This window comes from Vulcanococcus limneticus LL, from assembly GCF_002252705.1.
In the GTDB taxonomy this organism is placed as follows: Bacteria; Cyanobacteriota; Cyanobacteriia; order PCC-6307; family Cyanobiaceae; genus Vulcanococcus; species Vulcanococcus limneticus.
This window is the reverse complement of record NZ_NQLA01000020.1, coordinates 1-52,261: the sequence shown is the minus strand read 5'-3', so window position 1 is coordinate 52,261 and position 52,261 is coordinate 1. Positions and strand designations below refer to the sequence as shown.

The 52,261-nt window shown below is 70.4% G+C and carries 51 protein-coding genes and 1 pseudogene; 33 read left to right on the top strand and 19 right to left on the bottom strand.

What is annotated here, in order from left to right; all coding sequences use genetic code 11:
• Both CJZ98_RS09835 and CJZ98_RS09830 read right to left on the bottom strand, forming a co-directional pair.
• Nucleotides 1–382: pseudogene (locus tag CJZ98_RS09835) on the bottom strand (glycogen phosphorylase); the annotation flags it as partial.
• Nucleotides 379–2,835 (bottom strand): phosphoketolase family protein, encoded by a 2,457-nt coding sequence (locus CJZ98_RS09830; protein ID WP_094590851.1) that lies wholly within the window; start codon nucleotides 2,833–2,835, stop codon nucleotides 379–381. The pseudogene CJZ98_RS09835 and the gene CJZ98_RS09830, both read right to left, overlap by 4 nt.
• Before the next feature lie 94 nt (nucleotides 2,836–2,929).
• On the opposite strand from CJZ98_RS09830, the gene CJZ98_RS09825 reads away from it, so the two are divergent.
• Together CJZ98_RS09825 and CJZ98_RS09820 are read left to right on the top strand one after the other, a co-directional pair.
• Nucleotides 2,930–4,297 (top strand): cation:proton antiporter, encoded by a 1,368-nt coding sequence (locus tag CJZ98_RS09825; RefSeq protein WP_094590849.1) that lies wholly within the window; start codon nucleotides 2,930–2,932, stop codon nucleotides 4,295–4,297.
• Nucleotides 4,266–4,817 carry a methyltransferase family protein gene (locus CJZ98_RS09820; RefSeq protein WP_232756372.1) on the top strand — a complete coding sequence of 184 codons (552 nt, stop codon included), beginning with the start codon at nucleotides 4,266–4,268 and terminating at the stop codon, nucleotides 4,815–4,817. Before CJZ98_RS09825 ends, CJZ98_RS09820 begins: the two co-directional genes overlap by 32 nt.
• Before the next feature lie 31 nt (nucleotides 4,818–4,848).
• Here CJZ98_RS09820 and CJZ98_RS09815 read toward each other — a convergent pair whose 3' ends face one another.
• Nucleotides 4,849–5,145, bottom strand: a complete 297-nt coding sequence (locus tag CJZ98_RS09815; RefSeq protein ID WP_094590845.1) for a hypothetical protein — start codon at nucleotides 5,143–5,145, stop codon at nucleotides 4,849–4,851.
• Between the two features lie 139 nt (nucleotides 5,146–5,284).
• Here CJZ98_RS09815 and CJZ98_RS09810 point away from each other — a divergent pair, with 139 nt between their 5' ends.
• The 6 genes from CJZ98_RS09810 (at nucleotide 5,285) to CJZ98_RS09785 (ending at nucleotide 9,438) form a co-directional block, all read left to right on the top strand.
• A complete protein-coding gene (locus CJZ98_RS09810; protein WP_094590865.1) occupies nucleotides 5,285–6,208 on the top strand; it encodes an alpha/beta fold hydrolase in 924 nt (307 codons plus the stop codon).
• A gap of 34 nt (nucleotides 6,209–6,242) precedes the next feature.
• Nucleotides 6,243–7,097, top strand: coding sequence for an aldose epimerase family protein (locus CJZ98_RS09805; protein WP_094590843.1), 855 nt, complete (start codon nucleotides 6,243–6,245; stop codon nucleotides 7,095–7,097).
• Between the two features lie 150 nt (nucleotides 7,098–7,247).
• Nucleotides 7,248–7,790: a M15 family metallopeptidase gene (locus CJZ98_RS19535; RefSeq protein WP_094590841.1), complete on the top strand. Its 543-nt coding sequence runs from the start codon at nucleotides 7,248–7,250 to the stop codon at nucleotides 7,788–7,790.
• Nucleotides 7,791–7,933: 143 nt separating this feature from the next.
• A complete protein-coding gene (locus tag CJZ98_RS09795; protein ID WP_157910946.1) occupies nucleotides 7,934–8,512 on the top strand; it encodes a hypothetical protein in 579 nt (192 codons plus the stop codon).
• 68 nt (nucleotides 8,513–8,580) lie between these two features.
• Nucleotides 8,581–8,799 (top strand): DUF1350 family protein, encoded by a 219-nt coding sequence (locus CJZ98_RS09790; protein WP_094590837.1) that lies wholly within the window; start codon nucleotides 8,581–8,583, stop codon nucleotides 8,797–8,799.
• A gap of 111 nt (nucleotides 8,800–8,910) precedes the next feature.
• Complete coding sequence (locus tag CJZ98_RS09785; RefSeq protein WP_232756371.1) at nucleotides 8,911–9,438, top strand: hypothetical protein; 528 nt, start codon at nucleotides 8,911–8,913, stop codon at nucleotides 9,436–9,438.
• Nucleotides 9,439–9,451: 13 nt separating this feature from the next.
• On the opposite strand, the gene CJZ98_RS09780 is transcribed toward CJZ98_RS09785, so the two are convergent.
• Nucleotides 9,452–10,690, bottom strand: coding sequence for an FAD-binding oxidoreductase (locus CJZ98_RS09780; protein ID WP_094590833.1), 1,239 nt, complete (start codon nucleotides 10,688–10,690; stop codon nucleotides 9,452–9,454).
• 124 nt (nucleotides 10,691–10,814) lie between these two features.
• Between CJZ98_RS09780 and CJZ98_RS09775 the strand changes: the two genes are divergently transcribed.
• From CJZ98_RS09775 to CJZ98_RS09765, 3 genes are read left to right on the top strand one after another with little or no spacing between them, the layout of a single operon-like run.
• On the top strand, nucleotides 10,815–11,849 hold the full coding sequence (locus tag CJZ98_RS09775) for an aliphatic sulfonate ABC transporter substrate-binding protein (protein ID WP_157910945.1): 1,035 nt from the start codon (nucleotides 10,815–10,817) through the stop codon (nucleotides 11,847–11,849).
• Between the two features lie 3 nt (nucleotides 11,850–11,852).
• On the top strand, nucleotides 11,853–12,401 hold the full coding sequence (locus CJZ98_RS09770) for a 1,2-dihydroxy-3-keto-5-methylthiopentene dioxygenase (RefSeq protein WP_094590829.1): 549 nt from the start codon (nucleotides 11,853–11,855) through the stop codon (nucleotides 12,399–12,401).
• A 26-nt stretch (nucleotides 12,402–12,427) separates the two neighbouring features.
• A complete protein-coding gene (locus CJZ98_RS09765; protein WP_094590827.1) occupies nucleotides 12,428–13,885 on the top strand; it encodes a four-carbon acid sugar kinase family protein in 1,458 nt (485 codons plus the stop codon).
• 15 nt (nucleotides 13,886–13,900) lie between these two features.
• On the opposite strand, the gene CJZ98_RS18805 is transcribed toward CJZ98_RS09765, so the two are convergent.
• Nucleotides 13,901–14,065 (bottom strand): hypothetical protein, encoded by a 165-nt coding sequence (locus CJZ98_RS18805; protein WP_198537654.1) that lies wholly within the window; start codon nucleotides 14,063–14,065, stop codon nucleotides 13,901–13,903.
• A gap of 156 nt (nucleotides 14,066–14,221) precedes the next feature.
• On the opposite strand from CJZ98_RS18805, the gene ssuD reads away from it, so the two are divergent.
• A complete protein-coding gene (ssuD, locus tag CJZ98_RS09760; RefSeq protein WP_094590826.1) occupies nucleotides 14,222–15,358 on the top strand; it encodes an FMNH2-dependent alkanesulfonate monooxygenase in 1,137 nt (378 codons plus the stop codon).
• Here the strand turns inward: ssuD and CJZ98_RS09755 are convergent.
• Both CJZ98_RS09755 and CJZ98_RS09750 read right to left on the bottom strand, forming a co-directional pair.
• Nucleotides 15,330–16,757 carry a (Fe-S)-binding protein gene (locus CJZ98_RS09755; RefSeq protein ID WP_094590824.1) on the bottom strand — a complete coding sequence of 476 codons (1,428 nt, stop codon included), beginning with the start codon at nucleotides 16,755–16,757 and terminating at the stop codon, nucleotides 15,330–15,332. The genes ssuD and CJZ98_RS09755 overlap by 29 nt on opposite strands.
• Nucleotides 16,757–18,202: an NADP-dependent isocitrate dehydrogenase gene (locus tag CJZ98_RS09750; RefSeq protein WP_094590822.1), complete on the bottom strand. Its 1,446-nt coding sequence runs from the start codon at nucleotides 18,200–18,202 to the stop codon at nucleotides 16,757–16,759. Before CJZ98_RS09750 ends, CJZ98_RS09755 begins: the two co-directional genes overlap by 1 nt.
• A 185-nt stretch (nucleotides 18,203–18,387) precedes the next feature.
• On the opposite strand from CJZ98_RS09750, the gene CJZ98_RS09745 reads away from it, so the two are divergent.
• The 15 genes from CJZ98_RS09745 (at nucleotide 18,388) to CJZ98_RS09675 (ending at nucleotide 33,910) form a co-directional block, all read left to right on the top strand.
• Complete coding sequence (locus tag CJZ98_RS09745) at nucleotides 18,388–18,849, top strand: hypothetical protein (RefSeq protein ID WP_094590820.1); 462 nt, start codon at nucleotides 18,388–18,390, stop codon at nucleotides 18,847–18,849.
• A 90-nt stretch (nucleotides 18,850–18,939) separates the two neighbouring features.
• The gene (locus CJZ98_RS09740; protein WP_094590819.1) at nucleotides 18,940–19,659 is read left to right on the top strand and encodes a biliverdin-producing heme oxygenase; all 720 of its coding nucleotides are present in this window, start codon (nucleotides 18,940–18,942) and stop codon (nucleotides 19,657–19,659) included.
• 47 nt (nucleotides 19,660–19,706) lie between these two features.
• The gene (locus CJZ98_RS09735; protein ID WP_232756370.1) at nucleotides 19,707–20,801 is read left to right on the top strand and encodes a glycosyltransferase; all 1,095 of its coding nucleotides are present in this window, start codon (nucleotides 19,707–19,709) and stop codon (nucleotides 20,799–20,801) included.
• A complete protein-coding gene (locus tag CJZ98_RS09730) occupies nucleotides 20,801–22,009 on the top strand; it encodes a hypothetical protein (RefSeq protein ID WP_094590817.1) in 1,209 nt (402 codons plus the stop codon). Before CJZ98_RS09735 ends, CJZ98_RS09730 begins: the two co-directional genes overlap by 1 nt.
• Before the next feature lie 92 nt (nucleotides 22,010–22,101).
• On the top strand, nucleotides 22,102–23,982 hold the full coding sequence (locus CJZ98_RS09725) for an ABC transporter ATP-binding protein (RefSeq protein WP_315855800.1): 1,881 nt from the start codon (nucleotides 22,102–22,104) through the stop codon (nucleotides 23,980–23,982).
• A gap of 5 nt (nucleotides 23,983–23,987) precedes the next feature.
• Nucleotides 23,988–25,178 (top strand): glycosyltransferase, encoded by a 1,191-nt coding sequence (locus tag CJZ98_RS09720; protein WP_094590815.1) that lies wholly within the window; start codon nucleotides 23,988–23,990, stop codon nucleotides 25,176–25,178.
• 59 nt (nucleotides 25,179–25,237) lie between these two features.
• A complete protein-coding gene (locus CJZ98_RS09715; RefSeq protein ID WP_094590813.1) occupies nucleotides 25,238–26,233 on the top strand; it encodes a glycosyltransferase family 2 protein in 996 nt (331 codons plus the stop codon).
• Nucleotides 26,226–27,071 (top strand): hypothetical protein, encoded by an 846-nt coding sequence (locus CJZ98_RS09710; protein WP_094590811.1) that lies wholly within the window; start codon nucleotides 26,226–26,228, stop codon nucleotides 27,069–27,071. The genes CJZ98_RS09715 and CJZ98_RS09710 overlap by 8 nt, the downstream gene beginning before the upstream one ends.
• Nucleotides 27,072–27,076: 5 nt before the next feature.
• Nucleotides 27,077–28,252: a glycosyltransferase gene (locus CJZ98_RS09705; RefSeq protein ID WP_094590809.1), complete on the top strand. Its 1,176-nt coding sequence runs from the start codon at nucleotides 27,077–27,079 to the stop codon at nucleotides 28,250–28,252.
• Nucleotides 28,249–29,415, top strand: coding sequence for a glycosyltransferase (locus CJZ98_RS09700; protein WP_094590807.1), 1,167 nt, complete (start codon nucleotides 28,249–28,251; stop codon nucleotides 29,413–29,415). Before CJZ98_RS09705 ends, CJZ98_RS09700 begins: the two co-directional genes overlap by 4 nt.
• A gap of 48 nt (nucleotides 29,416–29,463) precedes the next feature.
• Nucleotides 29,464–30,561 (top strand): NAD-dependent epimerase/dehydratase family protein, encoded by a 1,098-nt coding sequence (locus CJZ98_RS09695; RefSeq protein ID WP_232756369.1) that lies wholly within the window; start codon nucleotides 29,464–29,466, stop codon nucleotides 30,559–30,561.
• The gene (locus tag CJZ98_RS09690) at nucleotides 30,558–31,718 is read left to right on the top strand and encodes a DegT/DnrJ/EryC1/StrS family aminotransferase (protein ID WP_094590804.1); all 1,161 of its coding nucleotides are present in this window, start codon (nucleotides 30,558–30,560) and stop codon (nucleotides 31,716–31,718) included. Before CJZ98_RS09695 ends, CJZ98_RS09690 begins: the two co-directional genes overlap by 4 nt.
• The gene (locus tag CJZ98_RS09685) at nucleotides 31,718–32,482 is read left to right on the top strand and encodes a class I SAM-dependent methyltransferase (RefSeq protein ID WP_094590802.1); all 765 of its coding nucleotides are present in this window, start codon (nucleotides 31,718–31,720) and stop codon (nucleotides 32,480–32,482) included. Before CJZ98_RS09690 ends, CJZ98_RS09685 begins: the two co-directional genes overlap by 1 nt.
• Nucleotides 32,483–32,525: 43 nt before the next feature.
• On the top strand, nucleotides 32,526–33,524 hold the full coding sequence (locus tag CJZ98_RS09680) for a glycosyltransferase family 2 protein (RefSeq protein WP_094590800.1): 999 nt from the start codon (nucleotides 32,526–32,528) through the stop codon (nucleotides 33,522–33,524).
• Nucleotides 33,521–33,910, top strand: coding sequence for a GtrA family protein (locus tag CJZ98_RS09675; RefSeq protein WP_094590798.1), 390 nt, complete (start codon nucleotides 33,521–33,523; stop codon nucleotides 33,908–33,910). Before CJZ98_RS09680 ends, CJZ98_RS09675 begins: the two co-directional genes overlap by 4 nt.
• Here CJZ98_RS09675 and CJZ98_RS09670 read toward each other — a convergent pair.
• From CJZ98_RS09670 to CJZ98_RS09660, 3 genes are all read right to left on the bottom strand, one after another.
• The gene (locus CJZ98_RS09670) at nucleotides 33,879–34,178 is read right to left on the bottom strand and encodes a hypothetical protein (RefSeq protein ID WP_094590796.1); all 300 of its coding nucleotides are present in this window, start codon (nucleotides 34,176–34,178) and stop codon (nucleotides 33,879–33,881) included. The two genes, CJZ98_RS09675 and CJZ98_RS09670, sit on opposite strands and share 32 nt — an antisense overlap.
• 142 nt (nucleotides 34,179–34,320) lie before the next feature.
• Nucleotides 34,321–34,566, bottom strand: coding sequence for a hypothetical protein (locus CJZ98_RS09665; protein WP_094590794.1), 246 nt, complete (start codon nucleotides 34,564–34,566; stop codon nucleotides 34,321–34,323).
• 82 nt (nucleotides 34,567–34,648) lie between these two features.
• A complete protein-coding gene (locus CJZ98_RS09660; RefSeq protein ID WP_094590792.1) occupies nucleotides 34,649–36,718 on the bottom strand; it encodes an acyltransferase family protein in 2,070 nt (689 codons plus the stop codon).
• 110 nt (nucleotides 36,719–36,828) lie between these two features.
• Between CJZ98_RS09660 and CJZ98_RS09655 the strand changes: the two genes are divergently transcribed.
• Complete coding sequence (locus CJZ98_RS09655) at nucleotides 36,829–39,273, top strand: UvrD-helicase domain-containing protein (protein WP_094590791.1); 2,445 nt, start codon at nucleotides 36,829–36,831, stop codon at nucleotides 39,271–39,273.
• Nucleotides 39,274–39,339: 66 nt separating this feature from the next.
• Here the strand turns inward: CJZ98_RS09655 and CJZ98_RS09650 are convergent, their stop codons facing one another.
• Both CJZ98_RS09650 and kdsA read right to left on the bottom strand, forming a co-directional pair.
• Nucleotides 39,340–40,440 carry a hypothetical protein gene (locus tag CJZ98_RS09650; RefSeq protein ID WP_232756368.1) on the bottom strand — a complete coding sequence of 367 codons (1,101 nt, stop codon included), beginning with the start codon at nucleotides 40,438–40,440 and terminating at the stop codon, nucleotides 39,340–39,342.
• A gap of 12 nt (nucleotides 40,441–40,452) precedes the next feature.
• Nucleotides 40,453–41,262 carry a 3-deoxy-8-phosphooctulonate synthase gene (kdsA, locus tag CJZ98_RS09645; RefSeq protein WP_094590789.1) on the bottom strand — a complete coding sequence of 270 codons (810 nt, stop codon included), beginning with the start codon at nucleotides 41,260–41,262 and terminating at the stop codon, nucleotides 40,453–40,455.
• Nucleotides 41,263–41,348: 86 nt separating this feature from the next.
• On the opposite strand from kdsA, the gene CJZ98_RS09640 reads away from it, so the two are divergent.
• From CJZ98_RS09640 to CJZ98_RS09625, 4 genes are all read left to right on the top strand, one after another.
• Nucleotides 41,349–41,858, top strand: a complete 510-nt coding sequence (locus CJZ98_RS09640; protein WP_094590787.1) for a diadenosine tetraphosphate hydrolase — start codon at nucleotides 41,349–41,351, stop codon at nucleotides 41,856–41,858.
• The gene (locus CJZ98_RS09635) at nucleotides 41,855–42,553 is read left to right on the top strand and encodes a glycosyltransferase (protein WP_094590785.1); all 699 of its coding nucleotides are present in this window, start codon (nucleotides 41,855–41,857) and stop codon (nucleotides 42,551–42,553) included. The genes CJZ98_RS09640 and CJZ98_RS09635 overlap by 4 nt, the downstream gene beginning before the upstream one ends.
• Nucleotides 42,553–43,332 carry a 3-deoxy-manno-octulosonate cytidylyltransferase gene (gene kdsB / locus CJZ98_RS09630; RefSeq protein WP_198537652.1) on the top strand — a complete coding sequence of 260 codons (780 nt, stop codon included), beginning with the start codon at nucleotides 42,553–42,555 and terminating at the stop codon, nucleotides 43,330–43,332. The genes CJZ98_RS09635 and kdsB overlap by 1 nt, the downstream gene beginning before the upstream one ends.
• A 224-nt stretch (nucleotides 43,333–43,556) precedes the next feature.
• Complete coding sequence (locus CJZ98_RS09625) at nucleotides 43,557–44,264, top strand: glycosyltransferase family protein (RefSeq protein WP_094590781.1); 708 nt, start codon at nucleotides 43,557–43,559, stop codon at nucleotides 44,262–44,264.
• 18 nt (nucleotides 44,265–44,282) lie between these two features.
• Here the strand turns inward: CJZ98_RS09625 and CJZ98_RS09620 are convergent, their stop codons facing one another.
• From CJZ98_RS09620 to galE, 7 genes are all read right to left on the bottom strand, one after another.
• The gene (locus CJZ98_RS09620; RefSeq protein ID WP_390625515.1) at nucleotides 44,283–44,882 is read right to left on the bottom strand and encodes a KdsC family phosphatase; all 600 of its coding nucleotides are present in this window, start codon (nucleotides 44,880–44,882) and stop codon (nucleotides 44,283–44,285) included.
• The gene (locus CJZ98_RS09615) at nucleotides 44,879–45,877 is read right to left on the bottom strand and encodes a KpsF/GutQ family sugar-phosphate isomerase (protein WP_094590777.1); all 999 of its coding nucleotides are present in this window, start codon (nucleotides 45,875–45,877) and stop codon (nucleotides 44,879–44,881) included. The genes CJZ98_RS09620 and CJZ98_RS09615 overlap by 4 nt, the downstream gene beginning before the upstream one ends.
• 68 nt (nucleotides 45,878–45,945) lie before the next feature.
• Complete coding sequence (gene rfbB, locus CJZ98_RS09610) at nucleotides 45,946–47,070, bottom strand: dTDP-glucose 4,6-dehydratase (protein ID WP_094590775.1); 1,125 nt, start codon at nucleotides 47,068–47,070, stop codon at nucleotides 45,946–45,948.
• A gap of 82 nt (nucleotides 47,071–47,152) precedes the next feature.
• On the bottom strand, nucleotides 47,153–48,133 hold the full coding sequence (rfbD, locus tag CJZ98_RS09605; RefSeq protein WP_094590773.1) for a dTDP-4-dehydrorhamnose reductase: 981 nt from the start codon (nucleotides 48,131–48,133) through the stop codon (nucleotides 47,153–47,155).
• Complete coding sequence (gene rfbC, locus CJZ98_RS09600) at nucleotides 48,130–48,729, bottom strand: dTDP-4-dehydrorhamnose 3,5-epimerase (RefSeq protein WP_094590771.1); 600 nt, start codon at nucleotides 48,727–48,729, stop codon at nucleotides 48,130–48,132. Before rfbC ends, rfbD begins: the two co-directional genes overlap by 4 nt.
• Nucleotides 48,719–49,609, bottom strand: a complete 891-nt coding sequence (rfbA, locus tag CJZ98_RS09595) for a glucose-1-phosphate thymidylyltransferase RfbA (protein ID WP_094590855.1) — start codon at nucleotides 49,607–49,609, stop codon at nucleotides 48,719–48,721. Before rfbA ends, rfbC begins: the two co-directional genes overlap by 11 nt.
• A gap of 78 nt (nucleotides 49,610–49,687) precedes the next feature.
• Complete coding sequence (gene galE / locus CJZ98_RS09590) at nucleotides 49,688–50,728, bottom strand: UDP-glucose 4-epimerase GalE (RefSeq protein ID WP_094590770.1); 1,041 nt, start codon at nucleotides 50,726–50,728, stop codon at nucleotides 49,688–49,690.
• A 127-nt stretch (nucleotides 50,729–50,855) separates the two neighbouring features.
• Here galE and CJZ98_RS09585 point away from each other — a divergent pair, with 127 nt between their 5' ends.
• Entirely contained in the window at nucleotides 50,856–52,169 is a 1,314-nt protein-coding gene (locus CJZ98_RS09585) for a tRNA nucleotidyltransferase/poly(A) polymerase family protein (protein ID WP_232756367.1), read from the top strand.
• The last annotated feature ends 92 nt before the right edge of the window (nucleotides 52,170–52,261 follow it).

Here is a 52,261-nt window from a genome sequence, read left to right as displayed (position 1 = left end):
CAAGGATCTCCTCCAGGTGCTCGATGCCGAAGCGGCGCAGGGCTTCCGTGGCCGCCTCCTGGATGCCGAGCATCAGCAGGTTGTTGCCCAGCTGGGGACCGATCAGGAACTCGGCCGAGAGGTAGGCCACCACCCGGGTGGGGGTGGCGCGGATCGCTTCGATGCCCGCCAGGTAGCGGGTCATCAGCCGGTCGCGCACGGCATGGCTCAAGGCCAGGTAGAGGTCGTGGCGGGAGGCGGTGGGGGCGAGCTTGCCGAGCGTGTAGAAGAGGTGCTCGGTCATGCCGTCGAACACGTCGTCGGCCTCAAGGCCGCTGCGGTCCGGGTCGGCGTAGCAGCCTGGGGTGGGCAGTTGCAGTTGGCGGGGGGCGATGTCGCTCATACTCCGGTCTCCTGGGGGGCGGTGCTGGGGGCGCTCCAGCGCCAGTCGGTGATCTCGGGGGCGTCCATGCCGTGCTCGTGGGCGTAGGCGCGGTTGGCCAGGATCGCTTCCTTCATGCGTTCCTTCACGTGGGCGGCGCGGGATCCCAGGCCGGGTACGCGATCGATCACGTCGATCACCAGATTGAAGCGGTCGATCTGGTTGTTCATGGCCAGCTCCAGTGGTGTGTTGATGTTGCCCTTTTCCTTGTAGCCGCGCACGTGGAAGTTGGCATGGTTAGTGCGGCGGTAAGTTAGGCGGTGGATCAGCCAGGGGTAGCCGTGGAAGTTGAAGATCACGGGCCGGTTGGTGGTGAAGAGGGTGTCGAAGTCACGGTTGCTGAGGCCGTGGGGATGTTCGCTGGGGTCGGTGAGGGCAAACAGCTTCACCACGTTCAGTACGCGGATGCGCAGCCTGGGGATTTCGCGACGCAGAATCTCCACGGCTGCCAGGGTCTCCTTGGTGGGGATGTCACCAGCGCAGGCCATCACCACATCCGGCTCATCGGGCTCGTGGCCGATGTGGTCGTTGCTGGCCCAGCTCCACAGGCCGATCCCCTTGGCCACGTGGGCCTGGGCCTGTTCCAGCGTGAGGTACTGCAGGTGATTCTGCTTGTCACTCACGATGATGTTGCACACGTTGGTCTCTACCAGTGCCTGCTCAGCCACTGCCAGTAGTGAGTTGGCATCGGCCGGCAGATACACCCGCACCACCTCGCCGCTCTTGTTGCCCGCCAGGTCGATGAAGCCGGGGTCCTGGTGGGTGAAGCCGTTGTGGTCCTGGCGCCACACGGTGGAGCTGATCAGGCAGTTCCAGGGGCCGATCGGCGCGCGCCATGGGGCGTGGTGAATGCAACTCTCCAGCCACTTGGCGTGCTGGTTGAACATCGAGGCGATCACATGGGCGAAGGCCTCGTAGGTGTGGAAGAAGCCATACCGCCCCGTGAGCAGATAGCCCTCCATCATTCCCACCAGGGTGTGCTCGCTGAGCATCTCCACAACCCGGCCCTCTCGGGCCAGTTCGCTGCCGCCCAGGTCCTCGGGCAGGAAGTCCTCCATCCACACCTTCTTGCTCACCTCGTAGATCGCCTGCAGGCGGTTGGAGGCCGTTTCATCGGGGCCGAACACCCGCAGCGAATTGGGGTTGCGGCCGATGGCATCGCGCAGAAGGGCGCCCAGGGGGGCGGTGTTCTCGTGCTCCACCTGGCCCGGTGCCGGCACCGCCACGGCGTAGGCCGCACTCGGGGGTAGGTGCAGCTTGCGGCGCAGCAGCCCGCCGTTGGCGTGGGGATTGGAGCCCATGCGTCGGTTCCCCACGGGCGAGAGGACCTGCAGCTCGGGCAAGAGCCGGCCGTTGGCATCAAACAGCTCCCAGGGCCGGTAGCTCTTGAGCCAGCTCTCCAGCTGCTGCAGCTGGGCCGGATCGTGGCGGGGGTTGGGCAGCGGCACCTGGTGGCTGCGCCAGAACCCCTCCAGCTTCTGGCCATTGAGTTCGGCCGGGCCGGTCCAGCCCTTGGGGGAGCGCAGCACGATCAGCGGCCAGGCCGGCCGCACCGCCTCGCCGCTGGCGCGGGCCTCGGCGCGTACCTGCAGGATGCGGCCGATGGCGGTGTCCATGGCCGCGGCCATGGCCCGGTGCATCGCCGCGGGCTCGTGGCCCTCCACGAACAGCGGATCCCAGCCGTAGCCGCGCAGCAGGCTCGCCAGCTCGTCCCTGGGGATGCGGGCCAGCAGGGTGGGGTTGGCGATCTTGTAGCCGTTGAGGTGCAGCACCGGCAGCACCGCCCCGTCGTGCACCGGGTTGAGGAACTTGTTGATGTGCCAGCTCGTGGCCAGGGGCCCGGTCTCGGCCTCGCCATCGCCGACGCAGGCCAGGGCGATCAGGTCCGGGTTGTCGAAGACCGCGCCACAGGCGTGGGAGAGCACGTAGCCCAGCTCGCCCCCCTCGTGGATCGAGCCGGGGGTTTCCGGTGTGCAGTGGCTGCCGATGTGGCCGGGGAAGGAGAACTGCTTGAAGAAGCGCCCCATACCCACGGCGTCCTGGGACTTGTCGGGATAGATCTCGCTGTAGGAGCCGTCCAGGTAGCTGGGCGCCAACACCCCCGGGGCGCCGTGGCCAGGCCCCGACAGGTAGATCATGTCGAGGTCGTGGTGGCGGATCACCCGGTTGGCATGGGCCCAGATGAAGGCCTGGCCCGGACTCGATCCCCAATGGCCCAGCAGCCGGTTCTTGATGTGCTCGGGCCGCAGCGGTTCGGCCAGCAGCGGGTTGTCGCGCAGGTAGATCATTCCCACCGCCAGGTAGTTGGCGGCCCGCCACCAGGCATCGGTCAGGGCCAGCTCCTGCTCCTGCTCCCTGCTGGGGATCTCGGCGCTACCGGCGGCGCTCGCTGCGGCCGACTGGGTGGCGGGCATGACGGAGGGTTCCGATCGTGCCCGGACCGTAGCCGTGCTCACCAGCCCCAGGCCCGACCCCCCAGACTCTCGTGGTGAATTGCCCACGCCCGCGATGAGCCTGCCGCCATACCTGCTGGAGGTTGGCCTGGAGGCCAGTGCCCACCAGCTTGAGGTGGCCGAGACGCTGATCGGCGTCGGCCGCTTCCTGGTGATCTTTGTGGCGGCCCGGCTGCTGGCTGAACTGCTGGTGCGGCTGCAGCTGCCCACGATCCTGGGGGAGCTGGTGGCCGGGGTGCTGATCGGCGTCTCGGGGTTGCACCTGATCGTGCCTCCCGAGACCCAGGCCGCCGTGAGCGGAGCGGTGCTGGAGCTGGTGGGTTCCCTGGCGGATCTGCCGGCGGCCAGCGTCCGCGACATTTACGTGGAGAGCTTCCCCAGCCTGGAGGCGGTGGCGAACCTGGGCCTCTATGCCCTGCTGTTTCTCACCGGCCTTGAGAGCGAGCTCGATGAGCTGGTGGCGGTGGGGGGCCAGGCCACCACGGTGGCCGTGGCGGGCGTGGCCCTGCCCTTCGCGCTGGGGACCCTGGGGCTGATGCTCCTGTTCCACGTGGATCCGATCCCGGCGATCTTCGCCGGCGCCTCGATGACGGCCACCAGCATCGGCATCACCGCCAGCGTGTTCGGCGAGCTGAAGATGCTGCGCTCGCGCGAGGGGCAGATCGTGATCGGCGCCGCCGTGCTCGACGACATTCTCGGGATCGTCATCCTGGCGGTGGTGGTGAGCCTGGCAGGCGGCGGCAGCCTGGAGCTGGGGCCAATCCTCAAGCTCGTGACCGCCGCGGTGGTGTTCGTGGTGGCGGCCATCGGCCTGAGCCGCAGTGCCGCCCCGGCCTTCGATGCCCTGATTGATCGGCTCAAGGCCCCGGGCGAGGTGATCGTGGCCTCATTCGTGGTGCTCTCGCTCAGCTGCTTCGCCGCCACCGCCATCGGCCTGGAGGCGGCCCTGGGGGCCTTCGCCGCCGGCCTGATCCTCAGCACCTCCAAGCACACCCACGCCATCCAGGAGTCGGTGAAGCCGGTGGTGGCCCTGTTCGCCACGATCTTCTTCGTGTTGATCGGCACCGGCATGGACCTCTCGGTGCTCGATCCCACCAATCCGGCCAACCGCCCGGGCCTGGTGATCGCCGCCTTTTTGCTGGTGGTGGCGATTGCCGGCAAGGTGGCCGCCGGCTGGGCCTTCCTCTCCAAGCAGCCCACCAACCGGCTGGTGGTGGGGCTGGGGATGATGCCCCGTGGCGAGGTGGGTCTGATCTTCCTGGGGCTCGGCACCCAGGCCAAGCTGCTCAGCCCGCCCCTGGAGGCCGCCATCCTGCTGATGGTGATCGGCACAACCTTCCTGGCCCCGCTGCTGCTCAGACTGGTGCTGGCCGGAAAGGATGGAGGTCCCGATGCCGACGCCCTCGCCGAAATCCCCACCTGACTCACCCCTGGCGGACTGGGGCCTCAGCTGGGGCGGCTGGCTCGACAACCGCCGGGGCGAATGGTGGCTGCTGGCCCAGGGGCTGCTGATTGCCGCCCACCTGCTGCCCCCCTGGCCGACCCCCGGCTCCTGGGGTTACGCCTGGCCCCTGCCGCTGGCCCTGGCCGGGGCTCTCACGTTCCTGCTGGGGCTGGTGTTGGCGGCGCGGGCCTTCGGGGGGCTCGGGGCCAGCCTCACACCCCTGCCCGACCCCAAGCCGGGCGCCGCCCTGGTGACCAGCGGCCCCTACCGCCGCTGCCGCCATCCCCTCTACCAGGCGATCCTGCTCTGCTCCCTGGGGGTGACCGTGGCCCTGGGCAGCCTGTTGCACCTGGCCCTGCTGCTGGCGCTGGCGGCTGTGCTGGGCGGCAAGGCGCGCCGGGAGGAGCGCCAGCTGGCGCTCTGCCATCCCGACTACCCGGCCTACCGGGCGGTGACGCCGGCGATCGTGTCCAGCCTGCCCTGGCTCGACTGGCGCTGAGGACCTGGGGCTGGCCCGCCGCCCGCGGGGCTCAGGGCTCGCCGCGCAGGCTGGCCAGGCCCCAGAACAGGCCGTAGAGAGCGGCCATCAGCCCGAGGCTGGTGCCCCAGCCCGGTCCCAGGGCCCAGCCCAGCCCCAGGTTGGTGAGGGCGCCCACCCCAAGGGCCAGCGCCAGGCTGGCCAGCACCAGCAGGACCTGTTGAACGCTCTCCTCCAGGGGGCCGTCGGCCAGCACCTGCTCCAGGCGGGAGAGCGGTGCGCTGAGGGGCACGTAGAGGGCCAGGGCCCAGAGGGCCGTTCCGGGGAGCAACAGCGTCCAGTCGGGCACGGGCCAGCGGGCGGGATGGGCTCCCTAGCATCAACCACCCTGCCCCCGCCCGTTGACCAGCCCTGCCGCCGCCCCCGTCGAGCCGCTGGTGACATCGCCACGCCTCGATCCGCCCGAGACGGCATCGCCTGCACAGGATCTGGCTGGGGCGGCTGCGCCCGGCGCCGAGGAGCCATGGAGCTTTCAGGGGCACCGCGTGCACTGCCTCAGCCGCCGCCCGGAGAGCCCGGTGGGGCCGGCGATCCTGCTGGTGCATGGCTTCGGCGCCTCCACTGACCACTGGCGCTTCAACATCCCCGCCCTGGCCGAGCGCCACGAGGTGCATGCCCTGGACCTGCTGGGCTTCGGCCGCAGTGCCAAGCCCGAGGGTCCCAGTTACGGCGGCGCCCTCTGGCGCGACCAGCTGGTGGCCTACGTGGCCGAGCGCATCGGTCGCCCCACGGTGCTGGTGGGCAACTCCCTCGGCGGCTACGCGGCCCTGGCGGCCGGGGCGACCCTGGGCGAGCAGGCTGCTGGTGTGGCGCTGCTGAACGCGGCTGGCCCCTTCTCCGATGAACAGGCCGAGCCCCGGGGCTGGGGCGCCATCGCCCGCCGCACCATCGGCAGCGCCCTGCTGAAGAGTCCGGTGCTGCAGCGGCTGCTGTTCGAGAACCTGCGCCGCCCCGCCAGCGTGCGCCGCACCCTGCGGCAGGTCTACATCGACAAGACCAACGTCGATGACGCCCTGGTGGAGTCGATCCTGCGACCGTCGCGCGATCCCGGTGCCTTCGGTGTGTTCAAGACGGTGTTCGACATTCCCCGCGGCCAGCCCCTCGATGAGCTGTTCGCCCAGTTGCAGGCTCCGCTGCTGCTGCTCTGGGGCATCCGCGATCCCTGGATCAATGCCGCCGGCCGTCGCGGCGCCTTCCAGCGCCACGCCCCGGACCGCACCACCGAGGTGGTGCTGGAGGCGGGCCACTGTCCCCACGATGAGGTGCCCGAGCAGGTGAACCGGGCGATGCTGGAGTGGCTGGCTGCTCTGGAGGGGTTCCCTGCCGTCAGCCCTGCGGCGACCGGTCTGTGACGCTGCCGCTCGCCACGTCCAGCCCCTGTCTGCCATGCCGCTGAACCAGCGTTCCGTTCCCTACCTTCACTGGGAGTTCCGCCACCCCGCCAGCGGTGATCAGCTGCGGCTGGTGCCGGAGCGGGGCGGACTGCTCACGGGCTGGTGCTGCCGGGGCCGCGAGCTGCTCTATCTCGATCAGGACCGGTTCGCCGATCCATCCAAGTCGGTGCGCGGCGGGATGCCGGTGCTGTTCCCCCTCTGCGGCAACCTGCCAGGTGATCGGTTGCCCCTGCCGGAGGGCGATGTCATCCTGAAGCAGCACGGCTTCGCCCGGGATCTCCCCTGGGGGCTGGAGGCCCTGGCCGATGGCAGCGGGGTCGTCCTGAGCCTTCGTGATACCGACGCCACCTGGGCGCAGTATCCCTTCGCCTTCCGCCTCAGCCTGGAGCTGCGGCTCGAGCCTGGGGCCCTGGGGATCACGGCGTTGGTCGAGAACCCGGGAGAGCGGCCCCTGCCCTTCGCCTTCGGGCTCCATCCCTACTTCGCCATCGCGTCACTCGCGGCCGCGGCGGTGGAAGGCCTGCCGCCCCGTGGCTTCGACCACCTCACCATGGCGCCCACCGAGACGGCGGCACAGTTGCAGCGGCTGGAGCAGGGGGTGGACCTGCTGGCCCAGACCGCCGGCGCCGTGCGGCTGCGGGACCTGGAGGGAGGATTCGCCGTGGAACTGCAGCCCACGGCGCCCTTCGATCTGGCGGTGGTCTGGACCGATCCGCCCCGGCCCATGGTGTGCCTGGAGCCCTGGACGGCACCGCGCGGGGCCCTGGTGAGCGGCGAGCGGCGCCTGGAGCTGGCCCCGGGCTCGGAGTGCCGGCTCGTCACCCGCTACCAGCTGATCGAGGGCTGAGGGGGAGCGGTCCGACGGCACACCCGTTCTCCAGGCGGAGCTGGCGCGCCAAGGCGATGCGACACGGTCTTGTGCTGCTGGTGGCCCTGATGGGAGTCAGCACAGCAGCCACCCCCGCTGCTGCAGCCGGCGGCCTCAGCTGCCGAGGGGATGCGCGGGTGTCCTTGCTGGACCTGGAGCCGTGCCCAGAAAGTTGCAGGGGCTGCGCTACGCCAGCCCCTGCAACTTTCTGGGCGCCACCCGCTAGCCAGTGCTGCTCCCCTGGCTGCGTTGATCTGTGCCCCTGGCCCTGCAGCAGGTTCAACGGGATCGGGCGGTGGAGGGGCTTGGGATCAAGGTCTGGGATGCCTGCCACCCCCTTGCCGTTCAACAGCGGATGTGGGATGCCATCCGGGATCTTCGCTACGTCTCGGATCCCGCGACAACGCCGGCCGGCACACCCTCGGCACCGCCGTCGATGTGACGTTGGTGGACCGGCGGGGCCGGGAGCTGCCGATGCCCACGGACGCCGACGTCGTCTCCGAGGCTGCCCATCGAGATGCTCCGGGCGGCCCCGGCGACTGTGCCGCCGGGGCCAGGAGGCTGAGCGGGGCGATGGAGCGTCGTGGCTTCCTGTCAGTGCCCATGGAGTGGTGGCACATCGGCTGGAAAGACTGGCAGTCCTGGCCAGTGGTGAAAGGCTCCTCCGTATAAACAATGTAGCGCATGTGCCCTGCGCTACATAGCGGGCTATTCGCGAAAACAATGACCCTCGCAGTGAATGTTGGTAACGGAGCATTGACTCAACGGAATCGCTTCGTTAGCACTGGATTTCAACTACTCCTGGTTCAATGGCTGTGATTTCGACCTTCGAGCTTCTGTTCAAGCCCCAGCTTCCCAAGGCGATCACCGATTCCAATCCAGGGCTGGCGGCGTTGAGTCGTGTCGTTCTGCAGGGATACTTTCTCACGATCTCCAATCTCAGCGACAGGGGGACTGCTCTCTCGGTGACTCTCGTTACCCGCACGCCTGGGTTGGACCCCGAGAAGGTTCTGGCCCGATTTGATGTGATCGGTCAGAATGGCCCAGCCTCCTTGAAGAATGATCCTCCCCCCGTAGGGCAGCCGGCGCCGCTGGAGGGAGAACTTGTGAAGACGAAGCTGAGCGTCTTCCTGAATCCTCACGACACGGGACTGTTGCTCGTCCAGCCGGACGCCACCAAGGCCGCTGTGCGTGATGCTGCCGATTTTGAGCTCAGGGGTTACGTGGAGCTCTCGCTGAGTGCCTCCAACCTCCAGCAGTCGTCCACGGTTCTGGTGACAGCCGAGCATCGGGGCACCTTCTTCGATGGCGACAACAAGGCGGCCCTCGGTGAGATCGCCTATGCGCTTCCCCTGGCGAGCGGTGGTTCCCTGATTGAGCTTGTCCGCAGCTGAGGGGATCCTTCGATCGCCGCCCCTGTCGTCGACTCTTCCCATCTCCTTGCCGTCCCGCCCTGCCCCCCATGAGATTCCATGCCCTTCACTTCGGCTGGGCCGCACTCCCGCCCCAGCCGCGGGCCGTTGTGATCTTCCTGGGTGGGGCCTTCTTCGGCTCCTTCCCAACGCTGTTCTATCGAGCATTGCTGCGGGATCTCTATGGGGCTGGCTATGGGGCGGTTGCCATTCCGTTTCGGTTTTCGATTCGGCATTGGGATATCGCCATCTCCCTCGCCATCTATTAGGCTGAACTGCGAGGGGAAGTGGCTGCGCTGCTCCAGGCTGACGGTGGCTTGAGGCCGTCAGCCCCTGAGATTCCCTATGTCTGGATTGCCCATAGCCTGGGCAGTAAATACGTGGCTTTGCTTGAACTTCTGAGCGATACGGAGGAGCTTGCCGCCGCGACCGGTGTCAGGTCTGCCCTGCAGCTGGAAGCCCCTGAGCAGGCTGAGGAGCTCGTGCACAAGCTACAGTTGATTGATGCGCGCGCGATTTCCCTGCGCAATCAGCCCCAGGTGCTGGTGGATCCTGTGATCGCAGATCTGGAGGCGGCGATTCCCCTGCCTTTCGTGGAGAGGTTGTTTTCAAAGGCCGTGAAAGTGAGGCCGTCGCAGCGGGTCACCCTGGCACTGATTCAGGCCTCGAAGCTGTTTTCGATCACCACCATCCTCTCCCTGGCCAGCCGTACGGCCAGGCGCACTGTCGAGCAGCTGCGCGACCTGGGCCATCAACCTCCGATCCCCGTTCAGGAGGTCAATCTGGCCACTCCCACGCCCCTGGTCGGACGCCATCTCGCGCTCCTGGGCTTCCGTGCCATCGATCCATCCCTCAGGGCCGGCATCCTTGCCGCTCTGGAGGCGGCCAGGCCTCCCCACGGGGGCTGAACCCAGTTGGGGCTCAGCGGCTCAACCCGCTCGGTGTGTGCACCCCGGGCAAACGGCCCCGGGCCAGCTGCTGCAGCGGGTCGAACTGGCGCTTCACGGCCTCGATCAGGGGGCGTGAGGGGGCGTCCTCCCAGGCTGGAAGGCCCGCGCCGGCGGGCTGTTCCAGCACCGTGAGCTGGCCGCCCAGGGCCCGGCAGCGGCGGCGCAGCGCCTCCACCTGGTAGGCGGGCAGCTGGCTCGCCTCCGACCAGGCCAGGCCCAGGCCGCTCCCGGTCGCCAGGCTGAGCTGCAGGCCCGCCAGCAGTGGATCGGCGAGCAACGCCGCCGCCTCGGCGGGCAGGACACCCAGCCGCAGCAGCCAGCGTCCAGTCCAGGGGGCATCGGCGGGGCCACAGCCCTGATCGGGGCCCAGGGCGACGGCCCGCAGGGCCTCGAGCCGTTCGGAGTCCAGTTCCAGGCGCCGCACACCGGCGGCATCGGCCTCGCTGCCGATGGCCGCCAGCTGGTCGGCGATGGCCTCGCCGCTGACGCTGGCGAGCCCCAGCAGCAGGCCCGGGAGGGGGGGTTGGCCTGCGGTTTCGGCGAGGGGCGCGCTCCACCAGTCGAGCAGTTCCGGGCCGAGGGCGGCCCCCAGCAGGCGGCGGCGCAGCGGCTCCAGCTGCTGCGGTTCCCCCTGCAGCAGCAGGCCGCGGCGTTGGGGCGGCAGCGGCACGGTGCGCAGGGTCAGTTCGGTGATCAGGGCCAGCGAGCCCCAGCTGCCGGTGAGCAGCCGCATCAGGTCGTAGCCGGCCACGTTCTTCACCACCCTGCCGCCGGCCCGGGCCGCGGTGCCATCGGTCCGCAGCAGGCCGATGCCGATCAGCTGGTCGCGCACGCCCAGGTGGCGCTGGCGCAGGCCGCCGGCCATACCCCGCGCCACCAGGCCCCCCACGGTGCCGGCGCCCTCGCCGTCGGCACCGCTGCCCCAGGGCCAGTCCAGGGCCAGCCACTGGCGCTGCTCCACCAGGGCCTCCTGCAGGTGCTGCAGCGGCAGGCCGGCCTCCACGGTCACGGTGAAGTCGCCGGCGGCGTGCTCCAGGATCCGGTTCAGGCGAGCGGTGCTCACCACGGTGGGGCGCTCCTGGCCCACGCCCGGCTGCACTGGCGGACCCCAGCGCAGGCGGGTGGCCTGGCCGGCGGGCAGCCAGGGGGCGGCCTGGCGGTGGAGCTCCCGCACCAGGTCCGGCAGCGCGTGGGGCTCGGGGGCGATCACGGGCTGATGGTGCCATGCCGGCGCCACGGGTGTGTGCGATGGCTGTCGGCACCAGGGGTTGTGGTGGCCGGCACCTGTTGGCGCCGGCGATCCCCTCAGTATCGCGGCGATGATCCCGATGCCCATGACCCAGCAGCGCCGCTATCTCTTCCGCCGCTCCCGTCCCTGGCACGTGCTGGCCAGCCGCCCGCTCCAGCTCGGTTTGACCGCCAGCTTTGCCGCCCTGGGTCTGGGCCTGGGGCTGGCCGGATCCAGTGTGGCGGCGCCCGATGGCCTGGCCCAGAAGCCGGCCTCGGCCAAGGTGATCCGCATCGGCGTGAGCAAGTTCGGCTCGGTTCTCAATTACCTCTACGCCCGCAAGACCCTCGAGCCGGCCCTGGCCCAGCGGGGCGTGACGGTGGAATGGAAGGAGTTCGTGGCCGGGCCCCAGCTGATGGAGGCCCTGGCGGTGGGTTCGATCGACTTCACCTTCACCGGTGAACCGCCGCCGATCTTTGCCCAGGCCGCCGGCACGCCCGTGGTCTACGTGGCCAATGAGCGCCTCGGGCCCGCGGCCGTGGCGGTGCTCGTGCCCCGGGGCTCGCGGCTGAAGACCGTTGCCGACCTGAAGGGCAAGCGGGTGGCGATCACCAAGGCCACCAACTCCCAGTACATCGTCAACGAGGGCCTGCGCCGCGCCGGCCTCAAACCGACGGACATCACTCCCGTATATCTCACACCGGCCGAGGGGCGGGCCGCCTTCGACGCCGGCAAGGTGGAGGCCTGGTCCACCTGGGATCCGTTCCAGGCCGCGGCGGAGAAGGCCAGTGGTGCCCGGGTGCTCTACGACGGCAAGGGCATTCAGCCCAACAACGGCTATTACCTCGCCACCCGGGCTTTTGCCAACGCCAACGCCCCCACCCTGGCGGCCCTCCTCAAGGTGGTGGGTGCCACCAACAGTTTCGCCAGCCGCAACCCCCGGGCCGTGGCCGAGGTGCTCTCGCCCCGCTACGGCCTGCCGGTGGAGGTACTGGAGGCGGTGGAACGGCGGCGCCAGCACGGCCTCCAGCCGATCGATGCCCAGGTGATCGCGGGCCAGCAGAAGGTGGCCGACGGCTTCTACCGCGAGAAGCTGCTGCCCAGGCCGGTCAAGGTGGCTGATGCCGTGTGGAGGCCCTGAGGCATGCCGCAGTTCGCCCTGGCCGGCTCCCCCCAGCGCCACCCAGGGGCCGATGTCCTGGTGGCGAGCCTGGCGGGGCTGGGGATCCGCATCGGCACCACACCGATTGCGCTGCCCGCCGAGCTGGAAGCCCTGCGCGGCCAGCCCGGCCTGGATGCGGGGGAGCAGGAAAGGCTGCTGGCGGCCCTCGATCCGCTGCTGGCCGAGCTGGGCCTGGTGGAGCCGCTGCTCCGGCGCGATCTGCTGCAGTTGCGGCGTGGGCAGACCGCCAGTGAGGAGCACCTGGCGCGCTTCGCCCGCTACCACACCCATGACGACGACGAGGGCCGCTACGTGGTGGCCGGCAGCTGCGTGTTCGGCCTGGCCCTGCCGGGCCTGGGCCAGCTGCGCCTGAGCCTCGGCCCCGGCGACCATCTGCGCATCCCCGCTGGCACCGAGCACTGGTTCGGCCTCGGTGAGACCGGCCACCTTCAGGCGGTGCGCCTGTTCTCCCGCGCCGCCGCCATGGCCACCACCTACACCGGCCGGCCGGTGCAACCCCTGCCGGGCTGAGCCCCGGGGCGGGGCAGCATGGCCCCATGCCAACGCAGCACCCCAAGCCACGGCTCAAGATCGTCGTGTTCGACGACGACCCCACCGGCTCCCAGACGCTGCACGGCTGCCCGCTGCTGCTGCGCTGGGATCAGGCCTGCCTGCGGCGGGGGCTGGCCCATCCCTCGCCGCTGTTGTTCCTGCTGGCCAACACCCGCGCCCTGGCGCCGGCCGCGGCGGCCGAGCGGGTGCGCGCGATCTGCCGGGTCCTGCGGCCGGCCCTGGCTGAGGCCCAGGCGGCAGGGGAACTCGACCACTGGCTGGTGGTGAGCCGGGGCGACTCCACCCTGCGCAGCCACTTTCCGCTGGAGGTGGAGGTGATCGCCGCGGAACTCGGCCCCTTTGATGCCACCTTGCTGGCGCCGGCCTTCCTGCCGGGCGGTCGTACCACCGTGGATGGGATGCACCTGTTGCACGGCGAGCCGGTGCACACCACGGCCTTCGCCCGCGACCGCCTGTTCGGCTACGGCACCAGCTTCCTGCCGGCCTGGGTTGAGGAGAAGAGCGGTGGCCGGATCCCGGCGGCTGCGGTGCAGCGGATCGACCGGGCCGAGCTGGAGGCCGCGGCGGCGGATCGGGCGGCCGGCGGCGCTGGCTATCGGCGGTTAGGGGAACGGCTGGCGGGGTTGCAGGGGAATCGCTGCGTGGCGGTGGATGGGGAGCGGCCGCAGCAGCTGGCGGCCCTGGGGGCCGCGGTGCGGGAGCTCACGGCTCCCTCAGGGAGCCGGGGTGGGGGCCGGCCGCGGCGGTTCCTGTTCCAATCGGCCGCAAGCCTGCTCAACGGCCTGGCCGATCTGCCCCCCCAACCTCTCGATGCCGCCGGCCTGGCGGCCCTGCGGCGCCGGGATGCCGCTGGCCAGCCACTGCCGGGGCTGGTGCTGGTGGGCTCCCACGTGCCCCTGGCCGATGTCCAGCTGGAGGGGCTGCTGGCGGAACCGGGCTGTGGCGGGGTGGAGATCGACGTGGCCAAGGTGCAGCGGCTGGTGGAGGGGCCCCTGCCCGATCGGCTACTCACATCCTTGGAGGCGGCCTGGCTGGAGCAGCTGAAGACCCACCTGGCGGCGGGACGCACGCCGGTGCTGTTCACCAGCCGCGGCGAACGGCCCAGTCGCAGCGCCGCCGAGGGCCGGGCCCTGGGGCAGGCGCTGGCGGGGCTGATGGCGCGGATCGGCGCCGCCCTGGCGCCCCGGCTGGGCTACCTGATCAGCAAGGGCGGCACCACCAGCCAGACCCTGCTGGCCGACGGTCTGGAGCTGGAGGCGCTGCAGCTGGAGGGCCAGCTGCTGGTGGGGCTGTCGCTGGTGCGGCCGGCGCAGGAGGGCGGCATCCCCGGCGTGGAGGGGCTGCCGATCCTCACCTTCCCGGGCAACCTCGGCGATGCCGGCAGCCTGGCGCTGGCCTGGCGCTGGATGGAGACCGGGGCTGGGGGACCAGCGGCTGGCTGATGGCTCCATGGCGGCTCAGCGCCGGGTCGAGAGCTTGAGCGGGGCGGCGGTGGAGGTGCGCAGGAGGCGGTCGGTGCCTCCCAGGTTGCGGGCGACCTGCATGGCCGATCCTTCCGCGGGATTGGCTGGGGTTCCAGCCTGGCGACGCCGGCGCCGATAGACCAGGGCAGGTTGCGGCACTGCGATACAACGCCTTCGCGATGCCGGCGTGTCTGTGGGCACGGAAGCCTGTGCCGGCGCGGCGTCTGCCGCACCGGAGCGCTCCATAGGGTTGATCGCGAGGCGCCGTGCTCGTTTCCCTGCGGGTCCTGCCCTGCCGTTCTTGCCCGTTCGCCCATGGCCCCTGACGTCTTCTGGTTCCTGCCCACCTCGGGGGATACGCGCTACCTGGGCCGCTCCGATTCCGGCCGTCCGCCCACCAGCGCCTACCTGCGCCAGATCGCCGTGGCGGCCGAGCACCTCGGCTATGACGGGCTTCTGATCCCCACCGGCAGCAGCTGCCTCGATCCCTGGGTCACGGCCGCCAGCCTGGTGGCCGTGACCCAGCGGCTGAAGCTGCTGGTGGCCCTGCGCACCTCCCTGAGCGGTCCCACCGCCTCGGCGCGCCAGGCCGCCACCCTGGACCAGGCCCTCGGTGGGCGCCTGTTGCTCAACGTGGTGCCCGGCGGTGATGCCCATGAGCTGGCTGCCGATGGCGTGTTCCTCGACCACGACGAGCGCTATGCCGCCGCCGACGAGTTCCTGACCGTATGGCGCGATCTGCTGGCGGGCCGCCAGGTGGACTTCCACGGCCGCCACGTGCAGGTGGAAGGCGCCCGCAACCTGTTCCCGCCCGTGTCGCGGCCCCATCCGCCGCTCTACTTCGGCGGCTCGTCGCCCGCCGCCCACGCCCTGGCGGCCAAGCACGTGGATGCTTACCTCAGCTGGGGTGAGCCCCTGGAGCAGCTGGCCGAAAAGTTTGCCGATGTGCGCCGCAGGGCGGCGGAGCATGGCCGCAGCGTGCGCTTCGGGATTCGCCTGCACGTGATCGTGCGCGAGACGAGTGCGGAGGCCTGGGCGGCTGCCGATCGCCTGATCAGTCGCCTCGACGACGACGCTATCGATCGCGCCCAGGACTACTACGCCCGCATGGACTCCGAGGGTCAGCGCCGCATGGCGGCCCTCCATGGCGGCCGCCGTGATCGGCTGGTGGTGGGTCCCAATCTCTGGGCGGGTGTGGGCCTGGTGCGGGGCGGCGCCGGCACCGCCCTGGTGGGCGATCCCGAGGAGATCGCCGCCCGGCTGCAGGAGTACGCCGATCTGGGGGTGGAGACCTTCGTGCTCTCGGGCTACCCCCACCTGGAGGAGGCGATCCGCTTCGCCGAGCTGGTGTTCCCGCGGCTGCCGGGCAAGGGGCCGGTCACGACCCGCGAGGCCTTCACCGGCGGGGCGTTCGACGGGCGGCTCACCCAGTCGCTGGCGGTGGCGGGCTGAGGGGCGCGCCGCGGAAGCTGCGATCGAGCAGCTGGATCGGGTGCAGCACCGGCAGGGGCCGTGGACTTTCCTCCAGGTGGCGGCGGATCTGCAGGGTGCAGCCGATGTTGGCGCTCACGGCCAGGTCCGCGCCGCTGCCGGCAAGGTCCGCGGCCTTGAGGCGGCCCAGCTCGGCGGCCTCCTCCGGCTGCACCAGGTTGTAGATGCCGGCGCTGCCGCAGCAGACACCCGCCTCCACCGCCTCGCGCAGCTGCACGTGGGGAATTCGGCGCAGTAGCTCCCGGGGCTGGTCGCGGATCCCCTGGCCGTGCAGCATGTGGCAGGCGTCGTGGTACGCAAGCCGCAGGGGCCGCTCCGCCGTGGCCACTGTGCCGTCAGGGTGCGGCAGGGGCCGCAGACCGGCCTCGAAGGCCTCGCTCAGGCCCAGGCGAGCCAGGAATTCCTGGATGTCGGCCACCTGGCCGGCGAAGGCGGAGCCGCGGGCGGCCCAGGCGGGCTCGGCGGCCAGGATCGCGTCCAGCTGCTTGAGGGTGTGGCCGCAGCCGGAGGCCGCCACCAGCACGGCCTCCAGGGGTTCGGGGCCCGCCGGTTTGCCGGGGCCGAGCACGGCCTCGAAGCTCTCGATCAGGGCGCCGGCCAGCTCGCGGGTCTGCTCCAGCTCGCCCTGGTGGTGGGTCACGGCGCCACAGCAGCCCTGCTGCGCTGGGATCACCACCTCGATGCCGTTGGCGCTCAGCACCCGCACCGCCGCGGCGTTCACTTCGGGGTCGAACAGCCGCTGCACGCAGCCCAGCACCAGGCCCACCCGGGCCCGGCGTTCACCCTGGGCGGGCACCACCACGGGGAAGCCGTCGCGGAAGGCCTCGGGGGCCAGGGGCGGCAGCAGCCGCTCCATCGCCTCCAGCTGGGGGCCGAGCAGGCGGGTGAGCCCGCTGCGGCGGGCCAGGGCCTGCAGGGGCGTGCCGGCGTAGGCACGCAGGGGCGCCAGCAGCGCCCGCAACCTCTCCGGGTAGGGCAGCAGCGAGAAGAGCAGACGACGGAAGGCCCGCTGCGCCGGGCTGCGCAGCTCCGGTGCGTTCAGCTGGGGGCGGGTGGCATCGATCAGCTGGTCGTAGCGCACGCCCGAGGGGCAGGCCGTCACGCAGGCCAGGCAGCCCAGGCAGGAGTCGAAATGGCTGGCCACGGTGGCATCCAGCTCCAGCTCGCCGGCCGCGATCGCCTTGAGGGCGTGGATGCGGCCCCGGGGCGAGTCCATCTCCGTGCCCAGCACCCGATAACTGGCGCAGGTGGGCAGGCAGAAGCCGCAGTGCACACAGGGATCCAGCGGCGACCCGCCGCTGGCGCCGGCGGCGAGGTCGGCCGTCGCCGCCACTGCGCTGGTGGAGCCGGCTCGCTCCATCAGCCCCCGAAGTGGCGCACCACCGCCTCGGCGAAGCCGCTGCAGCTCACCGGCTCCACCCGCGGCTCCATCAGACGGGCCAGGTCATAGGTGACCTCCCGGTTGGCAATGGCGGCGCTGAGCCCCTGGGTGATCAGGTCGGCCGCTTCCTGCCAACCCAGATATTCGAGCATCATCACGCCGGAGAGGATGACCGAGCCGGGGTTGATGCGGTCGAGGCCGGCATGTTTCGGGGCGGTGCCGTGGGTTGCCTCGAAGATGGCCGCGTTGTCGCCGATGTTGGCCCCCGGCGCCATGCCCAGGCCGCCCACGACCGCCGCCGCTGCATCACTCACATAGTCGCCGTTGAGATTGAGGGTGGCCAGCACCGAATACTCCTGGGGGCGGGTCTGGATCTGCTGAAAGATGCTGTCGGCGATGCGGTCATCGACCAGCACCATGCTCTTCCACTTGCCGTAACCGTGGCTCTCGCCGATGCTGTCGAGCACCCCCTTCACCTCGGCGCAGATCGCCTCCTTCTTCTCGGGGGTCAGGCTGTCGTACCCAGGCTCGATCAGGCGCGCGTTGTCCTCGGTGCTGAGGGAGTGGTCCCGCTCCAGGTTGTCGAGGATCCAGCTTTCCCGCTCAGTCACGCACACGTCGCGGAATTCCGTGGTGGCGAGTTCATAGCCCCAGTCGCGGAAGGCGCCCTCGGTGAACTTCATGATGTTGCCCTTGTGCACCAGCGTCACGTGGCGCTTGCTGCCCTCGAGGCGCAGGGCGTGCTGGATGGCCTTGCGGATGTGGCGCTGGCTGCCGTGCTTGCTCACCGGCTTGATGCCGATGCCGGAGCCATCAGGGATGCGACGGTTGCCCAGCTTGCCGTTGGCCGGGATCACCACGTCGTTGAGGTGCTGGATCAACTCGAGACAGACCGGATCGTCGGCTGCCCATTCGATCCCCATGTAGATGTCCTCTGTGTTCTCGCGATACACGATCACATCGAGATCCTGGGGCCGCTTGTGGGGGCTGGGGGTGCCCTCGTAATAGCGGCAGGGACGCACGCAGCAGTACAGATCGAAGATCTGGCGGAGGGCCACATTCAGCGAGCGGATGCCACCCCCGACCGGCGTGGTGAGCGGGCCCTTGATCGCCACGCCGTAGGTGCGGATGGCCGTGAGGGTGTCCTCAGGCAGGTATTGGTAGGTGCCGTAGAGGTCACAGGCCTCATCGCCGGCATACACCTTGAACCACTCGATGCGGCGCTCGCCGCCATAGGCCTTGGCCACCGCCGCATCCAGCACCCGCTGGGTGGCGGGCCAGATGTCCACGCCGGTGCCATCGCCGCGGATGAAGGGGATGATCGGGTCGCTGGGCACCACCGGCTGGCCGTTCTCGAAGCGGATCGCGGTGCCGCTGCTGGGGGCGGTGAGCTTCTCGTAGTTGGCGGTGGGGGTGCTGGCCATCGCGGGCGTCGACCGGGGCGTTGGGGGTTCAGCCGAGCCTATGCGTCGGGCCTGGGCCGAACGGTTTGTGGAAATCAGCGGGAGTGGCGCCGGTGTGCTGGGGGTGGACCCGGCGGGCCGCCCTGCTGTGTCGGCGGCCGCCCACTTGGGCTGCGCATGCCGCCCGGCTCCTGCAGGATGGGGGAATGAACGCCGCGGATCAGGCCCGATCGCTGGAGCTGGCCCAGGCCATCGCCTCGGTGGTGCGGCTGCTCCGGGCCCACTTCCCCGACGCCCGCGCCAACCTCACCCCCTGGCGGGACGATCCGCTCACCCGGGCCTTCGCAGAACAGGAGAGCCTCGACCTCTCCTTTCACTTCCCGGGCTGGAGTCCGCGTACCCAGTGCCGCTCGTTTCTGGTGCAGCTACGGCTGGAGCGGGCGCCGGGGGCTGATCGGCTGCCGGTCGGACGGCCTCGCCTGCTCGGGGTGCTGATCCGCGGGCTCACGTATGAGTCGGAGCGCTGGCGGCTGGCCACCCTGGGCGACTGGCAGCCTTCCGGCTCCCACCTGCCCCAGCCGGCGGTGGTGGCAGCCCTGCAGCAGTTCTGCCGCGAGCTGTTCGACCTGTTCGACGGCAGCGGCGGGCTCGAGGCCAGGGCCGCGTAACCCTTCGCAACCTTGGCGCCGCCGCCGCGAACGCGCCGCCTACCTTGTTTCGACCGACCGAACAGCGTTTCCCAACGCCCCCTGCAGACCATGGCCGTCGCCCTTGCTACCCAGCTGCGTGAAGGGACCAAGAAGTCCCACACGATGGCGGAGAACACTGGCTTCGTGAGCTGTTTCCTCAAGGGCGTGGTCGACAAGGCGAGCTATCGCAGGCTCGTGGCCGACCTCTACTTCGTGTACTCGGCCATGGAGGAGGAGATCGGCAAGCTGCGGGCCGCCGGCCACCCGGTGGTGGGTCCGGTGGGCTTCCCTGAGCTGAACCGCCGCGAGACCCTGGAGCAGGACCTGGCCTACTACTTCGGTTCCGACTGGCGCAGCAGCGTCAAGGCCACGGCGGCGGCCCAGGAGTATGTGGCCCGCATCCACCAGATCGCCCAGGAGGCCCCCGAGCTGCTGGTGGGCCACCACTACACCCGCTACATCGGTGATCTCTCTGGCGGCCAGATCCTCAAGAACATCGCCCAGAAGGCGATGAACCTGGGCGAGCACGACGGGCTGCGCTTCTACGAGTTCGAGGCCATCCCCGACGAGAAGGGCTTCAAGGCCAACTACCGCACTACCCTCGATAACCTGCCGATCGATCAGGCCATGGCCGATCGCATCGTGGAGGAGGCCAACCACGCCTTCCACCTGAACATGAAGATGTTCCAGGAGCTGGAGGGCAACCTGGTGGCCGCCATCGGCAAGGTGCTTTTCGGCTTCCTCACCCGCCGCCAGCGGGCTGGCAGCACTGAGGCGGTGGCGGCCTGAGCGCGGCTGGGGCCGGTGCCCTGGGGCCGGCTGCGGCAGAGTCGCCGTTGGCTGACCTGATCCGCTTGGGCTCCCCTACGCCCCGCCCCCTGCGTTTTCTCTTACCCGGCACCACGACTCGCTTCCGCGGCGGTGGCTTGCTGGTGGAGCTCCAGACGGCGCGGCTGACGGCCCAGCTGCGACCCACCGAGGTGGTGACCTACCGGCAGCGCGAGCCGGATCACCCCTTCCTCGACGACCTGCTGCGGACGGAGCCTGCTCCGGGCGAGGTTCTGTGGATCGTGAGCTGGGGCTTCGACGTGCCCAGGCTGCTGCGGCGCCTACGGGGTCGGCCGGTGGCGTACCACGCCCACAGCAGCGGCTACGGCTTCGATCTGCCCCCGGGTACCCCAGTGCTGGCGGTGAGCCGCAACACCCTGGGCTACTGGGGCGACCGCAGCCCCCGCAGCCCGCTGGCTCTGGTGCCCAACGCCCTGGAGCCGATGTGGCTGGAGCGGGGCGCCAGGCCGGGCCATGGCGCGGTGGCGGCGCCGGGCACCCGTCGACCCATCGACGTGCTGGTGCAGCGGCGTAAGAGCAGTGCCTACGTACTCCACCAGCTTGTGCCCGCGCTGCGGGCCAGGGGCCTGCGGGTGGAGGTGCAGAGCGGCTGGGTGGAGGATCTCGTGGACCTGTTCAACAGCGCCACGGTGGTGCTCTACGACTCGGCTGACTACTGGCGCGGCCGTGGCGTGAGCGAGGGCTTCGGCCTGCCGCCCCTGGAGGCCCTGGCCTGCGGCTGCGTCGTGTTCAGCAGCCTCAACCACGCCCTGGCCGACACCCTGGATCCCGGCGTACTGGGCCACCAGATTGGCGCCGGCAGCCTGGAGGCCGACCTGGAGCGCATCGCTGCTGCCCTGGCGGATCCTGAGGCCTGGTGTGCCGATCCCCAGGCCCTGGCGGTCCTGCTGGAGGGTTGCAGCGAGCGGGCCCTGCTGGAGCGCTGGAGCGCGGCCCTGGCGGCGATCGATGGCCACTGGGATCGGCTGGCAGCGGGCGCTCCGCCTCTGCAGGCTCCGGCGACCTGGCGCCTGCGCTGGGGCCAGCGGCTGGAGCGGGGGCTCCGCCTCTTGAGCCGACACGTCCCTGGCGGGACCGGTTGATGCTGCTCGCCCTGCTCCCCGGCCAGGCGCCCTTCCGGGTGGATCAGGTGATGGCGGCCCCGGGGCTGATGGCCGCCCTGTTCGGCCTGCAGGTGCTGCTGGCAGGTGCCCTCTCCTGGACTGGCAGCCGGCGGGCCTGGCTCCGGTGGTGGCTGGCGGCCGCGGCTCTGCTGGTGGTCACAGCCCTGTTCTTTGGCCTGGGCAGCTGGGGCACCAGCGATGTCACCAAGCTGAGCGTCTGGCTGGCGGTGGCCCCGGGCCGGGGCACCGATGGCGAGCCCTTCTGGCACCTGGTGGGTCCGCTGATTTCCCAGCTGCCCTACCGGATGGCGGCGGTGCATGGCCTGGTCGCGGCCGGCTACGGGCTGGCGGCGATCCTGCTGGCGCGCCACTGGCAACTGCCGGCCTGGGCCGGCTGGTGGTGCCTGTTTCTCACGGCCAGTCCGATGCTGCGGGGCTTTCTCCAGAACGGCCAGAGCCGTCAGGCCCTGGCGGTGTTGCTGCTGCTGCCCCTGATGCTGCGGGCGGCGCGGCTGGTGCGGGTCCCCTGGGGGCTGGTGGGGGGCGCCACGGCCTGGTCGGCGCTGAGCCACACCACCTTCCCCGTCAACCTCCTGTTTGCCCTGCTGCCGGGTCTGGTCAGCGCCAACGGCCAGGCCCGCGCTGCTGCAGGTCCGCGCCGTCGCTGGGCCTGGCTGGTGCTGGCGGCCCTGGCCGCCGTGCCTGCACTGGTGCTGCTGGGGCCGGTGGCGCTGCAGAAGCTCAACACCTACGCCAGCCAGATGAGCTTCTTCAGTCACTACGCCGTGCGGCGCGAGGTGCTGCTGCTGCAGGGGGCCATGGCCCTGGCTGTGGTGCTCGCCTGCCGGCAGCGGGGGCTGGGGCTCCGCGAGCTGTTGAGCTGCCCGCGGAGCCGGGTGCTGGGGCTCTTCGCCCTGCTCTACCTGGCACTGCAGGCCTCGGTGGAGTGGGAATGGTGGCCCCAGATCACCTTCCGGCTGGCCGATGGGGTGGGGCTGTTCCTGCTGATCAGCTTCCTGGCCTGGCTACGCCATTACCGCGCCGAGCGCCTGCTGCTGCCGGCCCTGGCCGTCACCCTGCTCTATTGGCTGCTGGGTCGGATTCTTCCCTCCGGGGAGTTTCGCTGCGGCTATGACGACGAGTTTCTCTGCATTCCCGATCGCTGGCCTGGCCTGGTGCGCTACTGAGGGCCAGGGGCGATCGGTTGCTGGGCTGGCCACGGCCTGACTGGGGTTGTGGCGTTGGCTGGGTAGGTTGACGCCGGGCCTGGCCCCCTCTGGTGGGTTTGATCGTGGTGGAGCAGACGGTGCCGGGTCGCAAGTCAGTACGCCGCCCGGCCAAGCTGCTCAACAGCCAGACCCTCTCCCAGCTCTCCCAGCTGCTCGCCTACCTGCCCCGCCAGCGCCTGCGGGGCCTGGCTGTGCTGCTGGGGGTGTCGCTGCTGGTGGGGCTGTTTGATCTGGTGTTCGTGGGCCTGCTCGCCCGGTTGGTGGGGGCCATGAGCGGCTCCCGGCTGGCGGACAAGATCCCCAGCATATTTGTGTTCGGTGGCGGCAAGGCCGACCAGGGCCTGTGGATCGCCGGGCTGCTGATCGCCCTGGTGTGGATCACCATGGCGCTCAAGTATGGCGCCGCGCTGATCCAGAGCCTGCTCAGTGCCCAGATCTGGGCCGATTACGGTGAGCGAATCTATGCCAACGTGCTGCTGCAGCCCTTCGAGTATTTCCAGACGCAGAACACGGCCCACATGCTGGCCCGGTTGAACCGGATCCTCAGCCGCATCTCCGATGACATCGTGTTGCCGATGCTCACGGTGGTGTCCAACCTGCTCTCGGTGACAGTGCTGACGGTTGGCATCGTGGTGGCCTTCGGTTGGAGGGCTCTGCTGATCTTTGTGTTTCTGTTCGCTGCCTATGCGCTCTCTTCGCTGCTGATCACGCCGCCCCTGCGCTTTGCCACCAAGCAGAAGTTGGTGTTTTCGTTAAGGGTCAATTCATTGCTTCTGGAGTCTACTCGGTCGATTCGCGATGTGCAGCTTTATGGGGCTGAGCGTCACTACCTGCGCCAGTTCGAAGCCATCGGCACCCGCGGCAAGAAGTTTGACCGCATCTCCAAGTTGTTGCCCGATGTTCCCCGTTATGTGATTGAACCTGCAGGTATCACCGTGCTGTTCTTGGTGGGCCTGCTGCCGGCTCTCCTGCACCGTGATGCCTCGCGGATGATCCAGGACGCGGTGCCGACCCTGGCGGCGATCATGTTCGCCGGGCTGCGGCTCTCGGCGCCGATCCAAGCCATCTTCCGCTCGATCAACAAGCTGCGCGGTGGTCTGCCGGACATCAGCGATGCCCTGCAGCTGCTGCAGCTCAAGCCCAAGCGCCTGCTGCTGGGGGCCGCTGCCACGCCCACGCCCAGTGGGGTGATGCCGCGCACGTCGATCCGGCTGGAGAACGCCTGGTACCGCTATCCCCAGTCGAAGGACTGGGTGATCCAGGGGGTGAATCTCACCGTGCCCGTGGGCTCGCGGGTGGCGCTGGTGGGGCAGACCGGTGGCGGCAAGTCGACCGCGGCCCACCTGCTGCTGGGGCTGCTGCAGCCCCAGCAGGGCCAGCTGCTCCTCGACGGTATTCCCGTGACGGCCTCAGAGTTGCCGGCCTGGCAGGCCTGCTGCGCGATCGTGCCCCAGAACATCGTGCTGCTCGATGCCAGCGTGCGCGCCAATGTGGCCTTCGGTGCTGATGACGAGGTCATCGACGATGACGCCGTCTGGGAGGCCCTGGAGATGGCCCAGCTCGATGAGTTCGTGAGCGAATTGCCCTACGGCTTCTACACCGTGGTGGGGGAAGACGGGATGCGTCTCTCCGGTGGCCAGCGCCAGCGCCTGGCCCTGGCCAGGGCGTTCTACAAGCAGGCCAAAGTGCTGATTCTCGATGAGGCCACCAGCGCTCTCGACAACAAGACCGAGAACGACGTGCTCGAGGCCCTGGAGCTGGTGGGCCGCCGTTGCACCACGGTGGTGATCGCCCACCGGCTCTCGACGATCCGCTACTGCGATCGCATCTTCGAATTCGAGCGGGGTCGCATCAAGGCCTCCGGTGATTACCGGCTGCTGCAGGAGCGCTCCGACACCTTCCGGGAGCTGGTGGCCCTGCAGGAGGGCTGAGCGCCATGGCCGACATCACCTTGCTGGCCACGGCGGATTGGGACCATCCGCTCTGGACCAACAAGCAGCACGTGGCCTGCAGCCTGGCGGAGCTGGGGCACCGGGTGCTCTATGTGGAGTCGCTGGGGCTGCGGCCGCCGCGCCAGGGACCCCGGGGGCCGTCGGCGGCCAAGGCCGGCTCGGATCGGGGTCGGATCTGGCGGCGCCTGCGCCATGGCCTGCTGCCGCCCCGCCAGGTGCGGCCCGGCCTGTGGGTGTGGTCGCCGCTGGTGCTCCCCGGGGCCCAGGCCGGGCTGGCGTTGCGCTTCAACCGGCTGATGTTGGCCCTGGGGCTGGGCCTGTGGCGACGGGTCCTGGGTCTGCGGGCCGACTGGCTGTGGACCTACAACCCCATGACCCTGGCGGTGCTCAAGCCGCGGCCCTGGCGGCGTCTGATCTACCACTGCGTCGATGCGATCCAGGCCCAGCCGGGGATGCCGGCCGCCGCGATCGAGCAGTGGGAGCAGCGCCTCTGCCGGCGGGCCGATGCGGTGTTCGTGACTTCGCCGGATCTGCAGCGTCGGCTGGCGCCGCTGAATCCGCTTACGCGCTTCTATCCCAACGTGGCGGATGGCGCCCACTTCGCCCGGGCCCTGGATCCGGCCCTGCCCCTGCCGGCCGACCTGGCGGCGATCCCGGCGCCGCGGCTGGGCTTCGTGGGGGCGATCAGCGCCTACAAGCTCGATCTGGCGCTGCTGGAGCAGCTGGCCCGGACCCATCCCAGCTGGTCGCTGGTGCTGATCGGTCCGGTGGGGGAAGGCGATCCCGACACCGATGTGGCGGCGCTGGCGGCCCTGGCCAACGTGCACCTGCTGGGGCCGCGCGCCTACGCCGAGCTGCCCGCCTACCTGAAGGGTTTCGACCTGGGCCTGTTGCCGCTGCGCTTCAACGCCTACACCCAGGCGATGTTCCCGATGAAGTTCTTCGAGTATCTGGCGGCGGGCCTGCCTGTGGTGGCCTCGGCCATCGATGCCCTGCAGCCCTTCGCCGATCTGGCCCTGCTGGGCGACCCCACCCCGCAGGTCTTCGCCACTGCGATCACGGCGGCCCTGGCCGGGGAGGGCCCCAGCCAGCAGCAGCGACTGGCTGGGGCTGCGGCCCACACCTACCGGGGCCGCACCGAGGCGATGCTGCGCGACCTCGCCGCCCTGGACTGAGGCCGGCGGCCTCTGGGCCCCTGGGGCCTTTTCTACAGTTCTGTTCTGCCGTGCTCTCCATGCCCAGATCCACCAGCGTCGTGACGGTGTGCATGAACCGCCGCGAGCATCTGCTGGAGGCGGCGCCGCGGGTGGCGGCCTGGCCCCACCACCAGGAACACCTGATCGTGGACTGGAGCAGCATCGATCCCCTGCGCCGGGCGGACCTGCCCGATGACCCGCGCATCCGGCTGCTGCGCGTGGAGGGCGAGCGCCGCTGGAACCTCTGCCGCGCCTACAACTTCGCGCTCCAGCAGGCCCGGGGCGACTGCCTGTTCAAGCTCGATGCCGATGGTTGGCCCGAGGACCTGCCCGCGGCGGATGCCCTGGCGGTGGACGGGGTGGTGTGCTGCTTCGGCAGCGGTGAGGACGGCCGCCTGGGCCAGTTCCTGGTGGATCGCTCCCTGCTGGAGCAGGTGGGGGGTTTCAACGAGTACCTCTGGGGCTACGGCTTTGACGACAAGGACCTCAAGGCCCGGATCCAGGGCCATGCCGGCGTGGCGATCCGGCTGCTGCAGCCCCAGGCCCTGGGGGTGATCGCCCATTCGATCGAGTACCGGGCCAGCCGGGCCCACCGCGCCGACGTGCGCCCGGGTCCGTTGGAGGAAGGCCATTCCCACGCCCTCAAGCGGGCCACTTCGATGGCCAACCGGGTGATGGCGGCGTCCTGCCCCTGGAGTCATCGCAGCCCCGCCAGCCTCTACAGCCACGACCCGCTGACCGGTGTCTGGCGTCTGGTGCCCGACTCCCTGCCTCGGCCCCCCGAGGGCGTGCGCCAGGAGCTGATCCGCCTGCGCCGGCACCAGTTCTGGGGCCGTTTCCTGATGATCCCGGAGGTGGTGGTGATGGAGCTGCCGGTGAAGCTGCTGCCCAAGGAGAGCCGAGGGGATTTCCCGGTGCGCTGGTGGCATCGCCTCTACTGGCACACCATCCGCCGCGCCTATGCCTGGCCGGTGGGACTGCTGGCCCTGCTCAAGGGCCGGCGGCAGCAGCTGTTGAGGCTGGTGCGTGGCTGAGGCCCGCGGCCGGCCGCTATGGCTGCGCGTCCGCTCCCGCCGGATTGTGCTGGCCATGGAGGCGGAGGCCCACGCCGCCCTGGGGCAGGGCGATGCCGCCGCTGCCCTGGCCTCCCTCGAGACACTGACGGGTCGCTATCGCTGGCATGCCCCGATGGAAACCCTGCTGTTCCGCCGGGCCGCGCGCCCCACGGACGAGGCCACCGCGGCGGCCCTGCTGCGGGGCATCGCCGCCGGCGAGGGCTTCCGTCGCCACCACCGGGCCTATGCCGCCGTGAGCCTGGCGTACCGCGCCGCCGCCAGCGGCGACCAGGCCCTGGCCCGGGAGCTGCAGGGCGGCCTGGAGCGGGCCGTGGCCGAACTGGAGGCCGATCCGGCCACGCTGCGCTGCCGCCGCCGCAACCGCGAGAACCGGCTCAAGCGGCTGATCTCCAGCCGGGCGGCCCTGCTGCACCTGGCGCTGCTTCTGAAGGATCTGCAGTCGCTGGCCGCCATCGGCCCCTGGGCCCACGCCCTGCTGGCCCGCCTCGACTTCGATCGCCTGCCGGCGGATGTGAGCCTGCGGTTGATGAGCAACTTCGGCCGCTGCCTGGCCCTGCAGGCCCCCGCGGCCCCCCAGGACCTGCGCCTGGACCTGGAGCGCCTCGTGGCCGAGGCAGCCCGGCCGCGGCACCGCAGCAGCAGGGCCCCGGAGGATCACCTCGGTTTTCTGGAGGGGCTGCTGGCGGACCTGGAGAGCGGTGCGCCCCTGCTGGCGATCCTCAACGTCGACACGCCGGAGCTGCGGGCGGGCCTGGGGGCCTTCTGGCAGGCTGCCGGCCAGGGGCAGGGGGCCTGATCGCCATGGCCAGGGTGCTGATCGCCATCCATTCCCTGCGCACCGGCGGAGCCGAGCGGGTGGCCCTGCAATTCGCCCGCTGGCTGCTGGCGGCGGGCCATGGGGTGGTGCTGCTCACCCCCGGCCGGGCCGGCGCCGACTTCTACCCCCTGCCCGCCGGCCTGGAGCGCCGCCATGAGCCGCCCCTGCCCGGGCCGCTGGAGCGGCTGGGGCCCCTGGTGTTCCCGCTGCGGGTGTGGCGGCTGCGCCGGCTGCTCCAGGCCGAGCACTTCGATCTGGCCCTCGGCATGACCACCCTGCCGGCGGTGAAACTGCTGCTGGCCGCTTGGAATGGCGCCCTGCCGGTGGTGGTGGCGGAGCGGATCTTCCCCGGGGCCACCCCCCTGGCCCTGCCCTGGCGCTGGCTGCGGCGGCTCACCTATCCGCGGGCGGCCCTGCATCTGGTGCAGACCGAGGCGATCGCCACCTGGCTACGCCAGCGGCGGCTGACGGCCCGCACCGCAGTGCTGGCCAACGCCATCCCCTGGCCCCTGCCCGAGCACCCGCCCCGGGTCGACCCCGCCGGTCTGCTGGAGCCCGAGGAGCGCCTGGTGCTGGCGGTGGGCACCAAGCCTCACCAGAAGGGCTTCGACCTGCTGGTGCCGGCCTTCGCCGCGGTGGCCGCACGGCGGCCGGGCTGGCGGCTGGCGATCGCCGGGCTGCCCACGGAGGCCTGGCCCACCGGTTGGCCTGCCCTGCCTGCCGGCGTGGCGGCGCCGCTGCTGCCGGGGCGGGTCGGCAACCTGGCGGAGTGGTATGCCCGCGCCGAACTGTTCGTGCTCAGTTCCCGCTTCGAGGGCATCCCCAACGTGCTGCTGGAGGCGATGGCCAGCGGCTGCCCCTGCCTGGCGATCGACTGCCCCACCGGCCCCGCCGAGTTGATCGCCCACGGCCAGAACGGCTGGTTGCTCCCGGCCGGCTCGGGGGTCTCTGAGCTGATGGCGGCTCTGGAGGCGTTGATCGATGACCCCGAGCTGCGGCGGCGGCTCGGCCACGGGGCCCTGGCCGTGCGGCAGCGCTTCGCCGAAGCCGCGATCCGCGGCCAGTTCCTGGCCGCCCTCGCCCCCTGGCTCCAGCCCGTGTCCCCGTCCGCGGCCGCCCCGCTCCCCGCCTCCTCCTCGCCCTCCGCCGCCACGCCATGACCCGCTCCGATCCGCGGCTGCGCCTGCTGGCGTTCGTGCCGTCGGCCCAGGCCCCCTCGGAAACCTTCATCCGGGCGAATCTGCGGGGCCTCCCCTTCGACACCATCGCCTATTTCGGCGATGACCTCTCCTGGAAGCGGCCGTGGCAGGGCGCCTATGCCGCCTCGGTGCTGCTCAGCAAGGCGCTCTACAGGCTCGGCCTGCGCCGGGCCGGCACCCTGCCGCCCTCGCTGGTGGCTTGGGCCCTCTGCCGGCGCCACCGGCCCGATGCCCTGATCGCCGAATTCGGCTTTCACGCCGTGCGGATGATGGAGGCGGCGGCCTGGACCGGCATCCCCCTGGTGGTGCAGTTCCACGGCTCCGATGCCTCGGCCCGCAGCCGCCTGGTCCCCCTGCGGGAGCGCTACCGGCGCCTGCTGGGTCTCGCGGCGGGGGTGGTGGCGAAGTCGGAACCGATGCGCCGCACCCTGCTGGAGCTCGGGGCCCCCGCCGATCGCCTGGTGGTGAGTCCCTGCGGGGCCGATGCCGGCCTGTTCCATGGGGCCGCTCCGGGCCAGGCGCCACCCACCTTTCTGGCGGTAGGGCGATTTGTGGCCAAGAAGGGGCCCTTGCTGACGATCCGGGCCTTCGCCGCCGCCTTGGAGCAGCTACCGCATGGCCAGGCCACCGGGCTACGGCTGGTGATGGTGGGCGATGGCCCGCTGCTGGCTGCTGCCCGCGAGCTGGTGCGGGAGCTGGGCCTGCAGGATCAGGTGCAGCTCCCCGGTCTGTGCAGCCCCGCCGAGGTGGCCGCTCGCATGCGCACCAGCCGCGCCTTCCTGCAGCACTCCCTGGTGGCCCCCGATGGCGACAGCGAGGGCTCGCCGGTGTCGGTGATGGAGGCCCAGCTGAGTGGCCTGCCGGTGGTCTCCACCCGCCATGCCGGCATCCCCGAGGTGGTGCTTGATGGGGAGACCGGCCTGCTGGTGGATGAGGGCGATGTGGCCGGCATGGCGGCGGCCATCGCCCGGCTGGCGGCCGATCCGGCCCTGGCCGAGCGGCTGGGGCGGGCGGCGGCGCTGCGGGCCGGTTCGGCCTTCACCGTGGGTCACCACCTGGAGGCGGTGGCGGGGCTGGTGGAGCGGGTGGCGGCGGAGCGGCGCCCTTCATCCCGCCCGGCCTAGGTAGCGCCGGATACTTGAGAATGGATTTGGGGTTGCCCACAATCCCCCTTGACGAGTCTGTCCGTGGCTGCCGCCGAAACCCAGCCCGACGCGGCTCCTGATCAGGCCATCCCCTTGGCCCTGGCCCCTGTCAATGCACTGGCGGCCGACGCGGCCATCCCCGCGGCCGACACCTGGCGGGGGCGGCAGATTCTGATCACCGGTGGCCTGGGTTTCATCGGCTCCACCCTGGCGATCCGGCTGGCCGAGTTCGGTGCGCGCGTGACGCTGATCGACAGCCTGATCCCGGAATACGGCGGCAACCTGGCCAACATCGCCGGCTATGAGGATCGGCTGCGGATCAACCTCTCCGACATCCGCGACCGCTTCTCGCTGGAGGCGCTGGTGCGGGGCCAGGAGGTGATCTTCAACCTGGCGGGCCAGACCAGCCACCTGGATTCGATGCGCGATCCCCATACCGATCTGGAGATCAACTGCACCGCCCAGCTCAGCCTGCTGGAGATCTGTCGGGCCAGCAATCCCGAGGCCCGGATCGTGTTCGCCAGCACCCGCCAGCTCTACGGCCGGCCCCGCTACCTGCCGGTGGATGAGGCCCACCCCACCCAACCGGTGGATGTGAACGGCATCAACAAGCTGTCCGCCGAGCTCTACCACCAGCTCTACGCCCAGGTCCATGGCCTCAGCACGTCCGTGCTGCGGCTCACCAACACCATCGGCCCGCGCATGCGGGTCAAGGACGCCCGCCAGACCTTTGTGGGGATCTGGATCCGCCGCCTGCTGGAGGGCGATCCGATCGAGGTGTGGGGTGGCCAGCAGCTGCGGGACTTCAACGACGTGGAGGACGTGGTCGATGCGTTGCTGCTGGCGGGGGCGCGGCGGGACCTGGCGCCGACGCCCTTCAACCTCGGCCACGGGGAGAGGCTGTCGCTGCGGGAACTGGCGGAGTTGCTGATCGACCTGCATGGCAGTGGCAGGCTCCAGGTGACCCCCTACCCGACTGAGCGCCAGCGCATCGACATCGGCGACTACTACTCCTGCCACCAGCGCTTCACGGCGGCCACGGGCTGGCGGCCCCGACGCAGCCTGCGCCAGACCCTGGAGCGCACGCTGGCCTTTTACGGCAGCCATCTGCCCGCTTACCGATGAGGCTGCTGGGACTGCCAGGGCTCGATCCCTACAACTTTCCCCAGCAGGAGGCCTGGCGCTACCGCCGGGCGCTGCGCCGGGCCCAGAACAGAATCGTCGCGTCCGGGCAGGTGATCCTGGGGCCTGGCGTGGCCGCCTTCGAAGCGGCATTCGCCGCCTGGATCGACCCCGCCCTCGCCCCAGAGTCGGCCGTGGGCGTCGCCAACGGCACCGATGCGCTGGAGCTGGCCCTGCGGGCGGCGGGGGTGGGCCCCGGCGACGCCGTGGCGCTGCCCTCCCATACCGCCTACGCCACCCTGGCGGCGGTGCTGCGGCTGGGGGGGCGGCCCCTGTTCATCGACCTGGCTTCGGAGCGGCCGGTGCTCTGCCCCGAGGCCCTCGAGCAGGCCATCGCCAGCCACCCCGGGGCCGTGCGCGCCGTGATCGCCGTGCACCTCTACGGCGAGGCCTGTGATCTGGGGAGGCTCAGCGCGCTGTGCGAGCGCCAGGGCATTCCCCTGATCGAGGACTGTGCCCAGGCCTGCGGTACCCGCTATGCCGGTCAGCCGGTGGGGCGCCACGGGCGCTTCGCCTGCTTCAGCTTCTATCCCACCAAGAACCTGGCCGCCTGCGGTGATGGCGGCGCCGTGGTGGCCCGCAGCCCAGACGATGCCGAACACCTGCGCCGCCTGCGCTTCTACGGCTGGGATGCCAGCCGACAGGCCGTGCAGTTCGGCGTCAACAGCCGCCTGGATGAACTTCAGGCCTGGCTGCTGGCGACCAAGCTCAACGATCTGGAGCGCCGCATCGCCCAGCGCCGCCAGGTGGCCGAGTGGTATCGCCAGGAGCTGGCGGAGCTCCCCGCGCTGCGGCTGCCCGGCGACGGTGAGCTGTGGCGCCACAGCTATCACCTCTATGTGGTGCAGCTGCTCCCCGCCCTGCGCGATCGGGCGCTGGCGGCCTGCCGCGCGCAAGGCATCCCGGCGGGCCTCCACTACCCCCTGGCCTGCCACCAGCACGCCTACGCCGCCGAGCGCTTCGGCTCCCGCTGGTCCCTGCCCCACACCGAGGCGCTGCTGCCCAGGATCCTCAGCTTGCCCCTGCACCCCTACCTGCCACGCCGACAGGTGCGGCAGGTGGCCCGTGCGCTGCGTGGGGTGCTGGTGGAGGGGCGCTGATGGAGCCGGCGGAATACCGGGCCCTGGCAGCGGTGGAGGCCGAGCACTGGTGGTTCCGAGGTCTGCACCGGCGGGTTCTGGTCCTGCTCCAGCAGGAGGCCCGGCGCCTTGGCCGGCCGCTGCGCATCTTCGATGCGGGCTGCGGCACCGGTGGCCTGCTGCGGCGGCTGCAGGGGCAGCCCTGGCTGGCCGCCGCCGAGGGCTGTGATCTGAACCCCCTGGCCCTGGAGTTGGCCCGAGTCCAGGGTCTGGCGGTGCAGCCCCACTCGGTGAACGACCTGGCGGGCTGGCCCCGGCGCTACGACGTGGTGCTGAGCATGGATGTGCTGTACCACCGGGATGTGGAGCCCCTTCGGGCCCTGGCGGGTATGGCCGGCCTGCTGGAACCCGGTGGGCTACTGCTGCTCAACGTGGCGGCTCTGCCCTGCCTGGAGCGCCACCATGACCGCCGCACCATGGGTGCCCGCCGCTTTCGCCCGGCCGAGCTGCGCCGGCTCGCGGACGTCGCCGCCCTGGAGGTGCGCGATCTGCGCTACTGGAATTCCTGGCTGGCGCCCCTGCTGTGGCTTCAGGCGCGGCTGGAGCGCTGGCTCCCCTCCGCCCGGGAACCAGCCGGGGCCAGCCGGGGGGGATCCGACCTGCGTCCACCACCGCGCTGGTTGAACCGGTCGTTGCAGGCCCTGCTGGTTGCCGAGGCCCGCATGACCCGTTGGTTGCCACTGCCCTTCGGCAGTTCCCTGTTCCTGGTGGCCCGCCGCCGCTGAGCACCGTTCAGCTTCTCCCTCCCCCTCAGCCCTCGTCGCCCCCATGTCGCCTGCCGATCCCGAGCTCAGCCTGGTGATCCCCCTCTACCGCAGTGCCGGCAGTGTGGCGGCCCTGGTGCAGCGGCTCGCGGCCCTCGAGCCCGGCGTGGCCTGGGAGGTGGTGTTCGTGGATGACGGCAGCCCCGACGACACGGCGGTCCAGATGCGCTCTGCCCTGCAGCGGACGCCGCTGCCCGCCCTGCTGATCCGCCACAGCCGCAACTTCGGCGAGCACCAGGCGGTGCTCACGGGCTACCGCCACGCCAGGGGGCGCTACGTGGTGAACCTCGACGACGACCTTCAGAATCCCCCCGAGGAGGCCCTGCGGCTCTGGCAGCACGCCCGCACCACGGGGCTGGATGTGGTCTATGGCGACTACCGCCAGAAGCGCCATGCCGGCTGGCGCAACCTGGGCAGTTCCTTCGCCAACCGCACGGCCCACTGGCTGCTGGACCTGCCGGAGCGCTTCTATCTCTCCAGTTTTCGCTGCGTGGCGGGGGTGATTGCTCGCCAGGCGGCCGTCTACGCCGGCCCCTACCCCTACATCGATGGCCTGCTTTCCCAGGTCACGCAGGCCATCGGCAGCCTGGACGTGCACCACGACAGCCGGGCCGTGGGCGAAAGCAACTACAACCTGCGACGGCTGATCCGCCTCTGGCTCACGATCTTCACCAGCTTCTCGCTGATGCCCCTGCGGCTGGCCACGCTGCTGGGGGTTGCCCTGGCCTTGGTGGGTCTGGCGGTTCTGGCCTGGCTGCTGCTGGAGTTCCTGCTCCACGGCACGCTGGTGCCGGGCTGGCTTTCGGTGATCTCGGCCATCACCCTGTTCGGCGGGCTCCAGAGCCTGCTGATCGGCGTGCTCGGTGAGTACCTCGGCCGTATCTTTCTGACGGTCAGCGGCAAGCCCCAGTCGTTCATCCGCAGCATGGACCGGTTTAGGGCTGTGGAATGTCCAGGTGCCCTGGATCGAACCGGGGGCCGCCATGACGGGGTGGCCCCGTGATCGGCCGCTTGCGGCGGCTGGCCGGTGGCAGCCTGCCCCGCTTCCTGCTGGTGGGGGCCCTTGGGGAACTGCTCTACCTGGCCCTCTATGCCCTCGGCTGGCGGCTCACGGGTCAGGCGACCCTGGCCATCGCCCTGGCGGGAGGAGTGTGCCTGCTGGTCAATGCGGTGCTGCATGCCCGGGTCAGTTTTCGGGTGCCGTTCCGCTGCGGCCTGATGGTTCGCTATGCGGCGATCCAGGGGTTCTGCCTGGCCCTGAGTCTGGGACTGGGGGCTCTGCTGCAGGCTGGGGGGGCCGGGCCGGTGGCGGTGGGACTGATCAGCCTCGTGGTCTGGTCGGGGTGCTCGTTCCTCCTCACCCGGGCGGCGTTCCGCCCGGCGCCCTGACGGGGTTGGTCTCCAGGCAGACCAGCAAGCGGTCTCCCCAGGGCACGATCGAGCCGGCCTCGGGGTAGGCCGGGCAGCTGGGCAGGGCGGCCCTGGCAGCGCCCTGGTTGGCGCCGTCCTCACCCCTGAGCGTGCGGGCCAGGGGCTCCACCTCGGCGCCGAGCAGGTTGGCGAACAGTCCCCGGATCGCCCAGCTCTCCCCCAGGGCCGACTGACCCACGCTGCTCCAGCGCGGGAAGAGCTCGGTGTGGCCGGTGGTGCCCAGCACCGCGAATCGCGGCCCCACAGCCTCTGCCGCAGCCCCAGCGTCGCGACGACGAGCACGGCCAGAAACCGAGGCTCAGTAGCAGCTGGGACGTGGGCGAGACCAGCGGCACGTCGGTGTTCTACACCTCCCTGAGCACCGAGCTCTAGCGCAGCTTGCGCAGCAGCTTGGCCAGCGTCACGAAGCCGGTGCGCCCATTCGCCGCCTGGCCGGCCATCGCCACCAGCGCCCACAGGTAGTAAGCTAAGCCCACCGCCAGCACTCCGCCGACCACCCGCAGCCCAGCTCGGGCTGGGAAGGGGCGGAGCCCGAAGGCAAGGGCCCAGGGAAAGTGTGGTCGCAGGTGTTGCAGCAGCTGGGTGGTGTGGCTTCCAGGGTTGGCACAGCTCATGCGCGCCTATTGGGATGCCATCGGATCGAGTCTGGAATGGAGAGCCCAGTGTCTGACCGACGCTGATTGCCTCTCGGCACAATCAGCCAGCAGCAGGGCTCGAAAGCAGGCCATGACGCGACAGAAAGCGGAGGAAGTCGTCGTAGAGCAGTGCTCCGCCTTGGTTGTTGAGATGGTCGTCGTCGAAGAAGGTGCGCCGCCCTCCGAGATAGTTCTGGCACGTGGAGTGTGCAGGGCAGAGCACCGAAAATGGATCGTAGAGCAGCAGGTTGGGCTGCCGAGCGGCCGCGGCCTTGAGCCCCGTTGACAGCGCCCCGATCTGCTGGCGCAGGCGCGCTCGGTTCGCCTGGAATTCACAGCCCGGATCGAGCAGTGGACGAAACCACTCCCTCACACAGAGTTCCGGTGGGGGAAGGTCCCGCCCACGCGTGAACTTGGGCAGTGGCAACACCACCACGACCGGTACCTTTTTCCGGGCTGCCCGCTGGGCCAGGGCCTCCAGCTTCCCCAGCCAAAGGGCATAGGCCTGGTCTCGTGTCAGGGGATGGCCTCGGTCATCGGCGTAGCGATTGCGGCGATCGATTCCGAAGACACTCTCGAGGTAATTGGAGATCACCAGCACATCCCCAGGCTGGAGCTCCGCCATGGTCTGTTCGATCAGGCGTCCCTGCTGGGCTTTGTCCAGGGCCTTCCAGGCACGCGTTTCCAGCTCCGGGCTGAGGGGCACCAGCTGACCGTGGACGTAGAGCAACCGCAGGCCAATCCCGTCGTCGTGGTGCAGCCGGTCCAGCAGCCCCGTGAGGTGTCCGGCATGGCTGTCACCGAGCACCAGGAGCCGTGGTGATTGAGCTGTCCGCGCCGGCAATGTGCACAGGCGCAGGCTCTGGGCCAGGGTGGGGCCCTGACCCCGGTACCAGCTGCAGTTGGCCTTCGTCACCGTTGTGGCTGGGATGGTGCTGCGCTCCACTTCCTGGCGGGTCGCCGCTGCCGGCCGACCGCGAAAGGCCGCCGTCAGGGCCGTCCGTTCAAACCCCAGCAGCGTCAGGGCGGTGAGGCAGGCGGCGGCCAGGCCCACCCTGATCGTGGCGGCCCTGCTGCCGGGCCAGCTGGCCTGGCGACCCGGCGTCTCGATCCAGCGGTAGGACAGCCAGCCCAGCAGCAGCATCAGGCCTGCTTGCCCAGGTGCCGTCCAGGGATGGATGCCGATGGTCCAGCGGCTCAGGACCAGGACACTCCAGTGCCAGAGGTAGAGCGAGTAGGAGAGGGCGCCGAACCAGAGGACGATCGGCCTCGTGAGCAGGCCGTGGACCGCACTGCCGGGCCGCAGCGCCACGAGCAGGAGCCAGGTCAGGGCTGCTGCTGCGAGCGTGGCCGTGGTGATCCTGGCCTTCAGAACAAACAGGAGGGCAACCAGGGGTAGTGCAAACCAGCAGGGATTGATCCGCTGGAGCAGCCCATTCAGGCGCCCCTGGCGCTGCACGGTGAGGAAGGCCAGACAGCCCAGGCCCAACTCCCAAAACCGCGCCGGCATCAGAAAGAACGCCCCGGCCGCATCGTGATTCGCCAAGGTCAGGTAGAGCCCAAGAGAGCCCAGCCCAAGGCCACCGATGGCGAGGGCCAGACGTCTGGCAGCGTGAACCCGGCCCTGGGCAAAGCCCGTGAGCCAGAGCAGGAGGGGAAAGAAGAAGTAGAACTGCTCCTCAACCCCCAGGGACCACGTCTGGGTGAAGAGGTTGTAGTCGGAGGATTCTGCGAAGTAGTCGGTTGCGGTGCTGTGGAGATAGAGATTGGACAGGCCAAAGATAGCGCTCACCCCCGTTCGCCAGCTGCTGCCTCCAGCGGGTGCATAGGGCGGGATCACGAGGCTCCCCAGTAGGACTGTGACGGCGATGCAGACCAGCAAAGCCGGCAGCAGGCGCTTCATCCGCCGGGCGTAGAAGCTCGCCAGCCAGTCGCTCCATGTGGTCGTCGGCCGTCGGGAGAGGGAGCTGGTGATCACATAGCCCGAGATCAGAAAGAAGACGTCGACGCCTAGGAAACCATTCGGTGCCAGGCTTTTGTTGAAGTGATTGGCGATGACGGCCAGGACAGCGATGGCCCGCAGCCCGTCGATGTCACGGCGATAACTCGAACTTGCCGAACCCGTGGACACTGGGCTTCTCCTGCGGGGCTGATCCGTGGGATCGACTTTCTAAGATTGTGGAGCTGGGAGCTCGGCTGGCCTGATCGGGCTCAGGCCGATGGGATCACTAAGCTAAGTGGATGGTCACGCACCGCTCCCAGTCCGCCGGTTCCGGTGGGTTCCTCGCCGGCCTGAACGACGCCCAGCGCAAGGCGGTGGACCACCACACAGGCCCGCTGCTGGTGGTGGCCGGTGCCGGCAGCGGCAAGACCCGGGCCCTCACCCACCGCATTGCCCACCTGATCGGCCACCACGGTGTGGATCCGGCTGAGCTTCTGGCCGTGACCTTCACCAACAAGGCCGCCCGGGAGATGAAGGAGCGGCTGGAGCTGCTGCTGGCCCAGAAGCTGGCCCAGAGTCAGTTCGGCCAACCCTGGAGCACCCTGCCGGCGGTGGAGCAGCGCCAGCTGCGCAGCCGCATCTACCGCGAGGTGATCAAGGACCTCTGGATCGGCACCTTCCACGCCCTGTTCGCTCGGCTGCTCCGCTTCGACATCGACAAGTTCAGGGATCCCGAGGGCCTGAGCTGGACGCGCCAGTTCTCGATCTACGACGAGGGCGACACCCAGAGCCTGGTGAAGGAGATTGTGACCCAGGAGCTGGGCCTGGATCCCAAGCGCTTCGAGCCCAAGAAGGTGCGCTGGGCCATCAGCAGCGCCAAGAACCAGGGCTGGATGCCCGAGCAGCTGGAGGCCGATGCCGGCGGCCAGCGGGGCAAGTTGATGGCCGAAACCTACCGGCGTTATCGCCGTGCCCTGGCCGCCAACAACGCTCTCGATTTCGATGATCTGCTGCTGCTTCCGGTGCAATTGCTGCGCCAGAATGAGCAGATCCGCAACTACTGGCACCGCCGCTTTCGCCACGTGCTCGTGGATGAGTATCAAGATACCAACCGCACCCAGTACGACCTGATCAAGCTGCTTGTCACCGACGGCCAGGACCCGGAGAGCTACGACAACTGGGAGGGTCGTTCGGTGTTCGTGGTGGGCGATGCCGACCAGAGCATCTACAGCTTCAGGGCCGCCGATTTCACGATCCTGATGGGCTTTCAGGACGACTTCGGCGATGGAGCGCCTGATGACGCCACCGCCACGATGGTGAAGCTGGAGGAGAACTATCGCTCCACCGCCACGATCCTGGAGGCGGCTAATGCCCTGATCGCCAACAACAGCGAGCGCATCGACAAGGTGCTGCGGCCCACCCGCGGCGAGGGCGAGCCGATCACGCTGACCCGCTGCGATGACGAGATCGCCGAGGCCGAAGCCGTGGTGCACCGGATGCGGATGCTCGAGGCTGCCCACCCGGACCTGCGCTGGGGTGATATGGCGGTCCTCTATCGCACCAATGCCCAGTCGCGGGCGATGGAGGAATCACTGGTGCGCTGGGGCATCCCCTACATCGTGGTGGGCGGTCTGCGCTTCTACGACCGGCGCGAAATCAAGGACGTGCTCGGCTACCTCAAGCTGCTGGTGAATCCGGCCGACACCGTGAGCCTGCTGCGGGTGCTGAACACCCCCAAGCGCGGCATCGGCAAGACCACGATCGAGCGCCTCACCGATGCCTCCAACCAGCTGGGCATCCCGCTCTGGGAGGTGGTGAGCGACCCCGAGGCGGTGCGCTCCCTGGGGGGGCGTTCAGCCAAGGGGCTGCTGCAGTTCTGCGAACTGATCAACGACCTGCAGCGGCGCGTGCAGGAGGCGCCCCCCTCGGAGCTGGTGCAGCGGGTGATGGAGCAGAGCGGCTATGTGGCCGAGCTGATCGCCGATGGCACCGATGAAGCGGAAGATCGGCGCCGCAACCTCAACGAACTGGTGAACGCAGCCCTGCAATACCAGGAGGAAAACGACGAGGGTTCCCTGGAGGATTTCCTGGCCTCGGCGGCCTTGGCAAGCGACGCCGACAGCAAGGACACCGAGAAGGATCGCGTCACCCTGATGACCCTGCACGCCAGCAAGGGGTTGGAGTTCCCGGTGGTGTTCCTGGTGGGGATGGAGCAGGGGCTGTTTCCCAGCTATCGCTCCCTGGAGGATCCGGCGGCGATGGAGGAGGAGCGGCGCCTCTGCTACGTGGGCATTACGCGGGCCAAGGAGCGCCTCTACCTCTCCCACGCCAGTGAGCGGCGCCTGTGGGGCGGCATGCGCGAGCCGGCGGTGCCCTCGGTGTTCCTCTCCGAACTCCCCGAGGAGCTGGTCCAGGGCGATATCCCCCGCAGCGGCGGAGCCGCCATCCGGCGCGAGAACCGACTCGATCGGCTCACGCGGGTGGACCGGGAGGAGTCGCAGCGGGTGGCGACCGGCGGTGCCGCCGCGGCTCCGGCCAATGCGGTGAGGCGCCGGGCGGTGGGCCCTGGCGCCGGCAAGGCCTGGGTGGTGGGCGATCGGCTGCGCCATGCCGCCTTCGGGGAGGGCCTGGTGACCCACCTGTTCGGCAGCGGCGAGAAGATCTCGATCGCCGTGAAGTTCGAGGGCCTGCCGCCGAAGATCCTCGACCCGCGCCTGGCGCCGATTGAAGCCCTGGAGGCCTGAGGTCGGCCGCGAGGGGCGGCCAACTCTCTGGGGTTTTCCGGCCTTCCCCCTTCGGCCCAGCTCCCCTCAGCTCCGCAGCAGCCGGCGCAGCGCCTCCGGGGAGCGGGTCTCGCCCAGGCCCCAGAACGGTTCCAGCAGGGCAAGCAACTCCGGCTGGCCGCTGGTCTCCCCGGCGGAGCGCCCCAGCAGGTCCTCCAGCTCCCGGCTGAGCCGCAGGCGCTCGTTCCACTCCAGGGCCTCCAGGCGCGCCTTCTCCGGCGGCAGCTGGGAGAGGTCCTGCTCGGCCGCTGCCGGGAGCCAGTGCAGGCGCTTGCCCAGGGCGGCGCCGTAGCCCAGATGCGTCCCGAAGGCATTGCTGGCCAGCCCGTCAGCCAGCTCCAGCAGGGTGCGCAGGCCATCGAGGAACCAGGGGTTGGAGCGGTGGCCGTTGCAGGCCACGATCCAGCTCGGGGGCAGGGGCAGCTGGACCGGGTCCTGCCAGTGGCGCAGCCAGATCACCTGCCGGTAGCCCCGCTCGGCCGCCAGGGCCTGCACCTGGGCCACGCAGGTTGGCAGGTCCAGGCGCCGTTCCACCTGGTCCCAGCTGTGGGCCAGCAGCACCAGCAGGGTGGGGCCCAGCTCCGTCCGCAGGTCCGCCAGCTCCTGAGGCTCCAGTACCGGTCGGGCGTAGAGGATCCAGGGGCCGATGGCATGGGCCGGCTGGCCGTGGCGCTCCCGCAGCCAGCCGGCCCGCAGCGGTCCCATGCAGAGGTAGCCCTGCGACCAGGGCTGCGGTGCCTCGAACTGCGCCTCGCGCGACACCTTGAGGCCGTGCTCCAGCAGCCAGGGCAGGGGGGGACCCACCAGGGGCAGGCCGGCGTGGCGCTTGAGCTGGATGTCGTGGCCGTAGTGGTGCGAGGAGTTCTCCCGCTCCCGCCGGGCCGGGCTGAAGAAGGGCTTGAGGCCCGTGGGGCTGCGGAAGGCGCCCTGCACCCACAGGTCGGCCACCAGTTCCGGCCGCAGTGGCCGCTGGCCGTAGGCCTGGCGCACCAGTCCGCGGTAGGCCGCCAGGGCCTCCCATTCATCCCGCTCCACCCGGGAGCCCAGCAGCTGGCGCAGGCGGGCCCGCTTCCACCAGCTGAGCTCGTGGCGCAGCTGGGCGAAGGCAGGGGTGGATCGGGCCGGCATGACGTTCCCTGCTCAGACGCTGCTGGGGGCCAGGCCGCCCGCGACGGCATCGCGAATGGCCAGCAGCTGCTCCAGCAGCGGCTCAAGCCGGTGCAGCGGCACCATGTTGGGCCCGTCGCTGAGGGCGTTGTCGGGGTCGGGATGGACCTCCATGAACAGCCCATCCACCCCCACGGCCACCGCGGCCCGGGCCAGGGGTGCCACGAACTCCCGCTGGCCGCCGGTGCTGGTGCCCTTCCCCCCCGGCTGCTGCACCGAGTGGGTGGCATCGAAGATCACCGGGCAGCCCAGCTCCTGCAGCTGGGGCAGGCCGCGGTAGTCCACCACCAGGGTGTTGTAGCCGAAGCTGGTGCCCCGCTCGGTGAGCCAGAGGTTCTGCACGCCGGCCTCCCGGAGCTTCTTCACCACCTGGGCCATGTCCCAGGGGGCGAGGAACTGGCCCTTCTTGACGTTGATGATCTTGTCGGTGCCTCGGGTGGCGGCGGCCGCCGCCAGCAGCAGGTCGGTCTGGCGGCAGAGGAAGGCCGGGATCTGCAGCACGTCCACCACCTCGGCCACCGGGGCCGCCTGGTGGCTCTCGTGGATGTCGGTGAGCACGGGCAGACCGAAGCGCTCCTTCACCTCCGCCAGCACCTCCAGGCCGCTGCCGACGCCGGGGCCGCGGAACGAGCCGCCCGAACTGCGGTTGGCCTTGTCGTAGCTGGCCTTGAAGATGTAACGGATGCCCAGCCGGTCGGTGATGGCCTTGACCTGCTCGGCGATCTCCAGGGCGAGTTCGCGGCTCTCGATCACGCAGGGGCCGGCGATCAGGGTGAGGCTCATGGGCAGGCGATCGCGCCGGGCGCGGCAGTCCGGGTTGGGGCCAGCATGCCGGAACCTGTCGACCTGAGCTTGCCCGCCTCACGCCGATGACCCAGGTCCCGTCCCAGCCCAGCGCCGCTCCCCCTGGCGACTGCGGCGTCTGCCGCCTGCACGTCGATCCCACCGCCCGGCACCGCTGGCAGATCGGCTCTGACGGCCTCTGGCTGCTGCGCCACCACCCCGATCCGGCGCCGCTGGCGGGCTGGCTGATCCTCGATGCCGTGAGGCACCTGGGCGGTCCGATCGCGTTCCGGCCCGACGAGGCCGCCGCCTGGGGCGGGGCGGTGCAGCGGGCCTCGTGGCTCGTTCAGGCGCTCACGGGCTGCGAGCGCGTCTATGCGATCGCCTTCGGGGAGGGGGCGCGGCACCTGCATCTGCACCTGATTCCCCGCCGGGAGAGGGACGCCGCTACCGAGGCCTGGGCGGTGGCCGACCTCTATCGGGCGGTGGCCAGCGGCACTCGGCCGGCGGCCGATCCGGTTGCCGTGGCGGAGCTGGTGGCGCGGGCCCGGGGCCTCTGGGGCGCCGCGGGCGGCGGCCCTACGCTCGCGCCATGAGCCAGCCCATTCCGGTCTTCATCGGCTACGACCCGCGGGAGCGGGCGGCCACCAACGTGCTGATCGACAGCCTGTATCAGCTCAGCTCGGCGCCGCTGGCGATCACGCCGATCGTGACGTCCCAGTTGGAGGCCCAGGGGCTCTACCGACGGGAGCGCGACCCGAAGCAGAGCACCGCCTTCTCCTTCACCCGCTTTCTGGTGCCCCACCTGATGGGCTACCAGGGCTGGGCGATGTTCATGGACTGCGACATGCTCTGCCGCGGCGACATCGCCGAGCTCTGGGCCCTGCGCGACGAGCAATTTGCGGTGCAGTGCGTGCAGCATGAGCACAACCCCAGCGAGACGGTGAAGTTCCTGGGCGAGCCCCAGACCCCCTACCCCAAGAAGAACTGGAGCTCGCTGATGCTGCTCAACGGCAGCCGCTGCACCGCCCTCACCCCGGACTACGTCAACAGCGCCACGGGTCTGGAATTGCACCGCTTCCACTGGCTCGCCGGCGACCACGAGATCGGCGCCCTGCCCGAGCGCTGGAACCACCTGGTGGCCGTGCAGGATCCGGCCAAGGCCGAGGACGCCACGCTGCTGCACTGGACCCTGGGCGGCCCCTGGTTCCGGGAGCAGCGCAGCATGGGTGGGCCGCTGGCGGCCGAGTGGTTCGGCGCCCGGGATGACGCTGCGCGGCTCTGGGACTGATGGCGATGCGCACGATCGTGGCCGTACCGGCCCGGCTGGAATCGTCCCGCCTGCCCCGCAAGGTGCTGGCGGATATCGGCGGCAAGCCGATGCTGCAGCGGGTGCTCGAGGCCTGCCACCGGGCTGAGAGTCCGGCGGCGGTGGTGCTCTGCACCGATTCCGAGGAGTTGCTTGAGGCGGCGCAGCGCTGGGGCTGCCAGGCCCTGCTCACCAGTCCGGCCTGCAGCTCCGGTAGCGACCGCTTGGCGTCTGTTGTGGCGCCCCTGGTGGCCCTCGGCGGTGGTTCACCGGCCGAGACCCTGGTGGTGAACGTGCAGGGAGACCAGCCCTTCCTCGATCCGGCCGTGATCGATGCGATGGCGGCCGAATTTGCACGCCGCACGCCGCTGCCGGAGGTGCTCACGCCCGTCTACCGCATGGGCGCCGACAAGGTGCACAACCCCAACGTGGTCAAGACACTGGTATCCAGCGATGGGCGGGCCCTCTACTTCTCCCGCTCCGCCATCCCCCACGTGAGGGGCGTGGAGCCGGAGCACTGGCATGCCCATGTGCCCTTCTGGGGCCATGTGGGCATCTACGGCTACCGGGGTGATGTGCTGGCCCGCTGGCCCCAGCTTCCGGCTTCGCCCCTGGAGGACAGCGAGAAGCTGGAGCAGCTGCGGTTGCTGGAGGCGGGCATCGGCATCGGCACGTTTCCGGTGGCGGAGGAGTCGCTGTCGGTGGATACGGCGGAGCAGCTGGAGCAGGCGCGGCTGATTGCGGCTGGCCTGGAGGACTGAGCTGGGCAGCGCGGGTTGGTCCGTGGGTGCGCCGGTCCCGGCGCGCCGGGATGGACCACTGGCACCCAGCCGTCGCATGGCCATGCCTTCAGGTTGATGAGCCTGCCTGCAGATGGATCAGCCTGCCTTCAGGCGGATCCATCTTGCATAACATCAGCATTGTAGTTTGATCACAGGGTCGCCTCTGGCTGGCGTCTCCGGCGCCTCCCCCCTCCTGTTCCCCCATGGCCCTGCCCATTCCGGTGTTCATCGGCTACGACCCCCACGAACGGGCCGCCGTGAACGTGCTGATCGACAGCCTCTACCAGCACAGCAGCCAGCCCCTGGCAATCACGCCGATCGTGGCCCGGCAGCTTCATGGCGTGTACGGGCGCGAGCGGGACCCGCGCCAGAGCACCGAGTTTTCCTTCAGCCGCTTCCTGGTGCCCTATCTGCAGGACTATCAGGGCTGGGCGATCTTCATGGACTGCGACATGCTCGCCCGCGGCGACATCGCCGAGCTCTGGGCCCGACGCGATGAGAGCTATGCGCTGCTGTGCGTGCAGCACGAGCACGTGCCCCGCGAGGACGTGAAGTTCCTTGGCGCCCTCCAGACCCGCTACGAGAAGAAGAACTGGAGCTCGCTCATGCTGTTCAACTGTGCGCGCTGCACCGCCCTCACGCCCGACTACGTCAACACGGCTTCGGGCCTGCAGCTGCACCGCTTCGAGTGGCTCCAGGGAGACCACGAGATCGGAGCCCTGCCCATGGAGCGCTGGAACCATCTGATCGACGTGCAGCCATCCCGTCCTGAGCCAGCGGCCGAGGGTGGTCCGCTCCTGGTGCACTGGACCCTGGGCGGCCCCTGGTTTGAGGCCTACCGCCTTGGGGGTGGTGTGTTGGCGGCCGAGTGGTTCGCAGCCCGCGATGAGGCCTTCCGGCTCTGGTCGTAGGGGCCAGTGCCGCAGGGCTCAGTCATTGCGATCGCGCCAGCCCTGCTCCTGCAGTTCCGCCCAGAAGGGTGTAGGCCGCAGCAGCCGCTCCGCCAGCTCCCGCACGGCGCCTCGCCCACCGGCCCGCAGCAGCACCAGATCCGCCTGGCGGCGCAGGGGGCGCGCCGCATCGGCGGTGGCCACCAGCAGGCCGACCTGGTCCCGCACGGCCAGGTCGTTGAAGTCGTCCCCCACGAAGGCCGTGGCCGTGGGTGCAACGCCCAGCTGGGCCTGCAGGGTCGCCAGGGCCTGGGGCTTGTCCTTCGCGCCCACCAGACAGTGGCGGATGCCGAGATGGCGGGCGCGCACCTCGGTGGCGCCGCCGCGGCCTCCGCTCAGGAAGGCCACCTCAATGCCGGCGTGCTGCAGCAGGCGGATCCCCAGCCCATCGCGCACATCGAAGCGCTTGATCAGTTCCCCCTGGGGGCCATACCAGAGGCCGCCGTCGGTGAGTACGCCATCCACATCCAGCACGAGCAGCCGCACGGCAGCCAGGCGCGAGCGCTGCTGAAACCAGCGCCAGCGGCGCCGCAGCTGCCATGGGCTGGCGAAGCCCTCGATGCCGTCCATTCCGCTCATGCTGCCGCCCTGCTGAGGCCGGCCTGCACCAGATCGTGCAGGCGCAGCAGGCCGAGCATCTGCTGGGCGCCGCCCACCACCGGAAGCACGGCGATCGGCTTGCGGCGGTTGCGCTCCATCCGCTCCAGGGCCTCCACCGCCAGCACCTGCTCGTCCACGGTGATCGGATCGGCCGTCATCAGGTCAGCGGCGGTGAGCTGGGCCCACTCCGGCGGGCTGTGCTGCTGCAGGGCGCGGCGCAGGTCGCCATCGGTGATCAGACCGCGGATCCGGCTGGGGTCGCCGGATTGGGCCACCCAGCCGGCCCCCACCCCATCGGCGGTGAGCTGGGCGATCACCTCGGGCAGGGGTGTGTCGGCCTGAAGCGGCATCAGCCGGCTGGAGGGAATCATCAGGTCGCCGGCCGTGAGGGTGAGTTGCTTGCCCAGGGCACCGGCTGGGTGGTTGAGGGCGAAGTCCTGGGGGGAGATGCCGCGTCGCTCCATCCACACCGCGGCCAGGGCATCACCGATGGCCATGGCCACCGCCGTGCTGGCTGTGGGGGCCAGGTTGAGCGGACACACCTCCCGGTCCACGGACCCATCGAGCACCACGTCGCAGCCGCGGGCCAGGGTGGAATCGATCCGGCCCACCAGTGCGATGCGGCGGCTGCCCCGGCGGCGCAGGTGGGGCAGGATCTCCAGCAGTTCGGCGGTCTCGCCGCTGTTGGAGAGCAGCAGCGCCACGTCGTCGGGGGCCACCACCCCCAGGTCGCCGTGCAGGGCGTCCAGCGGGTTGAGGTAGATCGCCATCAGGCCGATCGAGGAGAAGGTGGCGGCGATTTTCCGGGCCACGATGCCGCTCTTGCCCACCCCCGTGATCACCAGCTTGGCGCGACGATCCGCGCAGCCGTCAAGCAGCTCCAGGGCCGCCTCCACCTGGTGCGCAGCAAGGCGTTCCGCCGTGGCGGCAATGGCCGCCGCCTCTTCCTGCAGGCAACGGGTGAGGGCAGACAAGGACCGAGGGCTGGAGGGTGCGCTGATTCTCCTCCAGGCCTTGTGGCATGGCGGAGCTGCCGGTGGGCTCAGCGGCGCGTGCCGATGCGCTCGCCGCCGTAGCCGGCCCGTTCCCGAACCCCCTGGCACCAGTCCAGGTTGCCCAGATACCAGCCCACCGTGGCAGCAAGCCCCTCGGCAACAGCGTGACGGGGCTGCCAGCCCAGCTCCGTGCTGATGCGGCTGGGATCAATGGCGTAGCGCCGGTCGTGGCCTGGTCGATCGCGCACCGGGGTGATCAGGCGGGCGTGGGGGGCGCCAGCGGGGAGGCGTTCATCCAGCACCGTGCAGATCGCCTGCACCACCTCCTTGTTGCTGCGCTCCCCGTGGCCACCGACGCAGTAGCTGTGACCCAGTTGCCCCTGGGTGGCCGCCAGCAGCAGGGCGTCCACGTGGTCCTCCACGTAGAGCCAGTCGCGCACGTTGGCGCCATCGCCGTAGAGGGGGATGGCTTCCCCGGCGGCGGCCTTGAGGATCACCACCGGGATCAGCTTCTCGGGGAACTGCCAGGGGCCGTAGTTGTTGGAGCAGTTGGTGAGCACCACCGGCAGGCCGTAGGTGTGGTGCCAGGCGTTCACCAGGTGGTCGCTGGCGGCCTTGCTGGCGGAGTAGGGCGAGCGGGGGTCGTAGGGGGTGGTTTCCGAGAAGCGGCCCGTGGGTCCCAGGGAGCCGAACACCTCATCGGTGCTGATGTGGTGGAAGCGGAAGCGTGCCTGGCGCTCGGCTGGCAAGGACTGCCAGTGGGCCCGCACCGCCTGCAGCAGGTTGAAGGTGCCGGTCACGTTGCTGGCGATGAAGGCGCCCGGACCGTCGATCGAGCGGTCCACATGGCTCTCGGCCGCCAGGTGGAGCACCAGATCGGGATCGGCCGCCCGCACCGCTTCGGCGGTGGCGGCTTCATCCACCAGGTCCACCTGCAGCAGACGGTGCCGAGCGCCCGGATCCCCGCCCGCCAGCGTGTGAAGCAGCTGCTTGATGCTGGCCAGATCGCTGGCGTAGCCGAGCTTGTCGAGGTTGAACACCGTGGCCGTCGACTCCCGCAGCAGCCGGCGCACCACGGCGCCGCCGATGAAGCCGGCGCCACCGGTCACCAGGACGCGGGTGGTGTCTCCCAGGAGCTGCGGAACGTCGAGTGGAGCGGGTAGGGCGGTCATCGGGGCTGGGCGCAGGGCGGAGCGGCGCGTGGGGGGGCGAGCTCGGGGCAGGCGTGGGCTGAACGGCGGGATGGCGGGTCTGTCATGGCGGTCCGGCGGTGCCTGGTTCAGGCCCAGCTCCGCCGGGGGCGGGGTTGCCCGCATCACGCAGTTGCCCGAGCACCGCGGCCAGGGCCGTTCGCCAGTGCAGGGGCTCCAGCCCAAGGGCCGCCCGGGTGCCGCTGCAGTCGAGCAGGGAGTAGCTGGGGCGCCGGGCCGGGGTTGGGTACTCGGCGCTGGTGAGGGGCCGTACCTCCGCCGCCTGGTCCAGCAGGCCCGCCACTACCCCCAGCTCGCCGATGGCCACGGCGAAGTCGTACCAGCTGGCGACGCCGGCATCGCTCCAGTGCAGGATGCGCCCCTCGAGACCGCTCCCCGTCGTTGGTGTGCCCACGCCGATGGCCCGCCAGCAGGCCGCCTCCAGGGTGTGGGTGGCCGTGGGGCAACCCACCTGGTCGGCCACCACGCCCAGGGGTTCTCTCCCCGCCGCCCGGCTCGCGTGCAGCCGCAGCATTGTGAGACAGAAGTTATGGCCCACCGGCCCGTAGACCCAGCTGGTGCGCAGCACCCGCGCCCCCGCCAGCTCCAGGGCTGCCGCCTCGCCTGCGGCCTTGCTGGCCCCGTAGACCCCGAGTGGGTCCGTGGCCTGCTCCGGCCGGTAAGGCGAGCCCTGGCTGCCGTTGTACACGAAGTCGGTGCTCAGCTGCAGCAGCCGGCCGCCCGTGTCCGCCAGTGCCTCGGCGAAGGCCCGTGGAGCGCCGGCATTCACCGCCAGGGCCAGCTCCGCTTCCGCCTCGGCGCGGTCCACCGCCGTGTAGGCCCCGGCATTGAGCACCCAGGTGGGCCGATGGCTCCGCACCGCCGTCCGGCAGGCCTCGGCATCGGCCAGATCGAGTGCCACCAGGCCGTCGCCGCTCCTGCGGCCGGTGGCGATCAGCTCCACCCCCGGCGGCACCGAGGCCACCAGGGCCCGGCCCAGTTGGCCGCCGGCGCCGGTGAGCAGCACGCGCAGGGGTGGGGTCATGGGAACAGCTCCCCGGCCGGCAGCCCTGCCAGTTCGGGCGCCGCCCCATCCTTCTCCGACAGCTGGATGGCCGTTTCCCCCAGGGCCTCCCGGGGCCAGGCGATCGCCAGGGCCGGATCATCCCAGCGGATTCCCCGCTCGCAGGCCTGGCTCCAGAAAGCGCTGGCCTTGTAGAGCACTTCGGCATGGTCGCTGAGGGTGAGGAAGCCGTGGGCAAAACCCGCCGGCACCCACAGCTGCTGCCGGTTCTCGGCGCTCAGCACCGCCCCCACCCACTGACCGAAGCTCGGAGAGGAGCGGCGCAGGTCGACTGCCACATCGAAGATCTCACCCACCGCGCAGCGCACCAGCTTGCCCTGGGGATGGGGTGGCAGCTGGTAGTGCAAGCCCCGCAGCACGCCCCGGCAGGAGCGGGAGTGGTTGTCCTGCACGAAGCCAGGCGCCGGCTGCCCGTCGGCCATGAGGACCTGCTCGAACAGCCGCTGGTTCCAGCTCTCGAAAAAGAATCCCCGGGCATCGCCGAACACCCGGGGGGTGAGCAGCAGCGGGCCGGCCATTGCCACGCCACGGCCTGTGAGGAGCCTGTCAGCCTGCATGGCGCTCTTCCAGCAGCGTGAGCAGGTAGTCGCCGTAGCCGCTCTTGCGCAGGGGCGCCGCCAGCCGCTCCAGCTGGGCCCCGTCGATCCAGCCCAGCCGCCAGGCCACCTCCTCCGGACAGCCCACCTTGAGCCCCTGGCGGTGCTCCAGGGTGCGGATGTAGCTGGCGGCCTCATGCAGCGAGTCGCAGGTGCCGGTGTCCAGCCAGGCCATGCCCCGGCCCATCAGTTCCACCGTCAGGAGCCCCTCCTCCAGGTAGCTGCGATTGAGGTCGGTGATCTCCAGTTCACCCCGCGGTGAGGGCAGCACCGCCCGGGCCCGCTCCACCACAGTGTCGTCATAGAAGTAGAGCCCGGTGACGGCGTAGCGGGATTTGGGCTGCTGCGGTTTCTCCTCGATGCTCAGCACCCGGCCCTCCTCGGAGAATTCCACCACCCCATAGCGTTCGGGATCCCGTACGGGATAGGCGAAGACGCTGGCTCCGAGCGTGGCGGCGTTGCTGGTCTGGAGCTGGGGCACCAGCTCGTGGCCGTGGAAGAGGTTGTCTCCCAGCACCAGGGCCGCCGGAGCACCCGCCAGGAACGCGGCGCCGATCAGAAAGGCCTGGGCCAGGCCATCGGGGCTCGTCTGCACGGCGTAGGAGATTGCCATGCCCCAGGCACCGCCATCGCCCAGCAGGCGTTGGAAGATGGCCTGGTCCTGGGGGGTGGTGATGATCAGCACCTCGCGGATTCCCGCCAGCATCAGTGTGCTGAGCGGGTAGTAGATCATTGGTTTGTCGTATACCGGCAGTAGCTGCTTGCTCACCGCCTGGGTGATCGGATGCAGCCGGGTGCCGCTGCCGCCGGCCAGGATGATGCCCCTACGCGTGTCGCCCAACTCACCCCCGTGGTTGGCGGTGAATCTCGCATGGGTGGGCAGCTCCGATGGGCCGGCGGTGCCCCCCACCAAGTCTGCTCAGTGGGCTTCTCCGTACCCCTGCGGATTGGCGCTCTGCCAGGCCCAGCCGTCCCGGCAGATCTCGGCCAGACCGCGGCGGGTGCGCCAGCCGAGCCGAGCGGTGGCCAGGGAGGGATCGGCCACGCTGGTGGGCGAGTCGCCGGGCCGGCGCGCCACCACCTGGTACGGAATCGCCCGGCCGCTGGCCGCCTCGAAGGCCGCCACCAGTTCCAGGACTGAGTGGCCCCGCCCGCTGCCCAGGTTGAGGGTGAGCAGCTGCGGCGGCTCCCGCACCAGCACCTCAAGGGCGGCCCGGTGACCCTCTGCCAGATCCATCACGTGGATGTAGTCGCGCACGCCGGTGCCATCGGGGGTGGGCCAGTCGGCGCCGAACACCTGCAGGGTGGGTCGCAGGCCCACGGCCACCTGGCTGAGGTAGGGGAAGAGGTTGCTGGGGGTTCCGCTGGGCGCCTCACCCAGGCGGCCGCTGGGGTGGGCCCCCACCGGGTTGAAGTAGCGCAGCGCAGCGACGCGCCAGCCGGGCTCGCTGGCGGCCACGTCCGTCAGCAGGCGCTCCACCGCGGCCTTGGTGTGGCCGTAGGGATTGATCGGCCGCAGCGGCGCCTTTTCCGGAATCGGCACCTGGTCCGGGAAGCCGTAGAGGGTGGCGCTGCTGCTGAACACCAGGGTGCGGCAGTTGTGGTCGGCCATCGCCTTCAGCAGCTGCAGGGTGCCACCCACGTTCACGTCCCAGTAGCGCTGGGGCTGGCGCACCGATTCGCCCACCGCCTTCAGCCCGGCGAAGTGCAGCACCGCGTCGATCGGCGCCGCACGGAAGGCCTGCGCCACAGCCTCCCGGGAGCGGATGTCGCCTCGGATCAGTTGCAGGCGCGTCGCGGCCTGGGGACCCGTCAGCTCCTGCACCCGTCGCAGCGCCTCAGGAGAGCTGTTGGCGAAGTTGTCCAGCACCACCAGGCCGTGGCCCGCCTCCAGCAGGCTGAGGCAGGTGTGGCTGCCGATGAAGCCGGCCCCGCCGGTGATCAGCAGCTGCAGCGACATCGACGACGTGGGGCCCCTGCGCGGGATGGAGATTGTTCTACGTGTCGCTGGGCCGGCCACGTCACGCCGGTGGACGGCCTGCCGGCCAGCCATGCGACATCCTGGGCGGGCCGAGGGACCCGAGCCCATGGGCCGCCCTGAGCTGCCGCACGACCTGACGCTGCCGATTCCCGAGCCGATCCACCTCGCGCTGGTGGAAGCGGCCGGCGGTCTGCGCCTGGCCCTGGTGGGCGGAGCCGTGCGCGATCTGCTGCTGCACCGGGTGCACCGCGACCCCTGGCGGGGGCTGCCGGATCTGGACCTGGTGGTGGAGGATCCAGCGCGTTGGGCTCCGGCCACGTTGCCGGGGGGCGCTGATGCCGTGGAGGCCTCCCAGGCTCCGGCGGCCCACCGGCTGGCGGCGAGCCTGGAGGCCCGCGATCCGGGCGCCCTGGGCTTCTGCCGCCTCCACGGCGCCTACGGCACGGTGGAGCTGGAGCTGCACGGCATCCTGCTCGATCTGGCGACTGCCCGCCGCGAAAGCTACCCCGAGCCCGGCGCGAACCCGCTGGTGCGCGCTGGCGCCCTGGAGGACGACCTGGCCCGCCGCGACTTCTCGATCAATGCCATGGCGGTATTGCTCGAGGCCGGCGGGCCGCGGCTGCTGGATCCCCACGGCGGCCTGGCCGACCTGGAGCAGCGACGCCTGCGCCTGCTCCACCCGCGCAGCGTCGCCGACGACCCCACGCGTCTGCTGCGCGGTGCCCGCTACGGGGCTCGGCTGGGGTTCACGCTGGAGGCCACCAGCCTGGAGCAGGTGAGCGCCACCCTGGCGGCCTGGCCCTGGCGCTGGCGTCACGGCGATCCCCCGCCGCAGGCGCCACCGGCGCTGGCCACCCGGCTGCGGATGGAGCTGGAGCTGCTGCTGGAGCGGGAGCCCTGGCCGCGGGCCCTGGCCCTGCTGCAGCAGTGGGGCGCCCTGGTGTTGCTGGATCCTGCTCTGCAGGTTGATCGCCGCTGGCGGCAGCGGATGCGCCGGGCCGAGCGGCTGGGCCTGCCCACCATGGTGGGCTTGGTGGCCGGGGCCTCCGAGCCGCTGGCCCTGGCCGAGCGGCTGCAGCTGCCGCACCGTCAGCACAAGCTGCTTGCCCAGTGGCTGCGGCTGCGGCAACGGCTGCTGGACCTGGAGCCGCAGGTCGGGGCGAATGGCCGGGGCTGGACGCCGTCTCGCTGGGCCGCGTTGCTGGAGGACCATGGGCTGGGGGCAGAGGCGGTGGCCCTGGCCCTGGCCTGTGGCGACGGGCCCCGCCGGCCCCTGCTGCGCTGGTGGCTGCGCTGGCGGCAGTTGCGGGCCCCGCAGACGGCCGCCGAACTTGTGGCCGCTGGGATGCACCCCGGCCCTGCCCTGGGGGAACGGCTGCGGCAACTGCGGGCGGATCGCCTCGATCGCGAGCGCCTCTAGGAGGCTGCTGAAATAGCCGCCCAGACCCGCGCCGCATTGCTGTTGCCGCTCCTGCCGTGGCCGGTACCTGTCATCTGGGGCTCTTGATCAGC

Coding starts and splice junctions, on each gene's coding strand:
- CJZ98_RS09830 (WP_094590851.1), bottom strand. CDS start 2,835: ATGCCCGCCACCCAGTCGGCCGCAGCGAGCGCCGCCGGTAGCGCCGAG.
- CJZ98_RS09825 (WP_094590849.1), top strand. CDS start 2,930: ATGAGCCTGCCGCCATACCTGCTGGAGGTTGGCCTGGAGGCCAGTGCC.
- CJZ98_RS09820 (WP_232756372.1), top strand. CDS start 4,266: ATGCCGACGCCCTCGCCGAAATCCCCACCTGACTCACCCCTGGCGGAC.
- CJZ98_RS09805 (WP_094590843.1), top strand. CDS start 6,243: ATGCCGCTGAACCAGCGTTCCGTTCCCTACCTTCACTGGGAGTTCCGC.
- CJZ98_RS19535 (WP_094590841.1), top strand. CDS start 7,248: ATGCGCGGGTGTCCTTGCTGGACCTGGAGCCGTGCCCAGAAAGTTGCA.
- CJZ98_RS09790 (WP_094590837.1), top strand. CDS start 8,581: ATGAGATTCCATGCCCTTCACTTCGGCTGGGCCGCACTCCCGCCCCAG.
- CJZ98_RS09775 (WP_157910945.1), top strand. CDS start 10,815: ATGACCCAGCAGCGCCGCTATCTCTTCCGCCGCTCCCGTCCCTGGCAC.
- CJZ98_RS09770 (WP_094590829.1), top strand. CDS start 11,853: ATGCCGCAGTTCGCCCTGGCCGGCTCCCCCCAGCGCCACCCAGGGGCC.
- CJZ98_RS09765 (WP_094590827.1), top strand. CDS start 12,428: ATGCCAACGCAGCACCCCAAGCCACGGCTCAAGATCGTCGTGTTCGAC.
- ssuD (WP_094590826.1), top strand. CDS start 14,222: ATGGCCCCTGACGTCTTCTGGTTCCTGCCCACCTCGGGGGATACGCGC.
- CJZ98_RS09755 (WP_094590824.1), bottom strand. CDS start 16,757: ATGGAGCGAGCCGGCTCCACCAGCGCAGTGGCGGCGACGGCCGACCTC.
- CJZ98_RS09750 (WP_094590822.1), bottom strand. CDS start 18,202: ATGGCCAGCACCCCCACCGCCAACTACGAGAAGCTCACCGCCCCCAGC.
- CJZ98_RS09745 (WP_094590820.1), top strand. CDS start 18,388: ATGAACGCCGCGGATCAGGCCCGATCGCTGGAGCTGGCCCAGGCCATC.
- CJZ98_RS09740 (WP_094590819.1), top strand. CDS start 18,940: ATGGCCGTCGCCCTTGCTACCCAGCTGCGTGAAGGGACCAAGAAGTCC.
- CJZ98_RS09730 (WP_094590817.1), top strand. CDS start 20,801: ATGCTGCTCGCCCTGCTCCCCGGCCAGGCGCCCTTCCGGGTGGATCAG.
- CJZ98_RS09720 (WP_094590815.1), top strand. CDS start 23,988: ATGGCCGACATCACCTTGCTGGCCACGGCGGATTGGGACCATCCGCTC.
- CJZ98_RS09715 (WP_094590813.1), top strand. CDS start 25,238: ATGCCCAGATCCACCAGCGTCGTGACGGTGTGCATGAACCGCCGCGAG.
- CJZ98_RS09705 (WP_094590809.1), top strand. CDS start 27,077: ATGGCCAGGGTGCTGATCGCCATCCATTCCCTGCGCACCGGCGGAGCC.
- CJZ98_RS09700 (WP_094590807.1), top strand. CDS start 28,249: ATGACCCGCTCCGATCCGCGGCTGCGCCTGCTGGCGTTCGTGCCGTCG.
- CJZ98_RS09690 (WP_094590804.1), top strand. CDS start 30,558: ATGAGGCTGCTGGGACTGCCAGGGCTCGATCCCTACAACTTTCCCCAG.
- CJZ98_RS09685 (WP_094590802.1), top strand. CDS start 31,718: ATGGAGCCGGCGGAATACCGGGCCCTGGCAGCGGTGGAGGCCGAGCAC.
- CJZ98_RS09680 (WP_094590800.1), top strand. CDS start 32,526: ATGTCGCCTGCCGATCCCGAGCTCAGCCTGGTGATCCCCCTCTACCGC.
- CJZ98_RS09665 (WP_094590794.1), bottom strand. CDS start 34,566: ATGAGCTGTGCCAACCCTGGAAGCCACACCACCCAGCTGCTGCAACAC.
- CJZ98_RS09655 (WP_094590791.1), top strand. CDS start 36,829: ATGGTCACGCACCGCTCCCAGTCCGCCGGTTCCGGTGGGTTCCTCGCC.
- CJZ98_RS09650 (WP_232756368.1), bottom strand. CDS start 40,440: ATGCCGGCCCGATCCACCCCTGCCTTCGCCCAGCTGCGCCACGAGCTC.
- kdsA (WP_094590789.1), bottom strand. CDS start 41,262: ATGAGCCTCACCCTGATCGCCGGCCCCTGCGTGATCGAGAGCCGCGAA.
- CJZ98_RS09640 (WP_094590787.1), top strand. CDS start 41,349: ATGACCCAGGTCCCGTCCCAGCCCAGCGCCGCTCCCCCTGGCGACTGC.
- CJZ98_RS09635 (WP_094590785.1), top strand. CDS start 41,855: ATGAGCCAGCCCATTCCGGTCTTCATCGGCTACGACCCGCGGGAGCGG.
- kdsB (WP_198537652.1), top strand. CDS start 42,553: ATGGCGATGCGCACGATCGTGGCCGTACCGGCCCGGCTGGAATCGTCC.
- CJZ98_RS09625 (WP_094590781.1), top strand. CDS start 43,557: ATGGCCCTGCCCATTCCGGTGTTCATCGGCTACGACCCCCACGAACGG.
- CJZ98_RS09620 (WP_390625515.1), bottom strand. CDS start 44,882: ATGAGCGGAATGGACGGCATCGAGGGCTTCGCCAGCCCATGGCAGCTG.
- rfbB (WP_094590775.1), bottom strand. CDS start 47,070: ATGACCGCCCTACCCGCTCCACTCGACGTTCCGCAGCTCCTGGGAGAC.
- rfbD (WP_094590773.1), bottom strand. CDS start 48,133: ATGACCCCACCCCTGCGCGTGCTGCTCACCGGCGCCGGCGGCCAACTG.
- rfbC (WP_094590771.1), bottom strand. CDS start 48,729: ATGCAGGCTGACAGGCTCCTCACAGGCCGTGGCGTGGCAATGGCCGGC.
- galE (WP_094590770.1), bottom strand. CDS start 50,728: ATGTCGCTGCAGCTGCTGATCACCGGCGGGGCCGGCTTCATCGGCAGC.
- CJZ98_RS09585 (WP_232756367.1), top strand. CDS start 50,856: ATGGGCCGCCCTGAGCTGCCGCACGACCTGACGCTGCCGATTCCCGAG.